We start from the raw sequence: 57,253 nt of genomic DNA on the forward strand, positions 1-57,253 counted from the left end.
TGCACCACCTGCGCCAGCAATGATGGCCTGCAAACCATTGGCTTGGGCATCCTCTGCATACTGAAACATATCGTCTGGCATGCGATGTGCTGAGAGCACTTTAGCCTCGTGAGCGATGTCAAATTGCTCAAGCATTTGAGCGGCGTGTTGCATCGTCTCCCAATCTGAATTGGAGCCCATCACTATTCCGACTATTGGCTTCTTGTTCATCTACCTCTCCAAATGCCCTAAATATTTACTCAGGACCTATTATCCCTGAGTTAAACGATTCAGGGCTTCACGGTACTTTTGGGCCGTCTTTTCAATCACATTAGCTGGTAATTGCGGCGCAGGGGCAGTCTTAGGCCACAACTTGCCGTGTACTTGGGCAGTTTCCAACCAATCACGCACAAATTGCTTGTCATAGGATGGCGGGTTTGAACCCACATGATAAGTTTCTGCTGGCCAGAAGCGTGAAGAATCTGCAGTGAGGATCTCATCCATCAAAACCAATTGACCCAAATCATCTAAACCAAACTCAAACTTAGTATCAGCAATAATAATTCCACGAGTCGCAGCATAGTCAGATGCTTCTTTATAAAGACGGATGCTGACTGCACGAATTTGATTAGCTAATTTCTCGCCAATGAGTTCAACCACTTTCTCAAATGAAATATTTTCGTCATGATTACCAACTTCTGCTTTGGCGGCAGGGGTAAAAATTGGCTCAGGTAATTTTTGGGCATTCTCTAAACCAGCAGGCAATGTGATACCACAAACCTTGCCACTTTCTTTGTAGTCCTTCCAGCCGCTTCCAGCGAGATATCCGCGCACAACTGCCTCTACTAAAATAGGCTTTAAGCGCTTAGCAACTACTGCACGACCGATTACTTGAGAAACTTCGTCGGAAGTTACCACATTTGCAGGGTCAATCCCAGTCAAATGATTTGGGATAACGGAAGCTAATTTATCAAACCAAAAATTAGCCATTTGATTAAGAACGATGCCCTTCTCTGGGATTGGTTCACCCATCACGACATCAAATGCGGATAAGCGATCAGTAGTGATCATCAGTAGCTTGTCATCGCCTAGAGCATAGACATCACGCACCTTACCTTTAGATACCAAAGGTAATGACTTAATAGAAGTGGCGTATAAAGCTGGCATCTTTAATTCACTTTACGATCTGAGTGAGTTTGCCGCTCTTATAGAGTTCAGCCATTTTTTCCAAAGGTATAGGCTTGATTTTAGATGCTTGACCAGCGCAGCCAAAAGCCTGAAAACGTGCGATACAAACTTTCTTAGCTGCTTCGCGCGCTGGTTTTAGATAATCGCGGGGATCAAATTTGCTTGGATTCTCCATGAGGTAACGGCGGATAGCACCCGTCATTGCTAAGCGGATGTCGGTATCAATATTAATCTTACGAACACCATTCTTAATACCCTCTTGAATCTCCTCAACGGGGACACCGTAGGTTTCTTTCATATCGCCACCGAACTCACGAATCTCTGCCAGTAATTCTTGCGGAACACTAGAAGAGCCATGCATTACCAAGTGCGTATTCGGAATACGCATATGAATTTCTCTAATACGATCAATCGCCAAAATATCGCCTGTAGGCTTCTTAGTAAATTTATAAGCGCCGTGGCTAGTACCAATCGCAATCGCTAAGGCATCACACTGAGTAGCCTTCACAAAGTCAGCAGCTTGTTCAACGTCTGTTAATAACTGTTCACGAGTCATCTTGCCATCGGCACCATGACCATCCTCTTTATCACCCTGCATTGTTTCCAAAGAGCCCAAAACTCCCAGCTCTGCTTCCACGGTAACTCCAATGGAATGAGAAAACTTCACCACTTCCTGAGATACGGCTAAGTTGTACTCGTAACTGGCTACCGTTTTGCCATCGGCTTCAAGCGAACCATCCATCATCACGCTAGTAAAACCACTCTTGATTGCCGCCATACAGACAGCTGGGCTTTGACCATGATCTTGATGCATGACAACTGGAATATGGGGATATGCTTCGACAGCTGCAGAGATGAGGTGACGTAAAAATGCCTCACCAGCATATTTACGTGCGCCAGCAGATGCTTGCATGATGACTGGTGAATCAGCCTCATTAGCCGCCTCCATAATTGCGGTCACTTGTTCAAGGTTATTGACATTAAACGCCGGTAAACCATAACCGTTTTCAGCAGCATGATCCAAAAGTTGCCGTAAAGATACTAAAGCCATGATTTTCTCTTAATAGATATAGGTAAATAGTTAATCAATATACAAATTACTTCACATGAACAATTTTGAGGGTATTCGTGCCACCAGGTTCGCCCATTGGCTCCCCAGAAGTCAGCACGACAGTATCGCCCTTTTTAACTGCGCCAGCCTTTTTCAAGCAGGCTTCTACTTCTTGCAAAGCAGTATCGCGGTCTTTGGTGTAATCCAAACCAATTGGCGTGACATTACGATAAGTACTTAAAGCTCTTTGGGTGGCAATCTTTGAAGTCAATGCAAAGATGGGTACATGAATATTATGACGGCTCATCCAAATTGGGGTTGAACCAGAATCCGTCAAGGCAGCAATCGCATTTGCATGCAAATGATGCGCAGTAAATAAAGCGCCCAAGGCAATTGTTTGATCAATGCGGGTAAATCGTTGATCTAAAAAGTCGGTATCCAATTTTACTGTATCTGATTTCTCAGCTTCAACACAGATCTCGGCCATCGCTTTAATAGTTTGTATTGGATATGAGCCAGCAGCAGACTCAGCGGAGAGCATCACAGCATCCGTTCCATCCAATACGGCATTGGCTACGTCACTTACTTCAGCGCGTGTGGGTACTGGAGCATTAATCATCGACTCCATCATTTGGGTTGCTGTAATCGTAAATTTATCGGCCTCACGCGCCCAAGAAATCATCCGCTTTTGTAATGCAGGCACTGCAGCGTTACCAACCTCAATAGCGAGATCGCCACGGGCAACCATAATGCCATCACTTTGCTCAATAATGCTTTTGAGTGCTTTAGGCTCAATCGCTTCTGCACGCTCGACCTTAGCAATGGTTCGCACTTTGCCAACACCATATTTAGCACTAGCAGCATCAGCTAGCTTACGTGCATATGCCATATCAGCGCCATCTTTTGGAAAGCTAATCGCCAAGAAATCAACGCCCATGGCAATTGCAGCATCTAGATCAGCAATATCTTTTTCAGTAAGCGCTGGTGCTGTCAAACCACCACCGGCACGGTTGATACCCTTGTTATTTGAGAGTGGCCCGCCTTGTTCCACGAGTGTGAAGATTTCCCCGCCCTTAACGCTCTCAACACGCAGTACAACCAAGCCATCATTTAATAAGAGGCGATCGCCAGGCTTCACATCATTTGGGAGCTCTTTGTAATCAAGCCCCACACGTCCTTGATTGCCAAGCTCACAGGCGACGTCCAGAATAAACTTCTCACCCTCTTTAAGAAGAATTTTGCTATCTGCAAATTTGCCCACACGAATCTTAGGGCCCTGCAGATCGGCCATGATGCCAACCTCTTTGCCCACTTCGGCAGAAATGCTTCTGACTAAGTCATGGCGTGCTTTGTGATCTGCCACAGTCCCGTGTGAGAAGTTCATGCGCACCACATCAACACCTGCGCGGATCATATCGCGCAATACTTCAGGCTTTTCAGATGCTGGTCCTAGAGTTGCAATAATTTTTGTTGCTCTTAACATATTTAGTCTTTCGCTCTTTCTGCAAGTACTGCAAAGGCTGGCAAAGTTTTACCTTCGAGAAATTCTAAGAAAGCGCCACCACCAGTTGAAATGTAATCCACTTGATTCTCAATACCGTACTTAGCAATCGCTGCTAAGGTATCTCCACCTCCAGCGATTGAGAATGCTGGTGAGTGTGCAATTGCTGCAGCCAGCATTTTTGTACCACCGCCAAATTGATCAATTTCGAAGACGCCTAATGGGCCATTCCAGACAATTGTGCCTGCATGCGCAAGCATTGTGGAAAGGCGCGCAGCAGTCTTAGGACCGATATCCAAAATCATGTCATCTTCGGCAACTTGATCTGCAGGTACACGATTTGCGCGGGCTAGCGGAGAGAGCTCATTTGCAACGACGACATCCTCAGGAATGGGTACATGGGCACCGCGCTTTTCCATGAGATTCATAATTTCTCTAGCTTCGTTGACCAAGTCTGGCTCGGCAAGCGATTTACCAATTGGTAAACCTTTAGCAAGCATGAAGGTATTGGCAATACCTCCACCCACAATCAATTCATCGACTTTCTCAGAGAGAGCCTTCAGAATGGTGAGCTTAGAGGACACTTTAGAGCCGGCAACGATCGCTATTAGGGGACGTCTTGGATTTGCTAATGCACGACTTAGTGCGTCTAATTCAGCTGCCATCAATGGACCAGCACAAGCAACTGGTGCAAACTTAGCAACGCCATTGGTGGTTGCTTCAGCACGATGTGCAGTACCAAATGCATCATTTACATAAACATCGCATAGAGCCGCAATTTTTTTAGCTAGCGCATCATCATTTTTTTTCTCACCCACATTTACTCGGCAGTTTTCCAAGAGCACTACTTCGCCTGGCTGTACTTGAAATCCTCCATCGACCCAATTACTAATGAGTGGTACTTTGCGATGAAGCAAAGTAGCAATCCGATCGGCGATCGGGGCTAAGCTATCTTCAGATTTAAATTGGCCTTCAATGGGTCGCCCTAAGTGAGAGGTCACCATCACTGCAGCGCCAGCGTCCAGACACATCTGCAATGCAGGCATCGAGGCCCGAATACGCGTGTCTTCAGTAATGTTGCCTGCCTCATCTTGGGGCACATTGAGGTCGGCGCGAATCAGCACCCGCTTCCCCTTTAATTGGCCCGCTTGGGCTAATTCACTTAAACGTTTAACTTGAAATAAGGCTTCCGGCATGGGATTGGGCAAATGTGGTGATTTATGAGGAATACTCCATTCTAAATCGTCTAGCCCAAATATCCCACAGGATCTCAGACACCCTGCAGTCCTGCCTGCTCTACAATAGGAGCTTGGACGCATTTTGGGTCTAGGGCCATAAACCCTCCCTCGGCGCACCGATTAACTAGACACAAAAAGGTAGAGAAAATGTCGATGTCCGACCGCGATGGCTTTATTTGGTCCGATGGGAAGCTCATTCCCTGGCGTGAGGCCAATATTCACGTTCTAACCCATAGTCTGCACTACGGTATGGGCGTATTTGAGGGCATCCGCGCCTACAAAACACCCCAAGGTACAGCCATTTTCCGCCTCCCAGAGCATGTCAAGCGCCTCTTTAATGGCACCAAGATTTTTCAAATGAACATGCCTTTCAGCCCAGAAGTGATTACCAAGGCAATTATTGATGTGGTCAACAGCAATAAGCTCGAGGCCTGCTACATCCGTCCAATCATCTTTATTGGCTCCCAGAAACTCGGCATCTCTCCCAAAGGAAATAGTATTCATACGGCGATTGCTGCCTGGGAATGGGGTGCTTATTTAGGTGAAGATGGGCTCAATAAAGGCATTCGGGTAAAGACATCTTCATTTACCCGCCACTTTGTGAATTCTTCACTCGTGCGCGCTAAGGCCTCTGGCTATTACATCAACTCTATTTTGGCCAATCAAGAAGTCACAGCCAATGGATATGACGAAGCTTTATTGCTTGATACCGAGGGTTATGTGTCCGAGGGTTCTGGCGAAAATCTTTTCATGATTCGTAATGGCATTGTGTACACCCCTGACTTAGCATCCTGCTTGGATGGTATTACGCGCGACTCTGTCATTCAGATTGCAAAAGATCTTGGATATGAAGTTCGTGAAAAACGGTTGACGCGTGATGAAGTTTATTCCGCAGATGAAGCTTTCTTTACTGGTACTGCAGCTGAAGTAACTCCGATTCGTGAGTTAGATGACCGCTCTATTGGTGATGGTAAGCGTGGTCCGATTACTGAACAAATTCAGAAGACGTATTTCGATGCGGTGTACGGCAGAAATGATCAATACAAATCTTGGCTCACCTACGTTAAGTAATCAGGAAAAAAGATGCCTCAAGCTCAAGTTGTGATGGTGGATGGAAAGGACTTGCCATTACATTGCCCCACCAATCAAACTCCAGCCTGGAATTCTCATCCGCGAGTCTTCTTGGACATCACCAAAACTGGGGAAGCGAAGTGCCCATATTGCGGCGCTGAATATAAGCTCGTTCCCGGCACCGAGCCACACGGACACTAAGCCTTATCAGCACCTCATCATGGGGTGCTGACTCGGGATACAACACATGCAAAGTATTCTGATCATTGCCCCGAATTGGATTGGGGATGCTGTAAGTACCCAGCCTCTTCTGGCTAATCTCAAGGTGCTTTATCCAAATTCTCAGATTGATGTTCTTGCTAGCAATTGGGTGGCGCCGATCTATCGTGCCTGCTCGCAAGTGCATGAAGTCATTGAGGCGAAGTTTGAGCATAAAAAACTGCAATGGAACTTACGTAAGCAAATAGCCAAAAAAATTCAGGCTAAAAACTATCAGGCCTGTTTTGTATTACCCAACAGTTTTAAATCTGCGCTGATCCCCTGGTTAGCCAATATTCCCTTTCGGATTGGCTATCGCGGCGAATTGCGTTTTGGCCTGATTAATTTAGCCCTAAACAACCCAAGCAAAGTTAATCGCCCACCGATGGTGGAGCACTATTTAGCCCTGAGCCAACTTCTCAAAGATGATGAATCTATTTCCCTTGATAAATTAGTACCCAAGTTAAATGTATCTGGCGCAGCGAAACAACAAGTAGAGCAAAAATTGCAAGGCGCTAACATCAATAGCAACTCTATTTATGCAATATGCCCTGGAGCAGAATATGGTCCATCTAAAAGATGGCCTACCGAATACTTTGCAGTGTTGGCACAGCAACTCATTAAGCAAAACTCAAATAATCAGATCATTCTTTTAGGTAGCAAAAATGATCATTCTCTTGCTCAAGAAATTACCTCCCAGGGACAGCAAGCTAGTAATGTTCATAACTGGTGTGGCAATACATCACTAGATGAAGCAATTGCCTTGATTGGCATGAGTAAAGCGGTGGTCAGCAATGATTCAGGGCTGATGCATATTGCAGCTGCGTTACAGATCCCTCAAGTTGCCATTTTTGGCTCCAGCGATCCAGCGCACACGCCGCCTTTATCAGATAGGGCTAAGATAATCTGGCTCAATATGTCTTGTAGCCCATGTCACAAAAGAGTATGCCCCCTAGGGCACTTACGCTGCCTAAAAGATATCCTGCCAGAGCAAGTATTGATTACACTCAACACATTGAAGTAATTACTGGAAAAGTAAGCGATGACTAAACTTGCAAGGCTCTTTCATAATGCCGATGAAGTCGTAGATGCTTGGCGAGAGGCGCTACGCAATCGTGATGTCAAAGGTGCTTTGGATATCTGGCTTGATGATGACTCCATCACCTGCGTCCTGCCCGAAGGGCATCGTCTTAGCGGTCATGTAGAAATTCGGAAGGGCTTGGAGAGACTTTTATCTAAGCAGCCATTATTTTTAGAGCCGATTGCTTGTATTAGCCACTCTATTCCAGGTGCTGCGATTTATGACACTACAGAAGCAGTCCACCTCAGAGCTGATCAAGTAGAGGCTGAATTTTTCCTCAATATCACATTAGTACTCTTGCAAGATAGTCAAGGTTGGCGCATTGCACACCTACATTCCAGTCGCTCGACTGAAGAAACTTTTGATGCCCCCTCTACACCACACGGCCTCCATTAAAGATCGACATGGATGAGCACGTATTAAGGTCACTCATCAAGTGGCCTAGTGTGCCTGATTGCTTTGGTTGGCTTGCTTTAGATCGTCGAGGACAATGGCGTATGCGTGATGAATTTGCGCAGCAAAATAAATTACCTGGCCAAGTCATTACTCATAGAACCTTAAATGAATTCATCTCCAGAAACTATGCATGCGATAGTCTAGGTAGATACTTTTTTCAGAATGGCCCACAGCGTGTCTTTATCACGCTCGACGCCACACCTTGGGTAGCCCGTATCACCCTAAGCGAGAGTGGCTTAGAACTGATTACTCAATGCAATAATCCGATAGAGGCTGCTCGCGCATTAAGTGATGAAAAGGGTAATATTTACATCGTTGGAAAAGTGAATCAACTAATCTACCGGCAAGAAAATAAAGATTCGTTTACTAAAGAAGATTGCCAGACAGTAGCACTTTTACATGATCATGACTTGGATCACTTCTCCCAATTGGCAAAACTGCATGAAGAAGCCTGTAGTTTTGGTGGCTCTTGGGAATGGCAAGGCAAACAATTGTCCTTAGGCCCGATCCATTCAGAAGAGTTGGCTGCTCGCTTTCAATTCATTGCAAGGCCAAGCAATTAATCGCAATCCTAACTAGGTATTTTGCCCTGCTCTTTGAGCTCATCTTGATACTGCCTTTGCATTTCTCTTAAGCGCGCGTCAATACTGGAGCCTTGATAGTAGTCAGACCCACCTGCCGAACGAGCGATCTTCAATTGCTCAATTGCTGATGGCCAAGCTCCTTCAAGAGCATATTTTTCTCCAAGAGCAAAATGACGCATTGGTACATTCTTAGCCTGATCATAGGATTTTGATAGCAAACTCCACCAGACAATTTCATTAGGCTGCAAGCGAGTACGGGCTTTAAGCCAGACAATTGCATCATTGGTACGACCGAGCACTAAATCCGCATTGATCATCGCGGCGCCCGCAGCATAAGACTGAGGGTAAGCACGCAAAGTAGCTTGTGCAATTTGTAAAGCTTCTACACCCTTGCCTTTGGCTAAGGCCAATTCAGATGCAGTAATGTCTAAAGATAAGCTTTGCCTCTGAATCGGTGAGCCTGGTGCGCTGGCAGCTTGAGCCAAATTGCGAGCTTGTTGTAAATATGCTTCTGCTTGATCTACTTTTCCTTGGCGTTGTGCAATGAGTGCTAAACCGTAAAAACCTTCCATTTGCTTACCCGCTTGAGGCTGCTTACTTAAGCTTTCAAAAGTATTTTTAAGGTCATACATACCACTCGAAGTACCAGACTGCTCCATACGCGCTCTAGCTTTAATAAAATAAAACTCTACTGCGGTGGGAACATTACGCGCAGCGACCCTCCTTGCTCTATCTTGCATGTCAGCAATACGATCAGTCGTTAAAGGATGGGTACGGACATAGGCTGGAACACCCTTATCCATCACGCCGGTAGCTCTTTGTAAGCGCTGAAAGAAGCCTGGGGCACCATTTACATCGTATCCACTGGCCTCCAAAATCTGAAAGCCAATACGGTCTGCCTCACGCTCAGCATCTCTTGAGTATGAAAGTTGATTATCGATAGCCATTGCCTGACCGCCCTGCATCAGACCAGCAGCTGCCGAAGGATTGCGAGACATAGCTAATGCACCAAGTACCATACCTGCAATGGCGATCATGTTATTAGTAGATTGCTTATCCATTTGGCGCGCAAGGTGACGTTGCAATACATGTCCTGTTTCATGACCCATGACAGATGCCACTTCTGAATCTGTTTCTGCACTTACCAGTAGGCCCGTATGAAAACCAATAAATCCGCCTGGCAAAGCAAAGGCATTAATGCTGCTGTCTTTGACTGCAAAGACTTCAAAGTTGTAGGCGCCACTACCCTGTTCATTGGCGCCACCAAGCTGCAATTGTTTAGCAGCCTGCAATAATCGGCGCTCCATAGCGTTTAGAAAATCATAGATCGGTAAATCATTTGAATAATCTGGATCGGGACGAATCTGGCGCATGATCATTTCGCCATACTTTCGCTCATCTATCCGACTCAGAGAGTCGCCCCCAGGATCACCCATATCGGGCAAAATAATATTAGGCTGGCTTTGTAAAGTATTGCGATTAGGCAGCTTGGAAGATTTAGCATCCGGAGACTGCATCGCTTTGCCGATATTTTGAATGGCTGCAGAATTACCATCTACAGAGACATCTCCGACAGGAGTAGCAGCATAAGCAGGCATAACACCTGAGCAGAACAAAGCGAGTGCCAGCTGAGCAGCTAAAAGACGCTGCCAAAACGAGGTTTTTCTAAGGAACTTTATATCCTGCATCTCTATATGGTAAAACTTATCCCATGAATAAACTAACTCATTTTGATGAAAGCGGCCAAGCCCATATGGTAAATGTGGGTGATAAAGCCTCTACCCATAGAATCGCTATTGCTACAGGCAAGATCAGCATGCTTCCCGAGACCTTCAAAATGGTTGAAGCAGGAAACCACAAAAAGGGTGATGTGCTGGGTATTGCTAGGATTGCAGGCATCCAAGCATCAAAGAAAACTGCAGATCTCATTCCCCTTTGTCATCCGCTGGCATTAACCCATGTTAGCCTCGAGTTTCAATCAAACTCAACTGACAACAGTATCACTTGCCAAGTAAAAGCGGAAACTACCGGCCCTACTGGCGTGGAAATGGAAGCCCTCACCGCAGTCCAAGTCGCCCTTCTCACAATCTACGATATGTGCAAAGCGGTAGATCGTGGCATGGTGATGGGTGATGTAAGACTACTAGAGAAGAGTGGTGGTAAGTCGGGGGAGTGGAAGGCTTAAAGAGGTGGCGCAAGCACTCAATATATATAAGACTACTTGTAACCCAAAATGTCATTATGGGTTCGTTCCTGTCCCTCACCAAACCATTTAGTACAAATTCCCGAACCGCTATAAAGTGGTTTTTTTCTAGAGTTAACTTGCATTTGATACATTGCATCGAAACAATCTCTTCGACTGAGAAATTGGAAGGACTCACTATGAGTCTGAGCTCCTTTATAGAAGTGAAAGAAGTCTAAGGTCCACGGTGAAGTAACTGTAATCTGCGTGGCCACCTTCTGATCCTCCACTTGTGGACTGCTACAGGCCACCAAAACCAGAGCCAACATTCCAAGAATGTACCTTGAATATTTCAACATATGAATAGATTAATACATACAGAATAGTCGGCCCATGTTCTGCGCCTATAGCTTCAGGTTATAAAAGGTTTCATAAATTTAACCGCCCTAAGACGGTTAAATAATAGCGATAGCTTATTACCAAATTCCTATTTACTAATTCTGCATTCCGACGGTAAGAGCTGAGGCAATAGATTTGTCTCTGTAGATCTGCAAGACCAACCACCCGCCCAAGTAGCGCCCTCTGGTTTTGAAAGGTCAATTGGTTTGGGTGCATTAGCATCTGGATCATTAGTCGGGATCAGATGTAATGTGTTCTTACCGTCTGGCGCAACACTGACTTGATAGTCGATAGCAATAGCACCTGACGGTGTTATTTCAATCAACTTCACACTGCGGGTAGGCCCAAAGGTGAACGATCCGCTTGTAGCATCATCCATTGCTACAGTGCCACGACTTGCAAATGCTTCTGTCACCGCAAGTTTTGCACTGGAAGATAAATTCATCCCCTCCACAACACGACTACGCGCAATGTAATCTTGATACTGAGGAACGGCAACTGCTACCAAAATACCAATGATGGCAACTACGACCATCACTTCAATCAAGGTAAATCCAGAATCTTGGTGAGTCTCTTGTTGTTTTGGCTCGTCGTATTTTTTACTTTGCATATCTTCTAGCTCCTGAGGTGAAATGCCTCATCATCCAGTCTATACCCCTTCTAATCAAGGAATCTGGGCGTTAAAAAAGCCGGCTTTAGAGGCCGGCTTTTCTGATTCATTTGAAATCCGGTTAATGCGCTTCTTTTCCGGCATTTCGTTTTTTTATATAGGTGCCTACCAAAATAACAATGGCAACACCAATGACCTCAAAGGCTAGTTTTGCATCGCCTAGTGCCTCTTGAATACTGTCTTTGATAGCAGGGTCATCTACTAGCATACCGCCTGCCAGTAAGCCTAACAAGCCAGCGCCCAAAGTTATAATGATTGGGAAACGATCCATTACTTTCAAAAGAAGTGCACTACCAAAAATGATTAATGGAATAGACATTCCAAGGCCAATAATCAAAAGAAGTAAACGAGTCTCTTCAGGTCCTTTTTGTGCCGCTGCAGCCACAGCAAGTACGTTATCTAAACTCATTACCAAGTCAGCAATCAAAATCGTACGAATAGCCCCCCAAATGCTGGTCTTAGCTTCCATATGTTCTTCACCGCCACTATCAGATAGCAACTGAATGCCGATATAGAGGAGTAATAAGCCGCCAACAATTTTGAGATACGGCAAAGTCAATAAAGCCACTGCAGTAATGGTTAACACTACGCGCAAAATAATTGCAGCAGCACTACCCCAGAAGATGGCCTTCTTTTGCTGAGCAGGTGGCAAGTTACGTGACGCTAATGCAATCACCACTGCGTTATCACCAGATAGCAAAATATTCGCTACGATGATTGATAGAAGTGCCGCCCAAAAGGTGGCATCTGAAAATGCTGAAAAATCCATACTGTCTCCCTACGTTTTTATGTTTTAACTACTTTTTAAACTACTAATCACTAAAGATCAGGTGCTGCTAAACAGTATTAATGTCGCAGCATCTTTTCTTGATCGCTAATTACAACATGGCCTTCAGTAATGCCGCCATTTCCGATGGATTCTTTGTTACTTTAAAGCCGCACTCTTCCATTACGGCAAGTTTGGCATCAGCAGTATCCGCTCCGCCAGAAATCAATGCACCAGCGTGGCCCATCCGTTTTCCAGGAGGCGCTGTTACACCAGCAATAAAGCCAACTACTGGCTTTTTCATATTGTCTCTGCACCAGCGAGCAGCTTCAGCCTCATCTGGACCGCCGATCTCACCAATCATGATGACGGCATCAGTTTCTGGATCTTCATTGAACATTCTCATGATGTCGATATGCTTCAAGCCATTGATTGGGTCACCACCAATACCAACAGCAGTTGATTGACCTAAACCAATTGCAGTTAATTGACCAACCGCCTCATAGGTCAAAGTACCGGAGCGGCTCACAACACCAATGCGGCCCTTCTTATGAATATGGCCAGGCATGATGCCGATCTTGATTTCATCAGGAGTAATGATTCCAGGGCAATTAGGACCAAGCAATAAAGTTTTCTTGCCGCCAGCAACTTCTTTCGCATGCATCTTATTGCGCACTTCTAGCATGTCACGCACAGGAATACCCTCAGTAATGCAAATCACGAAATCAAGATCAGCCTCAACCGCTTCCCAGATGGCAGCAGCAGCACCTGGAGGCGGAACATAAATAACTGAAGTCGTTGCACCAGTTTGCGCAGCAGCTTCTTTAACAGTCGCGTAAATTGGAATGTTAAAAATGGACTCGCCAGCCTTTTTAGGATTGACGCCAGCAACAAAGCAATTTTTGCCGTTTGCATATTCTTGACACTTCTCAGTATGGAACTGACCGGTCTTACCAGTAATACCTTGGGTAATGACTTTGGTGTTTTTATTAATCAAAATAGACATATTGAAATTCCTGGATTATTTGTTTTTGGCAACCGCAGCTACTACCTTGGTAGCAGCCTCAGCCATCGAATCGGCGCTAATGATTGGCAAACCAGAGTCCGCAAGAATCTTCCTACCTAACTCTTCGTTTGTACCCTTCATGCGCACAACCAGTGGCACTGTCAGATTTACAGCCTTACATGCCGTCACTACGCCATCAGCGATCACGTCGCAACGCATAATGCCGCCAAAGATGTTCACCAAAATTGCCTCAACACTCTTGTTCTTGAGCATGATCTTGAATGCTTCGGTTACTTTTTCTGCTGTAGCGCCACCACCAACGTCTAAGAAGTTTGCCGGCTCGCCGCCGAACAGCTTAATCGTATCCATGGTTGCCATAGCTAAACCAGCACCATTCACCAAACAACCAATATTGCCATCTAAAGAGATGTAAGCCAGGTCAAATTTAGAAGCCTCAATCTCAGCAGCATCTTCTTCATCGACATCACGATAAGCAACGATTTCTGGATGACGGAATAATGCATTCGGATCAAAGTTAAATTTTGCATCGAGCGCCTTGATCTTGCCATTCCCCTCAAGGATCAACGGGTTGATCTCCACTAATGAGGCATCTGTATCCCAATAGGTTTTATAGAGATTCTTGAATACGTCACGCGCCATCGGAATAGACGCATCAGGCACGCCGATACCTTTTGCAATGATGTCGCAATCAGCATCTGTCAAACCAATCAATGGATCAACAAATACTTTGATAATTTTTTCTGGATGAGATTCTGCAACCTCTTCAATATCCATACCACCTTCGCTTGAAGCCATGATCACATTCTTTTGTGTGCCACGATCTGTCACGATGCTGAAGTAGTACTCTTTTTTGATATCTGCGCCATCTTCGATTAAGAGGCGATTGACTTTTTGACCTTCTGGTCCTGTTTGGTGAGTCTTAAGCTGCATGCCCAAAATTTCAGAGGCGTATTTCTTCACGTCGTCCATGCTTCTTGCCAACTTCACGCCACCACCCTTACCGCGACCGCCTGCATGAATCTGCGCCTTGACAACCCATACTGGGCCACCCAATTTTTCAGCAGCCTTCATTGCCTCATCAACACTAAATGCAGGAATGCCGTTTGGAACAGGCACATTAAATTGGCGCAGAAGTTCTTTGCCTTGGTACTCGTGAATTTTCATAATTACTCCGAAACGGTATCTTTTTTAGTAAGCGACGAGGATTAGTTAAACCGATACTGCCTTGATCCCGTACTTACTCTAGAAATAGCGAAATTAGCCAAATTTGAATAAATGCGAACGGCTTGACAGACCCAATAATTTTATCATGTTGCAACGCCGCATTTGCCTATTTCGGATCCGCAACCGCCCTGCTCTAATCAGGCTTTTGCCCGCCAACCACCTTTGCCACCACTTCGGAGCTAAAACCCTTAGATGCCAAGAAGCGGTATTGCCTAGCGCGCTCCTTCTGATCCTGGGTTACGTTGTCATACTTTCGAGCCCAAAGCTCATGGGCACGCTGAAATTCAGTTTCCCGCAAGGACTGCAATAGGACGGCTGACTGGGCCGCATCAACCCCTGCCCGTTGGAGCTCATCTGCAATTTTGCGCGTCCCATAGCGCTCACTTCGTCTTCGAACCAAGGCTTCAGCAAAACGCTCGTCTGATAGCCAGCCTCTGGCCTCAAAGTCATCTAGCACTGCTGTGATTTGTGCCGTGGTCGATTCTGAAGTTTGATCAACTTGATCACCCCCCAGCTTTGCCCATCTTGCCTCTGACTCTGCCAACTTTGCCGCTAAACCTTTGCGACTATATTCTCGGAGCGATAAAAGACGCAAAGCCCGAGCTTTGAGACTCGGGCTTTGTTTGGTTCTTTCTTTGCTGCTACTAGCTAGCTCTGACATCGAACTATTCGACTTCCTCTTCTTCGCTCAGCACATCAGTTACTACAGCTGAGCCAGATTTAACACCTAACTTCGCACGAATTTTGACTTCGATGTCTTTAGCAATCTCTGGGTTCTCTTTCAGGAAATCGCGCACATTATCTTTGCCTTGACCGATGCGATCGCCGTTATAGCTATACCAAGAGCCAGACTTTTCAACGATATCGGCTTCAACACCCATATCAATGATTTCACCTTCTCTGGAAATGCCAGCGCCATACATGATGTCAAAAATAGCTTCACGGAATGGAGGAGAGACCTTGTTCTTCACAACCTTCACACGGGTTTCATTACCAACAATCTCATCCCCTTTTTTGATGCTACCAATGCGGCGAATGTCTAAACGCATAGAGGCGTAGAACTTGAGCGCATTACCGCCAGTAGTAGTTTCTGGGGAGCCAAACATCACACCGATCTTCATGCGAATTTGATTAATAAAGATCACTGTTGTGTTGGTACGCTTAATAGCGCCAGTCAACTTACGTAAAGCTTGACTCATCAAGCGAGCCTGTAAGCCCGGCAAGGAGTCGCCCATATCGCCTTCAATCTCGGCCCTTGGAACCAAAGCAGCAACTGAGTCAATCACAATTAAATCAATGGAGCCTGAACGTACTAATGCATCAGCAATTTCTAATGCTTGCTCACCAGTATCTGGCTGAGAGATCAATAGATTATTGACATCAACCCCAAGGCGCGATGCGTACTGCACATCTAATGCATGCTCTGCATCGATAAATGCACAAGTGCCACCAAGCTTTTGCATTTCTGCAATCGCATGTAAAGTTAAAGTTGTTTTACCAGATGACTCTGGCCCGTAAATCTCAATCACACGACCCCGTGCAATACCGCCAACTCCTAAAGCAATATCAAGGCCTAGTGAACCGCTAGACACCACTTGAACATCTTGACTGATTTCAGCATCGCCCAATCTCATGATCGAGCCCTTGCCAAATTGCTTCTCAATTTGTGCCAAAGCTGCTGTTAATGCTTTTTGCTTGTCTCCGCTCATTCCCTCAAATTCTGAGGAGGCTGATTTTCTTTTGTCATCTATGGCCATTTTTTGATTCCTTTTCGCTTTAATTGGGCTTTTTCCCGAAGTTTTATCTACTGTTTCACAACTTAGAAGTTACTGTATATAAAAACAGTAGTATTTGCAAGCGACTTTTTAAAGGAATTTACAGATTTTTAGCGAGGCTAGGCTTGATAGAGGTGCGAGCCCAATAGAAAAGGAGGGGCATCGCTATTGCCCAAACCACGCTAATTAGGCCTAAACCCAGGATTTGGGACCCAGAATCCCAATTTGCTGCCCCTAACCGTATTCCAGCCTCATAAGATAAGGGGCCAGAAATTGCCCCTAAAACAACCCCTAGAAAAAGCTTACCTTTTAGCCAAGATAAGGAGCTATTGAGGGTAGTGGCCACTAAAAGCCAGAGTACCCACATCCATACTGGCGATACATAAGGAGAAGGCCATGCACCTTTAAAGTCGAGAAACCCTAAGTACATCAAGAGGCTATCGGTCAGGATCCCATAAGAGAGGACTTTGAGCAGCAAGCTGAGCTCCAGCTTTGGGCTCTGGGAGCGCCAGACATGAAAGGCAACATAGGCTAGCGTACCAATCACTGGCCATAGCACCTGGTGATGCGCTGCACCCAGTACACAAGCAAACCAGCCTGCCTGGAAAAGGACAAAGTTCCAAAATTTAGCCATAAGACGATTCTAGCCAACCTAAGAAAAAGGCCACTGCCGGTGGGCAATGGCCTTGAGATTTGGTGGCGATTCAGGGATTCGAACCCCGGACCTGTGGATTATGATTCCATCGCTCTAACCAACTGAGCTAAATCGCCGAACGTGTGATTGTAGCAAATCTGCCCCATTCTGTAACGGCCTAAGCTAGAAACCGTAATATAGGGGCATGAGAAAAGAGCTCCCAAAATTCCTAATTGTGGCCATTTTGAGTGGTTTTCTGGTCTCGAGTGTATCTGCGGCGCAAATCTTCATCACCAACTACTCCTCGGAAGCAAATGCCAAGGTTTTTGTGACCAAATATCAGTCCGAGGCTAACTGCATTGTGTATGAAACCCAATACTCCAGTGATAGTGAGCCGGGAGTATGGTTCTATACCAAGTACAAAAGCAATGCGCGAGCAGCGATCTACTACACCCAATATAAATCGGATGCTGACTTGATCGTCTATTTCACAAAATACAAAAGTGATGCGCGCTGTCGCTACTAACTCAATTTTTATTCATGAGACTACTTTCAATTTCCACGGGCAAAGTTATGCCACTGTTTGGTAATCACCACCCAGACTACCAATCGGTTGCTTCGGCAATCCGTAAAAAGAGTGTTAGTAATTTAGAGGATCCCTTGCCTGTTGAGATTTATTCTCTTGGAGTCAAAGGAGATGAGCAAGCAGATCTGAGTGCGCATGGTGGAATTGAAAAAGCAATTTATGTTTATCCAGCAGAGCACTATGCTTTTTGGAACGAGTTACTCACCCGTGAAACTAAAAAATCAACAGTGCTTAAGCATGGAGCAATCGGTGAGAACTTCACTATTGAAGGCTTGCTAGAAACCGAAGTTTTTATTGGCGACAAACTTCTCATTGGCGATCTTGAATTTGTCGTTGTCAAACTGCGTGAACCCTGCTTCAAATTTAATGCCACCTTGGGCTATAAAGGTGCTGCTAAAGCCATGGTGCAGTCAGGCTTTTGTGGCTGGTATTTGCGTGTACTCAAAACTGGAAGTGTGGCCGCCGGCGTGCAGATCACCATTATTCCCGGAGCAAGAGATACTTCTATTGCCGAGCAAAATCGCAATCTAATTCAACATCGCAATCAACAAGATTTGTGGGAATAAAAAAACCCGACCATTTTGTGGTCGGGCTTCTTATTTACTGCAGACTAAAGATGCTTAGTCATTTGCGTAGATATCTACGTCTTTAGTTTCTTTAACAAACAGCACACCGATAATCAATGTCATCGTAGCGATGATGATTGGATACCAGAGACCGTAGTAAATATTACCGTTTTGCGCAACCAAGGCAAAGGCGATTGTTGGCATCAAGCCACCGAACCAACCGTTACCAATGTGATATGGCAAGGACATTGAGGTGTAACGAATACGAGTTGGGAACAACTCAACTAGCATCGCAGCGATTGGACCATAAACCATGGTTACCAAGATCACCAAAATTACCAAGATACCCAAAACTGCAGGAAGGTTAATAGCAGCAGGGTCAGCCTTGGCAGGATAACCAGCAGCATTCAATGCATCACGAATAGCTTTCTTAAACTCTGCATCTTTTGCTTTCGCATCAGCTGGTGCTAAACCTTTAGCGGTATAACCCTGAATCTCTGTGTCGCCAATCTTCACAACAGCAACTCCACCGGCTGGGCCAGCAATGGTTGTGTAGCTTGCAGAGTTAGAGGCCATCACTTGCTTAGCAATATCGCATGAGCTAGTGAACTTTGCAGTACCCGTTGGGTTGAACTGGAAAGTACATTCGTTCACATCAGCAGTAATACTGGCTGGTGCAGTTGCCATCGCTTTTTCCAATGCTGGATTAGCAAAGTGGGTTAAGCCATTAAACAAGGAAACTGGTGTGTTCGGGATGTACAAAATGATCGCTAACAGCAAACCACCCATGATGATCACTTTACGGCCAATCTTGTCTGACAGTGCGCCAAAGACGATGAAGAATGGTGTACCGATGACTAATGAAGCGGCAATCAACAAGTTTGCAGTCTTAGGATCTACTTTCAATACCTGGGTAAGGTAGAACAAAGCATAGAACTGACCTGTGTACCAAACCACCGCTTGACCAGCAACCAAACCAAACAAAGCCAAGATTACGATCTTTAAGTTTTTCCACTGACCGAATGACTCTGTCAAAGGTGCTTTGGTCAACTTGCCTTCATTCTTCATTTTTGTAAATGCTGGTGATTCAGCCATGGACAAACGAATCCAAACTGAGATGCCTAGCAAAATGATGGAAGCAATGAAAGGAACGCGCCAGCCCCAAACATCAAAGTCTGGACCAGTGATTTCACGTGTGAACAAAATCACGAGCAAGGACATGAACAAGCCAAGAGTAGCAGTTGTCTGAATCCAAGCTGTGTATGCACCACGCTTACCGTGAGGAGCATGTTCTGCAACATAAGTAGCAGCACCACCGTACTCACCGCCCAAAGCCAAACCTTGCAGCATACGTAAGGCGATCAACAATACAGGTGCAGCAACACCAATCGTTGCATAGTTAGGCAAAATACCCACAATAAATGTGGCTCCACCCATGATCACAATGGTGACCAAGAAGGTGTACTTACGACCAATCAAATCGCCTAAACGACCGAACACCAATGCGCCAAATGGACGCACAATGAAACCAGCCGCAAATGCTAACAAGGCAAAAATGAAGGCAGAGCCAGCATCTAAGCCTGAGAAAAACTGCTTGGCGATAACGGCAGCCAAAGAACCGTACAGATAAAAGTCGTACCACTCAAAAACCGTACCTAAAGAGGAAGCAAAAATAACTTTGCGCTCAGCGGCGGTCATTGGGGCTGCTTTAGTTGATGTTGACATCAGTAGCTCCTAACTATTTTTATTAAATAAAAAACAACCCGCCGATTATGCTTTGAAAAAACCCAAAGAAATCCACCACTTAGGGTAACTCCCCATCGATTTAAGTCAGGGTTTTCCCGATATATGTGGATTAGGTGCAACATCATAAAACCTTGATAAAAATAAGGTTTAGCCCAGCTTTATGGCAAGATGCACTTTCGGGGTGCATATTCGCGCATCCAGGTGCAAACCACAGAGTTAATCAAGCTGCATTTCGCTTTAATAGTTCCAGAAGTTAATAAAAAGGCAGTGTCAAAAATGCCATCCCATCAAAAAATGAACAAGGAGCAATTCAAATGAAAAGACGTGACTTTCTAGGTAAGACTGCACTTGGCGCTGCTGCTGGAGTATTGGCTGCACCGGCGATTGCCCAATCCCTGCCAGAGGTGAAGTGGCGCTGTGCCTCTAGCTTTCCAAAGAGCTTGGATACGATTTATGGTGGTGGTGAATTCATTGCTAAACGAGTGGCCGCTTTAACAGACGGCAAATTCCAGATTCGTATTTTTGGCGCGGGTGAAATTGTTCCAGCCTTCGGCACCGTTGATGCAGTTCAGCAAGGGACTGTGGAGTGCACCCATACTGCCGGCTATTACTTTGTAGGCAAAAATAAAACCTTTGCTTTTGATACAACCGTTCCATTTGGCATGAATCAGCGTCAACAAAATGCCTGGATGTATTGGGGTGGCGGCTTAAAACTTCAACGTGAGTTCTTACGTGACTACAACATTATTTCTTTCCCAGCCGGAAACACCGGAACACAGATGGGTGGATGGTTTAAAAAGCCAGTGAAAACTGTTGCAGACCTCAAGGGTCTCAAAATGCGAATCGCTGGACTTGGTGGCGAAGTGATGTCACGCCTAGGCGCTATCCCACAGCAAATCGCTGGTGGTGATATTTATCCTGCGCTTGAAAAAGGGGTGATCGATGCGGCTGAGTGGGTTGGCCCGTACGACGATGAAAAATTAGGCTTTTACAAAATTGCGCCTTACTACTACTACCCAGGATGGTGGGAGGCTTGTTCAATGTACTCCATGTACGTGAACATTAAGGAATGGGAAAAATTGCCTAAGCAATATCAAGAAGCCTTGGCTTCAGCCTGCGCAGAATGCAACATCGACATGATGGCTGAGTACGACTACAAAAACCCAATCGCTTTACAAAGCTTAATTAAGAATGGTGTCAAGCTACAGTCTTATTCCACAGACATTATGAAAGCAGCTTCTGCTGCCGCTTTTGAAATGTATGAAGAAGAGGCTGGCAAGAATCCATCGTTCAAGAAGATTTACGAGCCTTGGAAAAAATTCCGCAACGATCAAATGCTGTGGAACAAAGTCGCTGAGCAAACTCTCATGAGCTTCATGTTGACTAATCCAGTCAAATAAAACCTTATTGAGAATCTGATATGCCAAAACAATTTTTAGTTTTCGCAAGCTTTGTTGATCGTTTAAATGACCGTTTTGGTGTATTAGCGAGTTGGATGGTATTGATAGCCGTACTGGTCAGCACAGCAAATGCGCTGATTCGGTATGGCTTCAATATCAGCTCCAACGGTTGGCTTGAAGCGCAGTGGTATTTGTTCGCCGGCATGGTGATGTTTGGTGCTGCAACGACTTTCCGTCTCAATGAACACGTGCGAGTAGACGTTCTCTATGCAATGTACCCCAACAAATTTCGCCTCTGGCTGGACTTTTGGGGCGGCATTGTTTTCTTCTTACCGGTAACCATCATCATTGGTTATTACTCTTGGGAATTTTTTCTTACTTCGGTCATTCAAAATGAAACTTCAAGTAACCCAGGCGGCCTGATTCGTTGGCCAGTTCGTGGAGCAATTACTTTGGGCTTTTTCTTACTAACACTCCAAGGTATTTCTGAAATCATCAAACGCTATGCAGCCATTATTGGCATGATTCAAATCGATCCTAAGTACGAAAGACCGCTCCAATGATTAGCCATGATTTGATGGCCCCCATCATGTTTGGGGGCCTTATTATATTTTTGTTGCTTGGATATCCAGCTGCTTTTTCTCTTGGTGCTGTTGGCTTATTCTTTGCATTTATCGGCATCGAAATGGGCATGTTTCAGCCCACTTTCTTGCAAGCCCTTCCAGACCGAGTCTTTGGCATTCTCTCCAATGACTTGTTGCTCTCAATTCCTTTTTTCACCTTTATGGGTGCGATTCTGGAAAAGTGTGGATTAGCTGAAGATATGCTCGAAGGATTGGGTCAATTGTTTGGTCCAATCCGTGGTGGCCTAGCTTATGCCGTCATTATTGTTGGCGCGATTCTCGGAGCAATTACTGGAACCGTTGCTGCATCCGTAATTGCGATGGGCTTAATCTCCCTGCCGATCATGCTGCGCTATGGCTACAACCCGCGCGTTGCGACTGGTGTGATTGCCGCCTCAGGAACGATTACCCAACTCATCCCGCCGTCACTCGTATTAATTGTGTTGGCTGATCAGTTAGGTAAGTCTGTTGGTGATATGTATGCCGGTGCTATTGGGCCCTCAATCATTCAAGTAGCGCTGTTCTGTTTATTCATTTTCTTCTTATCAATTTTTAGACCGCAAGATGTACCTGCACTGCCTCCAGAGGCGCGCCCAACAATTGATTGGAAGTTATTTAAGAAAATCCTCTGGGGTATTGTTCCCTCTATCGCACTCATCTTCTTAGTACTCGGAACGATTTTGATGGGCCTAGCCACACCAACTGAAGGTGGCGCCATGGGTTCTGTAGGAGCATTAGTTCTCGCAGCAATGAACAAACGCCTACAAAAAACGCTAGTTTGGGAGGCGATGACCTCTACTATGCGCATCAATGCCATGGTGATCTTCATTCTGATTGGCTCTACTGTATTTGGCTTGACATTCCGCGGTGTAGATGGAGACCTTTGGATTGAGGAGCTCTTAACAGGTCTGCCAGGTGGTCAAGTAGGCTTCTTGATTGCGGTGAACTTATTTGTATTCTTCTTAGCCTTCTTCTTAGACTATTTTGAAATCGCGTTCATCATCATTCCATTGTTAGCTCCAGTTGCAGAAAAACTGGGGATCGATCTCATTTGGTTTGGCGTGCTTCTGGGCGCCAATATGCAAACCTCATTCATGCATCCGCCCTTTGGTTTTGCCTTGTTTTATTTGCGAGGGGTAGCGGATAAAACCGTTAAAAGCTCAGATATTTACTATGGGGCACTGCCCTGGGTTGGTCTACAACTGATTCTGGTAGCGATCATCATCTTCATCCCAGAAACAGTGACCTACTTTGTTGATAAGCCGATAGCTGCCTTTGATGCTAGCGGACCATCGGTTGATCCATTAGCTGGCGTCGAACAAAATGAGATCACAGTAGACTCTAGTGCAGATATCGAGCGGCAATTGCGCGAAAATAAATAATATAAAAATAGTGGCACAAAACAATAGAGGGGTTTTGCAATGCAGGCAAAGTGGGGTATACAAGGGATGGCGGTCGCACCGCATTCCCTTGCTTCTGAATCAGCGTTAGCAGTTCTTCGAGAGGGTGGTAATGCATTAGAGGCAATGGTTGCTGCCGCAGCCACTATTGCTGTTGTTTATCCCCACATGAATTCAATCGGTGGCGACTCTTTCTGGGTCATACATTCACCTGGTAAGGCGATGGGTGGCATTGATGCATGCGGTGCCGCTGCTGGTTTGGCTAGTAAGCAATGGTATGCAGATCATGGCATTACTAAAGCGATTCCATTTCGTGGACCCGTTGCAGCCAATACCGTTGCCGGCACAATCTCTGGCTGGGGTGCTGCACATAAGCTATCTAAAAAAGGTTTAGGCGGCAAGATTCCTTTGTCTCGTTTATTGGCAGACGCTATTCATTACGCAGAAACTGGTGTGCCAGTGACTTATAGTCAATCCAGCCTAACTGAAAAGAAGCGTGCAGAGCTGAGTGCTATTCCAGGTTTTTCTAAGACCTTCTTAGTCAATGGCAAGGCACCGGCTGTGGGTAGCATCTTCAAACAAGAACGTCTAGAGAAAACTTTGCGCCAGATTGCAAGCAAAGGTACGGATGATTTTTATCGTGGCGATCTTGCTAACCTTCTGGCAAAAGAGCTCACTGATATTGGTAGCCCATTACGTTTTAGTGATCTTGCGCGGCATCAGGCAAAACTCATTGATCCACTAGAGCTCAAGCACAGCATGGCTAAGGTCTACAACATGGTACCGCCTACTCAGGGCGTAGTGTCATTGATGATTATTGGCATCTTGGATCAATTGAACTTAAAACGCTTTAAGGTCGACAGTACTGAGTATGTCCACCACTGTGTTGAAGCAACGAAGCAGGCATTTAAGATTCGGGATCAGTTTGTTACTGACCCTGCTTACATGACAAAAAATGCACAGTCATTTTTATCGCCCGCGTTTCTGAAAAAACTGGCTAAGAATATTAATCCCAAAAAAGCCTTACCTTGGGGTCAGGGTAAAGGCCCAGCAGATACCATCTGGATGGGCGTGATTGACGGCGATGGCAACTGCGTCTCTTTCATTCAAAGTATTTATCATGAGTTTGGTGCTGGTATTGTTCTGCCGAAGTCTGGCGTGAATTGGCAGAACCGTGGCTGCAGCTTTTCTTTAGACCCTAAGACGCTAAACCATCTCGAGCCTTACCGTAAACCCTTTCACACACTCAATCCTGCCATGGCCATATTCAAGGATGGTCGCTCAATGGTGTACGGAACTATGGGTGGCGATGGCCAACCTCAAACGCAATGTGCACTTTTTACGCGCACTGCTACTTATGGACTTGATCCGCAAGATGCCATTAGTCGTCCACGTTGGTTACTGGGACGAACTTGGGGTCAAACGAGCGATAGTCTCAAACTAGAATCTCGCTTTAGTCCATGGGTTGCAAAAGAATTACATGCCATGGGTCATGAAATTGAGATGCTGGACTCTTTTGATGAGACCGTAGGTCACGCTGGTTGCATCATTCGTGATCCATCTGGCACATTACGCGGCGGCTGGGACCCACGAAGTGATGGGGCTGTTAGCGCGTTTTAAACCTATGAAACTAAAGCTTTATAGCTACTGGCGTAGCTCAGCCGCTTTCCGTGTTCGCATTGCGTTGAATCTCAAAGGCATAGACTACGAAGTCATTCCGGTTCACCTTGGCAAAAATGGTGGCGAACAACTGACTGAGTCCTATCAAAATAAAAACCCCAATCGTCTCGTGCCGCTATTAGATGATGGAAAAAATAGTATTCATCAATCGCTCGCCATTATTGAATACTTAGATGAAATTCAAGTCAAACCTGCTTTACTACCAAGCTCACCAATGGATCGTGCCTGGGTGCGATCATTGGCCATGGATGTGGCGATTGATATTCATCCTATTAGTAACTTGCGGGTACTGCGCTACTTAATAAAAGAACTTGGAGCCAGTAATGAAACTAAGGATGCTTGGTATCAACATTGGATCAAGCTAGGACTAACAAGCGTTGAAAAGCAACTCAGTACTGATCAGCGCCGCGGCCGTTTTGCCTTTGGTGATCAGCCTGGTCTGATTGATATTTGCTTGGTGCCACAACTCTTCAATGCTCTCAGTAGCAAAATGGATATGAGTCACTACCCGACTCTGATGCAAATATTGGATGAATGCATGAAACTACCTACATTTATAGATGCTTCTTGGGAAAAGCAAATTGATGCAGAGGGACCAAATCCCTTTAGTTGATTTTGGATTCCATCATTTTGACTAAGGCATAAACAGATTCGTTATAGGGTGTCGGAACACCATAGCGCTTACCCAGCTCCACAATATATCCATTTAAAAAATCCATCTCGGTCATTTTTCCTCTCGCCAAATCCTGAGCAGTTGAGGAAACCTGTGTCACCATCGTCTTTGCAATCGACTCGTTTGCAGCAAGCGCCTCTGACATACTGATCTTGACGTCTTCAAGTGCAGCGATAGCAAGAAACTCTTTGGTAGTTTCTTCAATCAGCTTCACAACCTCAGGGGACTTTACCATCTCCCCATAGGAAATCTGACCAATTCCTGAAATCGCATTAAAGGAACAGTTCACCAAAAACTTAAGCCACATATCCCTTTTAATTTGCGGCGCAATCGAGCATGGAACGCCTGCTCCTTCAAAGAGCTTACAAATTAAGGTGAGGTTTTGATCATCAGTAGGTAATGCCGTACCAAGACCTCCCACCAAAAGTTCGCCGCGACCATGATGCTTCATAGTTCTTTGACCAATCATCCCTGCAGCAACATAAACCACTGCTGCATAAACCGGATTAGCAATCACTTTGGAGGCAATATCAATATTTGCCACTCCATTTTGGAGACTTAAGATCACTGCCTTGCTTGGCAAAACAGATTTAACTTCTGCAAGCGTACGCTCTGTATCAAGCGACTTCACACCCAGTAAAACTAAATCAGCATCCTTCAGAGTAGAAAGATCAGAGTTGGCCTTAACTTTCACTGTTTCATGAAATGCCTTGCAATCCATTTCTAAGCCAAATGCATTCAAGGCCTCTACACGCTCAGGTCTTGCAATAAAAGTAACATCATAATGGCCGCGAGCTAGCATGCCACCAAAGTAGCACCCGACTGCACCCGCACCTAAGACGTATATCTTTTGATCACTCGGTGCTTTATAAATCAAGGACCAGTGTTCCGCTCTTGATATGAGAAATACAGGGAGTTAAAAACTCCTGATGCTCATCATCACTCAAAATACAATCCCCATGCTCTACATCGCCACTGATATATCTTGTCTTACAAGTGCCGCACAAGCCTGATTGGCAAGAAGTAGGTATATCAATACCTGATCTTGCCAAAGCATCGATCAGTGACTCGGCTCTGGTGACGCTTATTTTTTGGCCATTACTCTGAATCTCGATCACCAACTCTTCAGAGTCCACACTAGAAATTTTATTCACTTTTTTGTCTCACTCCACAAAAAGAATGGGCTGCAATTGCAGCCCATCTCTTCTGATCTGTCAATTAATGCTTAAATTGTGCTTTTGCAGCTTGCTCAAGCGCTTCCATCTTTTGCTTCACGAAGTCAGTGCGCTCTTTGCCTTTGTACTGCTCACTCTCAGTGAGAATCGCAATCACGCCTTTAGCCACAAAGCGTCTTTGCGCGACCTCTTCTTCAGTAGTGGCACCAATTGGCAATTCGAATACAGTACCAGAGCAATAGCTATTGGGCGCACCATTCAATTCCTTTAACCATTCAGAAAAAGATTCTGCACTTGCTGCTGGATTAGAACCACGAATGGCATCCCGCAACATCTTTCTAAATAAATAAGGGCCCGCATCAAATTTAGTTGGATTCTCTAGAGCATGAATTGCGATCGGCCTTTGACTAATAATGGCCTCGTAATCACCAGGTGCATATTGAGCCATCTTGTAATTGGAGCGCGCTCTATGATCGGTAGGAATGTCCACAATATCGTCAATGGTGTGCTTACTAAAACGCTCAGCCCTTCTTAAAGCAACCTGGCCATCCAAAAAGTCGATTGATTCATATCCGACCAGCTCTTTTTGTCCGATTCCACGGGTATCAATGCCGGGGCCCATCACACGCCAGCCAATCATCTTGCTATTGAAGTCATCGACTGGAACTGTCCAGCGAATAATATGAAAACGGCTAAATAGTTTTTTATTAGAGCCATCTTCAGAAGTGTAGGCATGCAAGCTGAGGTTTGGTAACACTTGATGTTGAACACGAATAAACAATTTATCGTTGTTGACACGACGCGCACCAGAACAAGCCAAGCCTCGCCCACCATGGATTGGCACAAACTGCATATCTGGATGCACTTCCATTGTTGGAGAACCTACCTCATCAAAGGTCGTACCTTGAAAGTGGCCACCTACTACGTTTTTGGCAGCATGTAATTCAGCTGTGTGAAAGTTATCCGCTGCATTGTCTTGAACTTGCAACCAATTGCAGTGTTGGAAATTACTATAAGGGACAAGCTCATCACCAGGTGCTACTGTGAAATCAGACTCCCACTCTGGGAATGGTGGCTCTTTATCAGGAGGGCCCATATAGGCAAATACTAAGCCGTTTCTTTCGAAAGCTTTATAGGCGCCCTGTTGAATTGAGCATGCATATTTTTTTGCTTCCGCTTCTTCACCCTTAGGAAATGGTGCATTCAAACAAGTGCCGTCTACATCAAATACCATGCCGTGATAACAACACTTAATCCCATGCTCTTGAATCTGTCCATACTCTAGTGAAGCACCGCGATGAACGCAGTGTGCATGCAATACGCCAATGCTCCCACTACCATCACGAAACGCTACCAATTCTTCACCCAAGATAGTCAAAAATTTTGGTGTGTCAGTTAATTCAATTGACATACAAACTGGATGCCAAAAACCGCGCATGTACTCGCCTGTTGGTGTGCCTGGACCAACCTCTGTGAGCTCAGGATCATGTCCTGGAACTTTATTGGTGTAGTAGCCACCATAAGGAACTAATTTCTTAGGCGTTGCAGATCCTGCCGATGCGCCGACCTTTTTCTCCGCTTGTTCCTGTTTAGTTGTCATTCATGCTGCTCCTGTTGATTAACTAGCTATATCTAAAACTATTCAATTACTCAAACATATCTGGCTGGTTTTCTTTTAGATAACCCCAGATTGGCTGGAAATGTAGCCAGCCAATATATTCGCTGCCCACGTGTTCACGACTGTAGCGTGCGGTTTCTGGCGATAACAACATAGGCTTAATACCGGTAGCTTCAACCATCATCTGCTGTTTGCAGCAACGCTCTAAAGCGATAAACCAGAACGCTGCAGCCTCAATACTGTGACGACTGACTGTTAATAAGCCATGATTGCGGTGAATAATCGCTTTCACTTTTTTCAATGAACCTGCTACGTTGTAGCCTGAATTATCCTCAACTGCTACTTGACCAGCTTGTTCTGCTAAAACCATATGGTCCTCAAAGAATGCTGCTGCATCTTGAGAGATTGGATCAAGTGGTTTACCTAGCGCTGCAAATGCTGTTCCATAGACTGTATGTGCATGACACATAGCCACAATATCAGGATGTTTTTCATGAACTGCTGCGTGCAACACGAATCCCGCACGGTTCAATGCATGCTTACCTTCCAAAATATTGCCTTCATGGTCGGCCAAGATTAAGTTAGATACTTTCACTTGATCAAAATGCACTGCCATTGGATTAGTCCAATACAAATTTGGATGCTCTGGATCACGAACGGTTAAATGTCCTGCAAATCCGTAGTCAAACTTCTCTAGAGCAAACGCTCTACATGCCGCAACCAATCGCTCCTTGAGATGCTGACGCTGCTCAGCAAAATTATTAAATTTTGGCTGGTAAGGAAAAATCTGGGATTTGTCTTCAGGTTGATAAATGGACTCTCTGTCGCCCAAGTCCAATTTACGTTCTTTCTCCATTACCGCAGCCATGTGAATTCCTTTTTTTGATGATGCAAATTTGATGTTTTGAGAAAACTCAAAAGATAACTAAGCCGTAATCATCGGCTTTCCCGAGAGTTTTGACAAACGATAAGTATTCATAGATAGATGAATATAAATCATGTATATTATATTTACATGAGAAAAATGCCAAGTTATGTTCTTTTGCGGGCTTTTGAGGCTGCTGCCCGCCTCGAAAGCTTTACCTTGGCTGCTCAAGAGCTACATCTCACACAGTCGGCCATTAGTCACCAAATTAGAGCGCTTGAAGATTATTTTGCTAAGCCGCTATTTTTGCGAAAGAACCGCAAAGTAGAGCCAACATTAGAGGGACGACGTTTATTAGACTCTCTTTCCAGGGTATTTGATGTCATTGAGGCGGCATGCAATGAAGTCACCCTTGCCCCAAGCTCACAAGTTCTTGTCCTGCACTGCTCACCCAGTTTTGCTGCAAAGTGGCTCAGCCCAAGACTTCCTGAGTTCATTAAAAATAATCCCGATATCACTATTCGCCTCACTTCTGGAGCAGAGCCAATTGATCTTTTGCGTAATCAAGAAATTGATATTGCGATCTCTTATCAATCAACTCGCGAAGGCCCTGGAATTACATCCTTATCTCTAGGTGAAGAAAAAATTGCGCCGCTTTGTTCCCCGGAATTAATTGATCCGAAAATGCCAGTAGAAGAGTTAATGAGTAACTTAACTCTCATCGAGTCATCACTAAATCACCATACATGGGAGCAGTGGTTTGAGATTAATCAACTCAAAAATCCATCAAGTCGAAAAATGTCATTTGATCGTGCAGCCCTTTCTGTATCGGCCGCCGTGGACGGCATAGGCGCTGTTCTTGAGAGCGTGCGCTTTGCTGAAAGAGAACTCTCACGAGGTGAGTTGGTTGAACTCGGTAAGGGAATCTTTTTACCCACTAATGATAGAACCCATTTTTTATCTTATCGATCGAATGCTAAAAACAGTCAAAAAATTAAGCTCTTTAGAGAATGGATATGCATTAAGGCGGGAGTCACTGCAGAGTGAAATCACCAGTGTTTTTTTTCCTTCTCAGTGGAATCTGCTTTTCTACTGTAGATGCAATGGCCAAAATTCTGGTCCAAGACACTAATCTCATCGCTGTAGTATGGTCTCGATTTTTTGGTCAACTATTACTTGCGGCTCCAATAGCTTGGTACTTCCTAGGAAAAAATTTTTGGCGCACTCAAAATTTAGGCTTGCAACTCTTTCGATCTTGCTTACTTGTTGCAACAGCAGCCTTATTTTTTGCAGGGCTCAATTGGCTTCCTCTAGCTGAAGCATCATCGATTACCTTCACTGCTCCAATTTGGGTGGCAATCCTATCAGGACCTATATTGGGTGAGCGCGTTGGACTAAAAGATTGGTTCGTTGCTGCCCTAGGATTCCTGGGCATCCTCTTCATTGCAAGACCAGGCTCGGCAATTTTTCATTTAGCGGCGCTACTACTTGTTCTCATGGCATTTCTCAACGCCATCTTTCAGCTGTGCACCAGAAAACTAGTTGAAGACTCGGAGTACACAACTTTCTTTTATAGCGGAATCGTTGGACTTGTGATCTCTACTTTATTGCTACCGATTTCGGCTCCACTTCCCTCATTACCTGCATATGAATATGTATTGTTTGGTTTGATAGGCTTATTTGGTGGATTAGCCCATCTATTAGTTGTACTAGCTTTCTACAAAATGCGGCCTTACAAGCTAACTCCTTTAGTTTTCTTGCAACTGATATGGGCCGTTGGCTATGGCTACTTGATTTTTGGTGAACTACCCGATGGCTTAAGCGTCGTTGGCATGATTTTGATTGCCTCTTCAGGGATCTGGCTGATCTGGAACCATCGCACAATATCAACCTAAGATCTAGGCAAACACTTTTTCCATTTCTCGTCGAAATTGAATCGCCTGCAAAGTAGCGTCGTAATCCACATCACTCCAACACACTGGTTTGCCAGCTGGAATATCTTTGTTGAGCACCATATTGTGCGCCAAACCAATAGGTAAGGCACCAAGCTTTAGAGAGTCAGCAGTTGTCATCAGTTTTCCGTAAACGGTAAAGCCGCCCTCTCCGTCTAATTTCTCGCCCGACTTGAGCGTGCGCTTAGCGGTAGCTACTACGTCGCCCTTCCAATCTCCAGTTGCTCCCGTAGCCTCTCCTCGTACGGCAATACTTGCCACTGAGATACCCAGCTCCACACCGATCAAATGGTAAGGCTTATACATCGCTGCATATTTACCAGTGCTATCTGTTTTTAGGCCGTATTGTGAAAAGCAATCAATCACATATTGGCTGGGTGCTTCAAACACTGCAAAAACACCCCAACGCAAATCTCTAAATACCGGACGTCCATCCCGCTCAACTGAAGACACTACTTCAACAGTTCCTTTTTGTTTCAGAATTCCACCTTCAGATACAGGACGGAAGATATGCGGCAAGTCATCCACTCCGCAAGGTGGAAACTCTAAGCCATTACTAGGGGGAATTAAGTCGCAAGCATTTGATACTGCGGCCATTTCGAGGGCTGACTTCGTTCCATCCAAAAATGAATTGAACATTTGTGCATTAAAGTCGCCACCAGCAACTTGCGATTCAGAAAAGCCATAATGGCCCCAAACTGTATCCGGAGTGGACTGGTGATAGATAGGCAAATATTTAGTGCCCTTACCAGCACACACTACTTCTAAGCCAATCGTTCTTGCCCAATCGACCAATTCAGCAATGAGAGCAGGCTGATCACCTGAGGCCATTGAATAAATCACACCAGCCTCTGCCGCCTTACGCGCAAGCAAGGGTCCAGCCAAAACATCTGCCTCGACGTTCACCATAATGATGTGCTTACGATGATCAAAACACAGTAATGCATGACGAATACCAGCTGCTGGGCTGCCTGTAGAATCGATCACGATATCGATATGCTCACTAGCAATCATTTTTTCTACATCGTCAGTCACAAAAGTGGCGCCTGACTTTGCTGCCTCTTGTAGCGAAGTAGCACTATAACGAGGCGCATCCCAACCTACACGAGCAAGGGATTCTTTGGCACGCGTGGGAGATAAATCAGCAACTGCAACTAGATGAATACCTGGAGTCCGTGGTGCTTGCGAGAGATACATAGAGCCAAATTTACCTGCGCCAATAATGCCCACACGTACGGGATTATTGTTCGCAGCACGCACTTTGAGCTTTTGAATAAGGGACATCTAAAAATCTCCAGTTAATTCGGTATTAAGTAATAGGCAATAGAGGGATGATCATAAGGCATCAAGAGAAAAGATCATTTTTTCAATGATTCTTTTGCTACCTTATAAATACTGTCTGCATTGACGCCAAAATATTCACGTAATGCTGCCCTCGTATCACTCCTGCCGAAACCATCAGTACCAAGCGTAATGTATCGTCTGCCTTCAGGAATATAGGCGCGAATACTGTCTGGTAGCGCATGTACGTAGTCTGTAGCAGCCACAATCGGGCCACGTCCCTCAGTAAGCGTTTGGCTAATAAATGCTTGTTCGGTGCCAGTCTCACCAGCAAGCCTTGCCTGCTCTTTTGCCTTGCCATCTCTAGATAATTCACTCCAACTAGTCACGCTAAAGATATCAACATTAATGCCAGTGTTAGCAAGCATGTCTGCTGCCTTCAGCACCTCAGTCATGATGGCTCCAGAACCTAGCAAAGTTACACAAGAGTTACTATCCCCAGTGCTAGCTTTTACCGTCTTTAATTTATAGCAGCCACGAATCACGCCCTCGACAGCATTCTCAGGTAAATCAGGCTGAGCATAGTTTTCATTCATGAGCGTGATGTAATAGAACAAATCTTTTTGATCAACTAACATATCGCGCATACCTTGATCCACAATCACCGCCAACTCGCCTGCAAAAGCAGGGTCGTATGCCTTGCAATTGGGGATAGTTCCAGCAACGAGCTGGCTACTACCATCTTGGTGCTGTAAACCTTCACCGCCCAATGTTGTTCTACCAGAGGTTGCTCCTAATAAAAATCCCCTAGCGCGTTGATCAGCGGCTGCCCAAATAGCATCACCAATACGCTGAAAGCCAAACATTGAATAGTAGATATAGAAAGGCAGCATTGCGATGCCGTGAACGCTATAGCTAGTTGCTGCAGCAGTCCAACTTGCAATGGCACCCGCCTCACTAATGCCCTCTTCCAGAATTTGCCCGTCTAATGCTTCGCGATAGCTCAGAACCGAACCAATATCTTCCGGTTCATAGCGCTGACCTACGCTCGAGTAAATACCAACCTGCTTAAATAAATTGGCCATCCCAAATGTCCGTGCTTCATCGGCCACGATTGGTACGACTCTAGGCCCGAGCTCTTTATCTTTCAGTAAATTTCCAAGCATGCGGACAAAAGCCATCGTCGTCGACATCTCTTTTGATTCAGCTTTGATTGCAAAAGCTGCATAAGAAGCAATATCGGGGATATTTAACTTTTCACATTCTGAATAACGCTTAGGTAGCTGACCGCCAAGCTTAGTACGTTGTTCTTTTAAATACTTTAGCTCTTCACTATTTTCATCAGGCCTAAAGAAGGTAAGGTTAGTAGCCTGCTCATCTGTTAAGGGCAAATTAAATCGATTGCGATAGGCAATCAATGCTTCGTCATCTAACTTTTTCTGACTATGGGTAGTCATTTTTCCTTGGCCAGCATTACCCATGCCATAGCCTTTTTTGGTATGCGCCAAGATCACTGTTGGCTGACCTATATGATTAGCAGCAGCTTGATAGGCTGCATGAATTTTGACTAAATCATGACCGCCTCTTTTGAGCCGATCAATTTGTTCATCCGTCATACCCTGAGCAAGCCTGGCTAATTCTTCATTTTGACCAAAGAAATTTTTACGATTAAAACTGCCATCTTTTGCAGCAAAGGTTTGCATTTGTCCATCAACAGTTTGAGCAAACGCTTTTACTAATGCTCCAGTAGTGTCTCTGGCAAAGAGCCCATCCCAATCACTTCCCCATACCAACTTAATGACATTCCAACCAGAACCTCTAAAGAGTTTTTCGAGCTCATCAATAATTCTGCCATTGCCGCGCACTGGTCCATCCAAGCGTTGCAAGTTGCAATTGACTACCCAAACCAAGTTATCCAACTTTTCTCTAGATGCCAATGTCAGGGCGCTCATACTTTCTGGCTCATCCATCTCACCATCACCAAATACACCCCAAACTTTCCTGGTGGAGCAATCTAGTAATTTGCGATCACTCAGATAACGCATAAAGCGTGCATGGTAAATGGAGCTGATTGGCCCAATTCCCATTGAGCCAGTTGGGAACTGCCAAAAATCAGGCATTAACCAAGGATGTGGATAGCTTGATAAGCCCCTCGCTCCAGATTCAGGTGCAGTAATTTCACGTCTGTAATGCAACAGGTCATTCTCTGTAAGTCTTCCCTCTAGATAAGCACGGGCGTAGACTCCAGGCGCGCTATGAGGCTGAAAGAAAACTAAGTCTCCGCGCTCTTTGGCCTCTCCACCCTGAGTTCTTGCGCGGAAAAAATGATTAAAGCCCACTTCAAATAAATCTGCCGCGCTAGCGTAACTAGCAATATGGCCGCCCAACTCCCCATAGACTTCATTTGCTTTTGCAACCATGGCGAGTGCATTCCACCTCATCAAAGATGCGAGTTTTTCTTCAATCGCTAGGTCTCCAGGAAATGGAGGCTGCTCATCCACTGGGATTGAATTGACATAAGGGGTTACTAAATCTGGCACCCAATTAATTTGATTTTTATTGGCTAGCTTTAGCAAACTATCCAAAATGAATTTAGCCCTTGCGCTATCACCTGAGGCTAGCAAGTCCATAAATGCCTCGTTCCACTCTGCAGTTTCTGCAGGATCGGTATCAACGTGCTCAAGATTTAAATATTTTTTAATGTCGGGGGCGTTCATGAAAAATTCCTCTGTGACTTTTTATCTTTTAAGTTCATAACAACACCTTACGAAAATCACCTAATAACTGAGTGAGATACCTAGTGAAATGGGTTGCTAAGGCGCCATCAATAACTCGGTGATCCGCAGTCATTGAAAGCGGGTAGATGAGGCGCGGAATAAATTGTGCGCCATCCCAAACTGGCTTCATAGCAGACTTATTGACTGCCAGAATAGCCACCTCTGGTGCATTCACAATAGGGGCAGAGTAGGTGCCGCCAATTCCACCCAATGAAGAGATCGTAAAACTCGCGCCCTGCATCTGATCCGGTTTCAGCCTTCCCTCGCGGGCCAGTATGGCTAGCGCAGCAGTTTCTGCTGCAATCTCTCGAATACCTTTCTGATCCACGTTCCGAATCACCGGAACGACTAAGCCACCCTTGGTATCTACGGCAAATCCAATATGGAAATATTTTTTCAAGATGAGATCTTCACCATCCAGCGAGGCATTAAATGTTGGGTACTTCTTGAGGGCGGCAACTGCAGCCTTAATTAAGAATGCTAATAAAGTAATCTTAATCTCGTCTTTTTTATTTTCTTGATTCAACTCAGCACGAAACTCTTCAAGCTCAGTGATATCCGCATCATCGTGATAAGTTACTGCTGGAATCATCGCCCAATTGCGCGCAAGATTAGCGGCTGAAACTTTCTGAATTCGACTACGAGCTTGACGCTCTATTTCTCCGAACTTTGTAAAGTCCACCTTAGGCCAAGGTAATAGGTCAAGGCCGCCATTGCCCTGAGGTACTTGGGGAGAACTTTCTTTTGCCAACATTGAGCGCTTTATAAATTGCCCGATATCTTCTTTGGTGATTCGGCCTCTTTGGCCACTGCCTTGAACCTGCCTAATATCAACACCAAATTCACGGGCAAATTTTCTGGTCGAGGGGCCAGCCCAACACTCAGACCCCATCATGTCTGGATCTTTTCGAACCTCTGGAAACGCAATCTCAATACTCACAACCCCTCCAAAAATTGACGGCTGTACCTAAGGCTCAATTTTGTAGGATTACAGTCAAAATAGGATGCTAATTATTGGTCATAAATGATAATTTTCAGCATAATATGCTGATATAAGTATTTTTTAAGGAATTTTATGAAGCTAGACCCCATAGATATCAGAATATTGAATGAACTGCAAAATGACAGTTCCCATAGCAATGTGGAGTTAGCTAAGCGGGTTCACTTATCACCTTCACCCTGTTTGATGCGGGTGAAGGCACTCAAAGATAAGGGCGTTATCCGCAACTATGTGGCACTAGCTGACCCGAAGATTTTGGGGCTTGGCTTAAATGTTTTCATCTCGATTAGCCTTAAAGAGCAATCTAAAGAGGCCTTAGCGCAATTTGAACAGCGCATCTCTGAACACGATGAAGTAATGGAGTGCTATCTCATGACTGGTGATAGCGACTACCTGATTCGGGTGGCAGTAGCCGATATGGGTGCACTGGAAAAATTTATCCTAGAGCAACTCACGCCAATACCTGGAATTGAAAAAATTCGGTCTAGCTTTGCTTTAAAGCAAGTGCGCTATAAAACTGCTTTACCATTACCTAAGTAAATATTGGGCAATATAGAAGTTATCTGAGACATTTATTAGAAAGAAAGCAATGCCACAAACAAATAATAAGGTAGCGCTCGTCACTGGAGCTGGAGTAGGTATTGGAAGAGCAGCGGCTAAGGCGCTTCTCAAAGGCGGCTATCAAGTTGTCCTCACTGGACGCAATCTAGAGAAACTAGAAAAAGCAATTATCGATATCGGCGGAAATAATGAGAACTGCCTAGCAGTTACCTGTGACGTTGGTAAACCAGAGCAAGTAAAGAAATTGTTTGCCGCCCTAAAGGAACGCTTTGGACGTATTGACGTCTTGTTTAACAATGCAGGTATTGGTGCGCCCGCGATTCCAATGGAAGACTTGACATATGAGCAGTGGATGAATGTTGTGAATTCAAATCTCTGTGGTGCCTTCTTATGCTCGCAAGAAGCTATTCGGATGATGAAAGCACAATCTCCACAAGGCGGCAGAATTATCAATAACGGCTCAATCTCTGCGCATGCCCCAAGACCCATGTCAGCCCCCTACTCTGCTACTAAACATGGGATTAGCGGTTTAACAAAAACGATTGCGCTAGATGGTCGTCCATTTAACATTGCCTGCGGACAAATTGATATTGGTAATGCGGCAACAGAAATGACAGAGCGCATGGCTGCTGGAATCATGCAGGCTGATCAATCCATTAAGGTTGAACCACGCATGGATGTAGAGCACGTTGGAGAGGCAGTTCTGCATATGGCGCAGCTACCGCTAGAAAGTAATATTTTATCGATGACGATCATGGCCACCAAAATGCCTTTTGTTGGCAGAGGCTAGTTTTAATTGATTCGGAGATAGATGCTCACTCTAAACCCGTGAGCATCCAATCAATTATTCAGAAATCTTTTTAAGCGTCTTGGTATAACGCTGCGCATTCTTAATATAGCGTCCAGCAATATCATCAATACCAGCAATTTGCTCTGGGCTTAGTGTTTTGACTGCCTTAGCGGGCGAGCCAATAATCATTGAGCCCTCTGGAAACTCTTTACCCTCAGTTACTAGAGCTCCCGCACCAACCAAACAGTTTTTGCCAATCTTGGCGCCATTTAAGATCACTGCACCAATACCAATCAGACTTCCGTCACCGATACAGCAACCATGAAGCATGACTTGATGCCCCACTGTAACGTTTTTACCAATCATGAGCGGGAAGCCAGGATCAGTATGCAGAACTGATGCATCCTGTACGTTGCTACCTTCACCAATTTGAATAAGATCGTTATCGGCGCGGATAACGACTTTGGGCCAGATGCTCACATTTTTATGGAGCTCTACTTTGCCGATCACCTCAGCGCTCTGGGCAACCCAAGCTCCCTCAGATAACTGAGGAGCATTTCCGTCTAGTTCAAATATAGCCATGACTCATTATAGGTATGAAACAGGCTATATAGAAAGACTGAAAACTACCAGTTAGGCTCACGATCTGGAGTAGAAGAAATACGGTGCACACTTAAGTCGGCGCCCTCATACTCCTCCTCTTGAGACATCCGAATACCGAGTACTGCCTTCAGTGTTCCGTAGACTATAAATCCACCAATTAAGGCGATGCCCACGCCAAGCGCACTACCAATCAACTGGCCCGTAAAGGTGACGCCACCAATCCCGCCGAGCGCTTTCGTTCCAAAAATACCGGCAGCCAATCCACCCCAGAGTCCACACAGGCCATGCAGCGGCCAAACGCCCAGAACATCATCGATTTTCCAGCGGTTTTGGACCAAGGTAAACATATAAACAAACAATGCACCCGCCACTACGCCAACAAATAATGCGCCGATCGGATGCATCAAATCAGATCCTGCACAAACAGCAACTAAACCTGCAAGAGGGCCGTTATATACAAAACCCGGATCGTTGCGACCAACCACCCAGGCTGCGAGCGTGCCGCCGACCATCGCCATCAATGAATTCATTGCGACTAAGCCGCTGATCTTATCAATCGTCTGTGCACTCATCACATTAAAACCAAACCAACCTACCGCAAGAATCCATGCACCTAAAGCAAGAAACGGAATGCTTGAAGGTGGATGCGCAGAAATCTGACCCTCTTTGGTATAGCGCCCACGACGAGCCCCCAAAAGAATCACTGCTGGCAAAGCAATCCAACCGCCTACTGCATGAACTACTACTGAGCCAGCAAAATCATGAAATTCTTCGCCAGTCAAACCTTTGATCCACGCCTGAATACCATAGTGCTGATTCCATGCGATACCTTCAAAGAAAGGATAAATAAAACCCACCAACACAAATGTTGCAATGAGTTGTGGATTGAATTTAGCGCGCTCCGCAATGCCACCAGAAACAATTGCAGGAATAGCGGCGGCAAAAGTAAGTAAGAAGAAAAACTTCACTAACTCATAGCCATTTTTCTCAGCCAGCAATTCTGCGCCGGAGAAAAAGCTCACGCCATAAGCAATGCTATATCCAATGAAAAAATAGGCAATGGTTGAAACTGCAAAGTCCACCAAGATTTTGACCAAGGCATTGACTTGGTTCTTTTTACGAACAGTGCCTAGTTCAAGGAAAGCAAAACCAGCATGCATGGCCAGAACCATGACTGCACCGAGCAAAATGAATAAAGCATCACTACCTGTTTTTAAAATTTCCACGAAATTTCTCCTTTGATTTTTTGCATCATTATGGGGAAAAGATAATTCCAAATCAGTGCAGAATGCACCTCTTTAGTGCGCTAATAGGTCAAATATATGGTTTATGATGGAATTTCATATACCTTAGGGGAAGCCCATGAAGAAATTCCTTATTATTTCGGCAGCTTTTGCAGCATTCTCTGCCCCAGCTCAGGCTCAAGAAACCATCAAAGTACTGAGCACCCAAGAATTAGTCAATGTTTGCAAACTCCCCGCAAGTCCAGAATCTCGCAGTTTTTGTATTGGATTTACGACTGCCGTATATGAAACCTATTTAGCAACACGACACCCACAACGTGCCAAACCCTTTATTTGCGTTAAGCAACCTGCTCCTGCGCGCGATGAAGTGATCGGTGATTTTGTAAAGTTTGCACAATCGAATCAACAAGCAGCTGACAAACCAGCTTCAGGTGTGTTTTTAGGCTTTATGGCCACACGCTTTCCTTGCGCCAGTAAATAATTCACACAACTTAGCAAACTCAAAATCTATTTAAAGGATCAGTTGATATGAAAAAAATTATCGCGATTTCGGTAGCAACGCTTGTGATTGTTGGCTGCTCAAATATGAGCAATACAGAGCAACGCACACTTTCAGGCGCAAGCATCGGCGCAGCTGCTGGTGCAGTCGGTACTGCTATTTTCCACGGCAATCCTATTTGGGGTGCAGTTGGCGGCGCAGCTGTTGGCGCAGCCTCTGGTTATGTATACGATGCTTATAAGAAAGAGCAAGCATCAGAATATAACTCCGGCTACAAGGCAGGAAAAAATAATCAGCCGGCAAAAGCACCAAACTAATTCTAGTCTTAGTGCAGCAAACAACCCAGCTTATATTAATTTACTAGCTGGGTTTTTATTTGGATCTGTCCCGCTAAAGCTTTATGTATAGGGCACTTATTGGCAATCTCTATCAAGCGATCTTTTTCTTCTGCGCTTAAATTACCAATCAACTGAATATCGCGTGTAAATTTTTCGACATCATCTACCCGCTCAATATCGACAATCACGATAGCATTCTCTAGACTCATTGCTTTACGACTGGCATACATCTTTAAGGTCATACTTGTACAAGCCGCTAAAGCAGCGCCTAGATATTCATGTGGACTAGGCCCAGTTCCACCACCACCCTTACTAACTTCTGCATCAGATAAAAAATGTAAATCGCCCGTACTTAACTTTTGCTGGAGTGGACCTTCGCCAAACTGTGACTCTACTTTTCTCATCATGACCTCAATTAAAATAAATAATGCTACTTAGGGCTTACTTGCTTTATCGACTGTGGGTAGCTGAGCTTTTTTCCAGGCACTAAACCCACCCTCTAGATGAGATACATTGGGCACCCCCATTCTTTGCAGTGTCTCAGTCGCCAAGGCAGAACGCCAAGCAGAAGCACAATAAAGAACTAAACGCTTACCTTCGCCAAAAATCGGCTTGTAATAAGGACTCTCAGGGTCAACCCAAAATTCCAACATCCCTCTGGGAGCATGCATTGCATTTGGAATCATACCTTCGCGCTCTAATTCTCGAACATCACGAATATCAACAAAAACAGTATTAGAGTCGCCCAGCAAGTCTTGCGCCTTTGCTAGCGGAACAGTTTCAATTTGGGTCATTGCGCTGGCAATGAGCTCTTTATAGCCAATCTTTAATTTCACCAAAACCCCCTAAAGTGACAATGTCTTAGAGTATTCAATCACCTGCTACCATCCTGCTATGAACTTTACCCCTACAGAACTTGGCGCCAGTATTATTTTTGCCATTGCAGTTTTACATACTTTTTGCACTGCCTACTTTGAGACTCTAGCCAAAAACTCAAGGAGCCATTCTGGCCTTTGGCACCTCCTGGGCGAAGTTGAAATTGTTTTTGGCTTTTGGGCAGCTATCCTAATCATCTTCATTTGTTTTATTGATGATTTAGATACTGCCAGAGCTTTTTTAGCAAAGCGTAACTTTACAGAGCCTTTATTCGTATTTGCCATCATGATTGTGGCGGGCAGCAAGCCAATTCTATTTATCTCTACTGAAGTTTTGTATCTGCTGGCGAAAGGGCTCCAGCTCATTTTGCGCATTAGAAGTGCGCCTTCTTTATATTTCTTGACACTATCAATCACGCCATTGTTAGGATCTCTTATTACAGAGCCTGCAGCCATGACATTGGCTGCATTTTTACTGCGTGATTCAGTCTATCGACACCAGTGCTCAAAAGCATTGCTATTTGGAACGCTGGGCGTACTCTTTGTCAACGTCTCCATTGGCGGTACCTTAACCAACTTCGCTGCACCTCCAGTTCTCATGGTTGCTTCAACCTGGGGTTGGAGCTCAGCGTTCATGTTTACCAATTTCGGCATTGAATCCTGCATTGCCATTTTTATTAATGCACTTGGAGTAACACTGCTATTTCATCGTCAGCTGATTGAGCCAAACAGCAGTACCAAGCAAGTCAAAATACCACTTGCAGTGATCTTGATGCATTTACTATTCTTGCTTGGCGTTGTGGTGTTTGCTCATGACCCTGTGATCTTTATGTGGATACTACTGTTCTTTATTGGCTACACCACTGCATATCCTAAACATCAAAATCCGCTGATTCTGAAAGAGGCATTATTGGTTGGCTTCTTCTTGGCCGGTTTAGTGGTTTTAGGAGCATTGCAAGGATGGTGGCTGCAACCGATTCTTGAAAAGATGAGTCCCACTGCAGTCTTTTATGGCAGTCTTGCACTAACAGCGATCACAGATAATGCAGCGCTGACTTATTTGGGATCCTTGGTCACAGATACTTCCTTAGAGTTCAAGCTGGCTTTAGTGGGCGGAGCGGTTGCTGGCGGTGGATTGACTGTCATCGCTAATGCACCCAACCCAGCAGGAATTGCCATCTTGCGGCAACACTTTCCAAATGGGGCTGTGTCAGCCCTCTATCTCCTAATAGCAGCACTTCCACCCACAGTAGTAGCAATTTTGGCTTATCGACTCATATAGACGGTAAAATCTGAGCTTCGCCCCCAGTTATAAACCTGAGAACGGCATATGAAAAAGCTCTATATCAAAACTTTTGGCTGTCAAATGAACGAGTATGACTCGGGTAAGATGGCCGACCTGCTACATGCCGAAGAAGGCATGGTCATGACCAATACCCCAGAAGATGCAGATGTCGTTCTTCTCAATACTTGCTCCATTCGAGAAAAAGCCGAAGATAAAGTCTTCTCCGACCTAGGACGTTTGCGTGAGCTTAAGAAAACTAAACCTCATTTATTAATTGGTGTTGGTGGTTGTGTAGCAAGCCAAGAGGGTCAGCAAATTGTCAGTCGTGCGCCCTATGTTGACGTAGTCTTTGGGCCGCAAACATTACATCGCTTACCTGACCTGCTTGCGCAACGTCGCAATACTGGCATCTCACAAGTAGACATTTCTTTTCCTGAAATTGAAAAGTTTGATCATCTTCCTGCATCGCGCCAAACTCGAGGATCTGCCTATGTCTCTATTATGGAAGGATGCTCCAAGTACTGTAGCTACTGCGTAGTTCCTTATACACGCGGGGAAGAAGTATCAAGACCATTTGATGATGTTCTTACCGAGGTTGCAGGACTTGCCAGCAAAGGTGTTAAAGAAATTGTTTTACTTGGTCAAAACGTTAATGCCTATCTTGGCAAAATGGGTGGCACAGATGAGATCGCCGACTTTGCTTTACTGATTGAATACATTGCTGATATTCCTGGGGTTGAGCGTATTCGCTTTACCACTAGCCACCCTAAAGAATTCACGCAACGCCTGATCGATGTGTATGCCAAAGTTCCTAAGCTGGTGAGTCACTTGCATCTACCAGTTCAACATGGGGCTGACTCAATGCTATCGGCCATGAAACGGGGCTATACCGCATTGGAATATAAAAGCATCATTCGCAAAATGCGAGCCGTACGACCTGATTTGACCTTATCAAGCGATTTTATTGTAGGTTTTCCTGGTGAGACTGAGGCAGACTTTGAAAAGCTCTTGAAGATGGTTCGCGAGCTTGAGTTCGACAATAGTTTTTGCTTTATCTTTAGTCCGCGTCCAGGAACACCAGCCGCCAATCTCACTGATGAAACTCCATACGAAACAAAACTAAAGCGCTTACAAACGCTGTTAGCACTTGTTGAGGGACAAGCAAATCAAATCAGTCAAAAAATGCTGGGCAATACCGAGAGGGTGTTGATTGAAGGTCTAGCAAAGGATGGTATCAACTTACAAGGTCGCGCCGAGAATAATCGCGTTGTGCATTTCATAACACCCGACCAAGCAATTGAATCGCTGATCGGACAGATGGTTGATATTCGCATTACTGAAGTACTAAATTACACCTTAAGAGGCGAATTAGTCAAAGCCCATGCTCACTAAACTCACCATTGATCTTCAGTATGCAAGCCCAGCTATTGAGGCTGCTATATCTAAGGCTGCCTCTGCTACTTTAATCAAAAAGTGGGTGAAGGCCACAACAGACCATGGCGGCTTATTAACATTGCGTTTTGTGAATGCTGCCGAAGGAAAAAAAATGAATCTCGCATTTCGCAAAAAAGATTACGCAAGCAATGTCCTCACTTTCCCGTATGAGCTTTCTAAAAATAGTTTGTCTGCAGACATTATTTTTTGCCTACCCATTATTCAAAAAGAAGCGAAAGAACAGAATAAGTCTCTGAAAGCTCATTTGGCTCACTTGATCGTTCACGGCTGCCTCCATGCTCAAGCATATGACCATGAGATTAAAAAGGCAGCCGAAAAGATGGAGGCTCTTGAAGTCAAAATATTGCATCAACTAGGCTTTACCAACCCCTATCTAGACCAATAATTCATGATCTGATACAGATTCATTGATTTAACCTATTTCTACGCTATTCTTGCTACATGCCCGACCCCAATAAATCCCTCTTAGATCGCTTAGCTGCTTTTTTATCACCATTGCCAACCAAGCCTAGTGAGCGACGCCAAGAGTTAATCGCTACACTACGTGAAGCACAAACTGAAGGTCTCATTGATGCTGATGCACTCTCGATGATTGAGGGTGTGTTTCAGGTTGGTCAACTCTGTGCCCGCGATATCTTAGTGCCTCGCGCTCAAATTGATTGGATCGATATCAACTTACCTCTTGGTGATTTGATTAAAACTGTTATTGAAGCAGCGCACTCCCGCTTTCCAGTATTTGAGGGCAGTCGTGATAACGTGATTGGCATTCTGTTAGCTAAAGATTTACTAAGGCACGCAACAGAAAAAGATTTTCAAGTACGTGACTGGCTTCGTCCAGCGGTCTTTATTCCTGAATCAAAGCGCTTGAGCGTTCTTTTGCGTGACTTCAAAGATAACCGCAATCATTTAGCGGTTGTAGTCGATGAATATAGTGGTATAGCCGGCATTATCACTATCGAGGATGTGCTTGAACAAATCGTTGGTGATATTGAGGATGAGCACGATATCGATGAAGAGGCTGACAATATTATCTATTTAGATAACGGTGATATTCGAGTAAAAGGCATTACCGAACTCGAGCAGTTGAATGAAGCACTCGGCACTGAATTTGCAGTGGAAGATATTGAAACTGTAGCGGGTCTTGTGGTTCAGCATCTGGGCCGCGTTCCAAAAATTGGTGAGCTGATTGCAATGGATGGTGTTGAGTTTGAAGTACTACGTGCCGACCCAAGACAAGTTCATATCTTGCTGGCACGTCAAATACCAAAAACCGTAGACTGAGAATCACCTTGCTTGATCTGCATTCTGGCAAGGCCCATCGAAGTGTGAACGCATTAGTGCTCATCACGTTATCGGTTTTAGGTGCTCTAATTGCCTTAGCGGCCGAACTGCCATATGGCGGCTGGATACAGATCCCCTTACTCAGCATCCTTTGGTGGCGACTTAGCCTACTAAAAGATTGCTCACTAAAACAGTACTTTTTCTCTAGTCTCTCATTTGGTATTGGCTACTTTGTTGCAGGGCTTTGGTGGCTTTATATCAGCTTGCATGATGTTGGCGGCATGAATTTTTTACTTTCCTGCATGGCGGTTTTTTTACTCTCGACATATGTTGCTTTCTATTTCTCAATCGCATGCATATCAATCAGACTCTTTAAATCCTCTTATGTATTAGGTCTGTTGCTAGCCTCAAGTTGGGTGCTTGGTGAATACCTACGCGAAGAAATATTTACCGGCTTTCCTTGGATGGGTTTTGCAGAGACGCAAGTCAATGGACCCTTTGCATCCATAGCCCCATTTTTTGGTGGGTTGGCCTGTACTTTTTTAGTGATCTGGACTTCTTGGGAGATTTTTCATCTCAAGCAGCGTTTCAAAATTAGTGTCATTAGCATTGCTGCCGTCCTTACGATTTCACAGCTGGCAGGATTCATTTCTTTTACTAAACCCTTTGGCGAGCCTATTAGCATTCGTCTGATACAAGGGAATTTTGAGCAAAGTCTGAAATTCAATCCACTAGAAATCAATCAACAAATTGATTTCTACGCCAGTGAAATTAAGAGGCAGAAGGCTGATCTTGTGATCATTCCTGAAACTGCATTTCCATGGCCTCAAAATAATCTTCCAGTTGGCTTGATGAATTATTTGCAAAACTTCTCAAATAGCAGCTCAAGCAATCTTCTCCTTGGTCTGATTGGTGAAGTGAGAACTGCTAAGGGTATGCAGTACACGAACCGAGCAACTGGCTTATCCCCAAATACTGCTCCATACCATTACGATAAATCTCACTTAGTACCATTTGGTGAATTTATTCCGCTAGGCTTCCGGTGGTTTGTCCAAGCCTTTAACGTACCGATGAGTGACTTCGCTAGAGGAAGTCTTAAGCAAGAGCCCTTTGAGATTGCACGCAAAAATCAATCTGCGATTCATGCTGCCATAACGATTTGTTATGAGGATGTATTTGGTGGCGAGCTAGCTTCTCGCATTCAGAATAGTCAAGCGCCCGTTAACTTGCTGATTAATATGACCAACCTTGCCTGGTTTGGGCAATCACAAGCCCCCACACAACAATTGCGCCTATCCCAAATGCGCTCGCTTGAAACAGGTCTGCCAGCCTTACGCGCTACGAATACTGGTATTACCGCAGTCTTGGGTGCCGATGGCAAGATACTGGACGCCCTCCCCGAATTTACTCAAGCAAGTTTAAGCGCCCAGCTCCAGCCATATGCAGGTAAAACGCCGTACGTCATTTGGGGTAATTTGCCAATTTTGAGCATTTCCTGCCTCCTGCTGATCTGGGGCCTGATTCGTCATCGACGTTTTTAGTCATTTTTGACTCCAGACCCTGCTAGCCATGTAAAATCAACGGCTTAGCCAGGTTAATCATGCTTACTTTTCAGCAAATCATTCTCAAACTTCAAGATTATTGGGACCAACAAGGTTGTGCCCTATTGCAGCCCATCGACCTTGAGGTTGGCGCAGGCACATCGCATACCGCGACCTTTCTTCGCGCTATCGGTCCAGAGCCTTGGAAAGCAGCTTATGTACAACCATCCCGCCGACCCAAAGATGGTCGCTATGGCGAGAATCCAAACCGCCTACAACATTACTACCAATATCAAGTTGTTCTAAAGCCGGCCCCTGAAAATATTCTTGAGCTATACCTTGGATCACTAGCTGCATTAGGCCTTAATCTCAAAGAAAATGATGTGCGTTTTGTAGAAGACGATTGGGAGAACCCCACTCTAGGAGCTTGGGGCTTAGGTTGGGAGGTTTGGTTAAATGGCATGGAAGTGACTCAGTTCACTTATTTCCAACAAGTGGGTGGCTTAGATTGCAAGCCCGTGCTTGGCGAAATTACTTACGGTATCGAACGCTTAGCGATGTATATCCAAAATTGCTCAAATGTTTATGACCTCGTTTGGACGGACGGCATTTCTTATGGTGATGTGTATCACCAAAATGAAGTAGAGCAATCTTGCTATAACTTTGAACACTCAAATACTGAATTTTTATTTTCAAACTTTGCAAATTATGAGAGCGAAGCAAAACGCTTGATGGAAGTACCACTTGCCCTACCAGCCTATGAGATGGTTCTGAAGGCGGCACATACCTTCAATCTCCTTGATGCTCGTGGTGCTATTTCAGTTACTGAACGTGCTGCTTATATTGGCCGTATTCGCAACCTTTCTCGCTCAGTAGCTCAAGCTTATTTTGAGTCACGTGAAAAGCTAGGCTTCCCAATGTGTCAACGCCAAGCTAAGGCTTAGGTATCCAGATCTCAGTAATCTATCTATGAGCACAACCAATTTACCTTCTCAGTCTGCTACTTTATTAATTGAAGTGTTCACCGAAGAATTGCCTCCTAAGTCACTACGTCGCTTAGGTGATGCTTTTAGCGAGGGAATCTTTGCTGCCTTAAAGGCTGCTGGCTTAGCAAATGAATTATCACAGGCAACTAGCTTTGCTACACCACGTCGACTGGCAGTTCAAATCAGTAATGTTCTTGATCAAGCGCCCGACTATCCAGTACGCGAAAAACTACTTCCGACTAGCATTGCTTTTGATGCTCAAGGAAAAGCAACTCCGCCTTTACTAAAAAAATTAGGCGCACTTGGTTATGGTGAGATTGATATCGCCACCCTTGAGAAATCTGGTGAAGGTAAAAATGAAGCGCTCTACCTTAATGTGATTGCCAAGGGTGCGGCACTAGAACACACCGCACGAACAGCGCTTGAGCAAACGCTCAGTAAATTACCAATTGCCAAAATGATGCACTATCAAGTGCTACAGAAAGATGGTCAATTAGCTGATGTTCAATTTGCACGGCCAGCCCACCGTATTATTGCTTTGCACGGCAGTAAAACTCTGCACATTAGCGCCTTAGGTATTCATGCGGGCAACCAAACAGAGGGGCATCGCTTCCTAGCGCCTGGCAATATCACTATAGTTACTGCAGATAATTATGAAAATGAGCTGCAAACCAAGGCCAAGGTAGTTCCTAGCTTTAATCAGCGTAGAGCGCAAATTGAAGTGGCGCTCCTAAAGGCAGCTGGCAGTGATCTTGTATTGATGCCTGATAGCTTATTAGATGAAGTGACTGCCCTGGTTGAATGGCCTGTCATTTATGAATGTCACTTTGATCAAGAATTCTTGGAAGTGCCGCAAGAATGCTTAATTCTCACTATGCAAACTAATCAAAAATACTTTGCATTGACTGATCAGCAAGGAAAATTACGTAATCGTTTCTTAATTGTTTCTAATATTGAAACTGCTAAGCCAGATGCCATTATCTCTGGTAATGAACGGGTTGTACGTCCACGTCTTGCAGATGCTCGTTTCTTTTTCCAACAAGATCAAAAACGTTCTTTGGCTTCCCGCGTTACCGATCTTGGCAAGGTGGTCTATCACAATCAACTAGGCAGTCAGCTTGAACGCGCTAAGCGTGTTCAAGGTCTTGCTGTAGGTATTGCAAAAAAACTTCATGCTGACGAAAAGCTAGCAAGTCGTGCTGCAGAGGTTGCCAAAACTGACCTACTAACCGATATGGTTGGGGAGTTCCCCGAACTACAAGGCATCATGGGTAGCTACTATGCGACACATGATGGTGAAGATTCTGAGGTAGCTGCCGCATGTAGCGAACACTATATGCCACGCTTTGCGGGTGATGCCCTACCGCAGACTGCAACTGGAACAATCTTAGCTATTGCCGATAAGCTTGAAACTCTTGTTGGCATTTGGGGTGTTGGACTAGCCCCCACTGGCGATAAAGACCCCTATGCGCTGCGTCGTCATGCCTTAGGTATTTGTCGTCTACTCTTGGAAAAGAACCTCTCTTTAGGTTTACCTGAGTTAATTGAGTTGGCTCGTGTGCAGTTTCCGCAAAAAGACGTCCAAGCAAAAGCAAACTCTACTGATATTTATGAATTCATCATCGATCGCTTACGTGCTTATCTCCGAGATCAGTCCATTACTGGAAAATCATTCACCAGCGCTGAAATTGATGCTGTTCTTAGCCAAGAACCCGTGCATATTAATTACTTGATTCAACGTTTAACTGCTTTGCGAGAATTTAATGCTTTGCCTGAAGCGGGCCAACTTGCTGCCGCAAATAAACGGATTAGTAATATTCTGAAGAAAACAACCACCCCAATTCCGGCAAGCTGCTCTAGCAAGTTATTGCAAATTCCTGCGGAAGCTAGTCTGCACAAAGCTTTAGAAAGCATTACCCCCGCACTCACTGCCGCCTATGAAAAGCGTCAATTTGTTGAACTCTTAAAAACTCTAGTTGCCTTGAGCGCACCGATTGACCAGTTCTTTGCTGACATCATGGTGATGGATCCTGATCCAGAGTTACGCGATAACCGCCTAGCTCTTCTGCAACAACTTCACCAGAAAATGAATCTCGTTGCCGATCTCGGCAAATTAGCATGAGCCTGAGCTCCTCCAAACTCATTATTCTCGATCGCGACGGCGTGATCAATGAAGATCGTGACGATTATGTGAAATCTGTTGATGAATGGGTTCCACTGCCAGGCAGCTTAGAAGCAATAGCACTACTAAATCAAGCAGGCTATCAAATAGCGATTGCCACCAACCAATCTGGTTTATCTAGAGGTTATTTTGCGATTAATGATTTACATGCAATGCACAGCAAAATGGATAAACTCCTACAGCCATTAGGTGGTCACATTGATAGTATCTTTTTTTGCCCGCATGTAGATTCTCATGGCTGTGATTGTCGTAAGCCTGCACCTGGCCTGATTAAAGAGATTGCCTTACGTTATAAGAAGTTGGACAGCACCCAACCCCTCTTGGGAGTACCCATTGTTGGTGATTCTTTGCGCGATCTACAGGCTGGTATTGCCTTAGGCGCCTCACCTCACTTAGTTCTCACTGGCAAAGGTCAAAAGACCATCGATCAAGGCAACCTACCCGAAGGTACACAGATTCATGCCGATCTGATGGCATTTGCAAACGCACTCCTAGAAGGTAAGGCTTAGAGACAGAATGATCTACTTACGCTCTACTCTCTTTGCTTTATTTCTACTCATCTTTACCCCGATTTGGTCTGTGTTATGCATGCTGGCATTTCCTTTTTTGACCCCAGAAAACCGCTATAGCTTTATCGGACTTTGGAACAAAGTAGTCATTTGGCTTTTGTGGCATCTATGCGGTATCCATTATGAAATTCGAGGGATGGAGCATATGCGTGCAGTACTAGATCAACCGGTCGTCATCCTTAGCAAACACCAATCTGCTTACGAAACGATTGCCTATATTGCCCTTCTTCCTAAACAGCTTTGCTTCGTTTTTAAACGCGAGCTGCTTTGGATTCCATTTTTTGGCTGGGCCTTAGCTTTGCTCAAGATGATTCACATTAATCGCGCAAATAAACAAACAGCAGCGCTATCAGTTGCTAGCCAGGGTCGTAAACGCCTAAGCGAAGGTAAGTGGATCATGCTTTTCCCAGAGGGCACCAGAACACCTAGAGGCTCAACTAAACCTTATCGTAAAGGTGGCGCGCGTCTTGCAAGCGCCACAGGTGCGCTAGTCATACCCATTGCACACAATGCTGGTAATTTCTGGCCGAAGAATAGCTTTTTAAAGCGTCCTGGCACAGTGATCTTTTCGATTGGCCCAGCGATTATTTCTGAAGGTAAATCAGGCGAAGAATTACAACAAGAAGTTGAGGGCTGGATCGAATCTGAAATGCGAGTAATTGATCCAAGCGCCTATAAATAAGATTGTTTAAGAGGCTAAAACTTTAGCCCACTCAATATATCGCTCGACTCGAATATCCTGCGCCCTAGCCTTTAACTCAAGCTCGGTCAAACTCAATCTCTCTGCAAACGCTTGTAAATTAGTGCGCAGCATCTTTCTTCTTTGAGAAAAGGCTGCAGCAACTACCTGCTCTAAGGCGCTCCACTGAGTATTGCTTAAATTAAAGTCTTTGCGTGGAATCATGCGAACCACCGCAGAGTTCACTTTTGGCTTTGGTTCAAAGGCCTCAGGCGGGACCTCCAGGACAAGCTCCATATCGTAGCGAGCTTGAAGCATCACAGACAATCTACTGAAATCAGAGCCTCCTGCCTTTGCCACCATCCGCTCTACAACTTCGGCTTGCAACATAAATATTTGTTCATCAATGCATGAGGCAGCTGAAACAAGGTGGAACAATAATGGCGAAGAAATGTTGTAAGGTAAATTACCCACTACCTTACAGAACCCTTTTTTATTAGAGCGATTCTTAGCCCACTCCAGGAAATTAAACTGTAAGGCATCGCCTTCGATGACGGTTAAGTCATCGAGGTTTTGCTGCTTCCAATAGGCTACTAAGTCACGGTCAATTTCTAGAAGATCGAGTTGATCGAGATTTCTGAGTAAAGGTATGGTTAAAGCACCAAGACCGGGGCCAATCTCAATCACATGCATATCTGGGCCAGGATTGATTAAAGCTACGATCGAATAAATAATCCCATCATTCTGCAAAAAATTCTGCCCAAAACGTTTGCGCGCACGATGCATTACTTAGCTGATATTTCTTTTATTAAGGGCAAGTGTATAAGCCAAACGAAGAGCTTCAAGCATGCTGCCAGAATCAGCAATGTCTTTCCCAGCAATATCCAATGCAGTTCCATGGTCTACTGAGGTGCGAATGATTGGCAAACCTAAAGTGACGTTCACGCCACCGCCAAATGTGACAAATTTAAACGGAGCCAATCCCTGGTCGTGATACATCGCTATAAATGCATCAACATGCTCTAGTGCAGCGGCATCAAACATGGTATCCCCAGGATACGGCCCAGAAACCCTGATACCTTGCTGTTTAGCGGCCTCAATTGCAGGCGCAATCATCTCAATTTCTTCGCGCCCCAAATAACCCGATTCTCCAGCATGCGGATTCAAGCCAGCAACCCGAATCGCTGGTCTGGCGATACCAAATTTTTCATGCAACTCTTGGTTTACTATTTGAATCGTTTCAAGCAAAAGCTCGTAACTTAGGGATGCAGAAACTTCCTTCAAAGGAAGGTGGGTGCTTACCAATGCAATCCTTAGGTCGATTTGAGACTTAATTCCCAAAAAGCCAGCAGGTAATGGAGCACATAACATCATGACTACGTGCTTTGTATTGCAGCGCTGCGCTAAATACTCAGTATGTCCAGTAAAAGGAATGCCAGCATTATTAATTAGGCTCTTTTGAACTGGGGCTGTAACCATCGCATCGAAATCTCCATTTAGACAAGCTTCGCTAGCTTGATCTAGAAGATTGAGAACATATTGAGCATTGGCAGGATTTAAAACTCCTGGGACCATAGGTGAACCAAGTGAAATTGATTCAATCATTAAACGCTCAGTAGTGCTCAGGTTTTTACCTGAAGAATCTTTAAATAAGCTTGCATCGCCTAATAAAGTTATCTGTACATGAGGCTGCTCACTCAAAAAATTCTTTGCTGCAGCCAAAGAAACTTCTGGCCCGATACCAGCAGGATCACCAGTAGTGATTACTAATTTAACGAAGCGCGGCGTCGGCTGCATCGTCTGTATTCAAGATTTTTACAGTTGCTGTATCGCGCAATTCACGCACCCAGTCCTGATAAGCTTGTTCGAATTTTCTTTCACGGATAGCCGCGCGCGCAAAATCTCGCTGTTTTTCTACCGTTAACTGTGCTTGACGACGCTCTAACACCTGAATAAGGTGCCAACCAAATTCAGACCTGACCGGATTACTCACTTCACCTATTTGAAGTCGATTCATCGCCTGCTCAAATTCAGGCACCAAATCTCCAGGACCCATCCAACCCAAATCACCGCCGTTTGGAGCCGAGCCATCCTCAGAATATTTTTTAGCGAGCTCACCAAAATCAGCAGTCTTAGCGCGCACTTGATCGCGATAACCTTGCAAGCGCCTCTCAGCATCTTGATCGGTTAGCCCTGGTCTATTTTTTAACAAAATATGACGCGACATCGTTTGGGTGATTGGAATATTTTGGGGTGTTGTAGACACGGGCTCTTGCGTTGAGGCTTGCTGAGCAGGGGCTACAGCAATAGCGCGACGGTCTAAAACCTTGAGTACGTGATATCCGGCTGGACTCTTAACAACGCTAGCTGCAACTTGCCCGCCGCCAGTATTTCGGATGGCTTCATAGAATAATTGTGGCAAACGATCAGGGCTACGGTAACCTAAATCTTGAAATTTAATTTTAGGATTTTCTTTTGCGGCAGCAGCGCCGAGTTGCAAAAAGTCTACATCGCCTTTTGCATCACGCAACAAGGCCTCAGCCTGCTTCTTTGCTTCTGCTTGAGCGCTTGCGCCGGCACCCGCATCGACAGGAATAAAAATCTGAGCAACATCAATTTCTTCTGGACCCCCTTTAACTGGTGGCGCAGAAAGTTGGTCGCCGCCGCCAGCCATGGCACGCATGCGATCAGCAATGAAATTATCTATCTCCGCATCTGAAATCTTGATCTTAGTATCTACTGAGCGCTCTCGATACCGGCTAACAATAATATCTTCACGTAAATTCTCTTTATAGCGCTCAAATGATAGTCCTGTAGAAATGACTTTGGACCTAAATTCGGCATAACTCACTTTATTTTTAGAGGCAATATCTCCAATAATTTGATCTAGCTCTTTATTGGTGACTATGATGCCTTCTTGCTCAGCATTTTGTAATTGAATTTTTTCAATAATGAGGCGGTCTAAAATTAGTGTTCTTAAATTCGTAAGGTCAGGTAACTTCGAACCCTGCTTCTGAAGCATTGCGATTCGATCATCGATTTCCTTGCGGGTGACATAACCTGTATTTACTACTGCAGCAACGCCATCGATATTGCGAATCTTTTTCTCTGTTGTATTGCTAGTCTTAGCAGAATCTTGAGAGTGGGCAATACCCGAAAACAAAACGACACCTAGCAGTAGGACAGTAGTCAGGTGCTGTTTCAGGTGATTCCTACAAAGCATCATTGATAGTTCTCATATATTGAAGGAGGTATAGGCTTTGAAGTGGGCATATATCCAGGTACATTTAGCTTCATGATATCAACTGGATTGCTACCGGCACTAGCAAAGCCCCTAAATTCTATTTGGAAGAGCACTTGAGTAGTTGTTAAGACTGATGAATTCAGCATCTGGGAATATGCGCCGCGGAATGTCCAGCAATCTTTGGTCCATTCGAAGCCAATTAAAGTATTTAAGGTTTTAGTTGTCAATGCATCATAACCCCACCGCCCTAATGCAGATAATTCCCGTGTAATAGGCCATTGACCAGAAATATTGTACTGATCGGTTGTAGTCGCCGCAGGGGTAAAAGTCTGATTATTTTGAATCGATGACTCAACAGGCGGTGACCACACATTGCGATAGCCAAAGTTCAAACTTCTTCCAGGGGTAGGTCGCCAACTACCGCCCACGGTAGTTTGCACAAAACGATTGAGTTGGGTGTTGTACTGACCAAATATATCGGCACTTAAGTTTCCGAGCAATCGAATTGAGCCGGAGCCTAGGGTATCTGAATAGGTTGATGGATTAGCGATATTGCCGTTTAAACCAACCTTTTGCGCTGAGAACTGTTGTTGTTGCGCTAGGGTTACATTCGCACGCTCAGCTCCAGTACCTGCCTCAAGCATCCTACTGGTCATACCCAGTGTTGCAGCATTTTTATCTGCAATACGATCATTACCAATAAAAGTGTTTTCAGCAAAAATCTGTGAGACACCAAAACCTGCATCTGCAGTATCAAAAATTGGAGTTTGTGCCTGATTTTGGTATGGGGTATAGACATACATTGCTCTTGGCTCCATCGTCAGCAACATATCGCGCCCAAAGAATCCTTTTAGCTCTGCGGCATCCCTTTCGAAGGCCATACCAGAATCTAGGCTAAGTGTTGGAATAGTGAAGCCCTGAGCTGGCGCTGCTCCAACATTATTAAAAGGCGCAGCGTTATAGGTGTTTGCTTGAAAACTGACCTTGGGCGTAACGTAATAACCTGGTGTCACTTGTGGCAATGCCATTGCACCCTTCACTACCGTTCTGTCAGCTTGGCTATATACACCGGGGGCAGTGGCGGGTAAGTGCCCTTGAATGTTGTATGCAAAACGCGTGAAATCTGTAGAAAATGTGGTTGCCGGTCCACTCGGTAAGGTTATGTACTTACCATTTGAACTTACAACAGCCGGAGTTAAACGATTGTTATAGGCAGCAGTAACATTGGGCAATACGTTATATGGCGATTGCACCGTAACGCTTGGATCAGGTTGTAGTGTTTGGAAAGTCATGGCCCTCGCTGAAACATTCCAATTACTTAAACTACCTGTAAGCCCCTTGGTTGTTCCAACCTCCTGACGGAATTGATTAGTTACCGCCCCTGCAATACTTTGAGAAAACTGGGTTGGGTACAAATTGTCTGAAACTCTGGCCATGTTTGCATAACCTGTCCATGAGCCTGGCAAAGGAACTCCGCCCGGTCCAATGCCCCCACTAAATGCCTGTCGTTGCTGCCAATCGTATTTCCATCGGTCAGTGCCTGTTTGCTTGTCATATGGCAAAATCTCGCCCGCGAGAGTGCCAGAATATTTACTATCTAAGAACCGGTACTGTGCACCTAACATCACGCCACGTTGAGCCATATAACGAGGTAATAAAAGTAAATCGCGATTGGGTGCAATATTGACGTAGTAAGGTTGGGTAATATCAAAGCCATTGTTCGAGTTATAGCCGGCAACGGGAGCCAAAATACCGGAACGACGCTGCCCACCGGTTGGAGCACTGAAATAAGGGGTGTAGGCAATTGGTACATCAAAGAATCGCATCACTCCGTGTGTGCCAACCATTTCTTTTTGCTCGTTATCGATTTCTAGATTGCTGACCGTGAAATACCAGTCCATATTTTCTGGAGTACAGGTTGTATAAGTTGCTTTATCAAAAACAAAAACATCAGGACTATCAATCGTTAATTTTTTTGCTTTGCCACTTCCGCGACTATCACGCAGTTCGTAAGTAGGCATCTCCATGAAACCTTCACGTGCATCGACTTTAAATTGTCCGCTAGGCCCCTTAAAGACAACGTTCCCTTTAGAAAGCTCTGCGTTACCAGTTAAATTAGCAATATCGGTATCAGGGTCATAGGTAATTTCATCTGCCTTAAGAACTGCGCCATTACGACGAATCTGCGCACGACCTTTCAAATGCATATCACGATCCACTACACCATCAATTACATCGCTAGAGGTAAAGGTCAACGATTTACCATCTTCAATTGGCTGACCAACGCGCAATTGATCATCCAACTTCAATATGGTCACATTGCCACGGTCAGGTAATAAAACAGTATTGGGATTCGACTGCGAAACTGGGGGTAATGGAGTAGGCGCCTGCGCCCGAATCGGGAGTGCGAGTTGCAGCAATATCACCCCCATGATGATGCGCAGGGTTATAGCCAAAAAAAGAGGGGCGCAAAGGCCGGCGCGACGGCGATAATGACTCATGGATCCAGACCAGCCTTATTATACGAATCGACCATGACTGACTCTCGCCTAAATACCCTCCGCGACTGGCTAAAAGCCCTAGACCCTAGCTGGCAATTAGATCTTGACACTTTGGCTCCAGCCTCAGCAGATGCCAGCTTTAGACGGTATTTCCGAATTCAGTCCCAAAAGCACAATTACGGGACTTTAATCGT

At 44.9% G+C, this 57,253-nt stretch carries 57 protein-coding genes, 1 tRNA gene and 1 pseudogene (1 of these 59 only partly in view); 29 read left to right on the forward strand and 30 right to left on the reverse strand.

Annotated elements, in window-relative coordinates:
* From ICN31_RS10630 to ICN31_RS07610, 5 genes are all read right to left on the reverse strand, one after another.
* The coding region (locus ICN31_RS10630) for an AIR carboxylase family protein (RefSeq protein ID WP_255530935.1) at positions 1-210 on the reverse strand (210 nt) is incomplete at its 3' end.
* A 39-nt stretch (positions 211-249) separates the two neighbouring features.
* Positions 250-1,146: a phosphoribosylaminoimidazolesuccinocarboxamide synthase gene (locus tag ICN31_RS07595; RefSeq protein ID WP_216260169.1), complete on the reverse strand. Its 897-nt coding sequence runs from the start codon at positions 1,144-1,146 to the stop codon at positions 250-252.
* A gap of 7 nt (positions 1,147-1,153) precedes the next feature.
* Positions 1,154-2,218 (reverse strand): class II fructose-bisphosphate aldolase, encoded by a 1,065-nt coding sequence (gene fba / locus ICN31_RS07600; protein ID WP_216260177.1) that lies wholly within the window; start codon positions 2,216-2,218, stop codon positions 1,154-1,156.
* A 46-nt stretch (positions 2,219-2,264) separates the two neighbouring features.
* Entirely contained in the window at positions 2,265-3,701 is a 1,437-nt protein-coding gene (gene pyk / locus ICN31_RS07605) for a pyruvate kinase (RefSeq protein ID WP_216260178.1), read from the reverse strand.
* A gap of 2 nt (positions 3,702-3,703) precedes the next feature.
* Positions 3,704-4,915, reverse strand: a complete 1,212-nt coding sequence (locus tag ICN31_RS07610) for a phosphoglycerate kinase (protein ID WP_216260179.1) — start codon at positions 4,913-4,915, stop codon at positions 3,704-3,706.
* Positions 4,916-5,104: 189 nt separating this feature from the next.
* Between ICN31_RS07610 and ICN31_RS07615 the strand changes: the two genes are divergently transcribed.
* From ICN31_RS07615 to ICN31_RS07635, 5 genes are read left to right on the forward strand one after another with little or no spacing between them, the layout of a single operon-like run.
* The gene (locus ICN31_RS07615) at positions 5,105-6,028 is read left to right on the forward strand and encodes a branched-chain amino acid transaminase (RefSeq protein WP_216260180.1); all 924 of its coding nucleotides are present in this window, start codon (positions 5,105-5,107) and stop codon (positions 6,026-6,028) included.
* 12 nt (positions 6,029-6,040) lie between these two features.
* Entirely contained in the window at positions 6,041-6,229 is a 189-nt protein-coding gene (locus ICN31_RS07620; protein WP_216260181.1) for a zinc-finger domain-containing protein, read from the forward strand.
* Positions 6,230-6,275: 46 nt separating this feature from the next.
* On the forward strand, positions 6,276-7,310 hold the full coding sequence (gene waaF, locus ICN31_RS07625) for a lipopolysaccharide heptosyltransferase II (RefSeq protein ID WP_216260182.1): 1,035 nt from the start codon (positions 6,276-6,278) through the stop codon (positions 7,308-7,310).
* 18 nt (positions 7,311-7,328) lie between these two features.
* Positions 7,329-7,763, forward strand: coding sequence for a nuclear transport factor 2 family protein (locus ICN31_RS07630; protein ID WP_216260183.1), 435 nt, complete (start codon positions 7,329-7,331; stop codon positions 7,761-7,763).
* Positions 7,764-7,771: 8 nt separating this feature from the next.
* On the forward strand, positions 7,772-8,386 hold the full coding sequence (locus ICN31_RS07635; RefSeq protein ID WP_216260184.1) for a DUF2946 family protein: 615 nt from the start codon (positions 7,772-7,774) through the stop codon (positions 8,384-8,386).
* Positions 8,387-8,394: 8 nt separating this feature from the next.
* On the opposite strand, the gene ICN31_RS07640 is transcribed toward ICN31_RS07635, so the two are convergent.
* Entirely contained in the window at positions 8,395-10,095 is a 1,701-nt protein-coding gene (locus ICN31_RS07640; RefSeq protein ID WP_216260186.1) for a M48 family metalloprotease, read from the reverse strand.
* Between the two features lie 23 nt (positions 10,096-10,118).
* Here ICN31_RS07640 and moaC point away from each other — a divergent pair, with 23 nt between their 5' ends.
* Positions 10,119-10,592, forward strand: a complete 474-nt coding sequence (gene moaC / locus ICN31_RS07645; protein ID WP_216260189.1) for a cyclic pyranopterin monophosphate synthase MoaC — start codon at positions 10,119-10,121, stop codon at positions 10,590-10,592.
* 484 nt (positions 10,593-11,076) lie between these two features.
* On the opposite strand, the gene ICN31_RS07650 is transcribed toward moaC, so the two are convergent.
* From ICN31_RS07650 to ICN31_RS07685, 8 genes are all read right to left on the reverse strand, one after another.
* Positions 11,077-11,598, reverse strand: coding sequence for a pilin (locus ICN31_RS07650; RefSeq protein ID WP_216260191.1), 522 nt, complete (start codon positions 11,596-11,598; stop codon positions 11,077-11,079).
* Between the two features lie 121 nt (positions 11,599-11,719).
* On the reverse strand, positions 11,720-12,427 hold the full coding sequence (locus tag ICN31_RS07655; RefSeq protein WP_216260192.1) for a TerC family protein: 708 nt from the start codon (positions 12,425-12,427) through the stop codon (positions 11,720-11,722).
* A 109-nt stretch (positions 12,428-12,536) separates the two neighbouring features.
* Complete coding sequence (gene sucD, locus ICN31_RS07660) at positions 12,537-13,430, reverse strand: succinate--CoA ligase subunit alpha (RefSeq protein ID WP_216260194.1); 894 nt, start codon at positions 13,428-13,430, stop codon at positions 12,537-12,539.
* A gap of 15 nt (positions 13,431-13,445) precedes the next feature.
* The gene (gene sucC, locus ICN31_RS07665; RefSeq protein ID WP_216260195.1) at positions 13,446-14,615 is read right to left on the reverse strand and encodes an ADP-forming succinate--CoA ligase subunit beta; all 1,170 of its coding nucleotides are present in this window, start codon (positions 14,613-14,615) and stop codon (positions 13,446-13,448) included.
* A 193-nt stretch (positions 14,616-14,808) separates the two neighbouring features.
* A complete protein-coding gene (gene recX / locus ICN31_RS07670) occupies positions 14,809-15,336 on the reverse strand; it encodes a recombination regulator RecX (RefSeq protein ID WP_216260196.1) in 528 nt (175 codons plus the stop codon).
* Positions 15,337-15,340: 4 nt separating this feature from the next.
* The gene (gene recA / locus ICN31_RS07675) at positions 15,341-16,432 is read right to left on the reverse strand and encodes a recombinase RecA (protein WP_216260197.1); all 1,092 of its coding nucleotides are present in this window, start codon (positions 16,430-16,432) and stop codon (positions 15,341-15,343) included.
* 118 nt (positions 16,433-16,550) lie between these two features.
* Complete coding sequence (locus tag ICN31_RS07680) at positions 16,551-17,084, reverse strand: DUF2878 domain-containing protein (protein WP_216260198.1); 534 nt, start codon at positions 17,082-17,084, stop codon at positions 16,551-16,553.
* Between the two features lie 60 nt (positions 17,085-17,144).
* A tRNA-Met gene (locus tag ICN31_RS07685) sits at positions 17,145-17,221 on the reverse strand.
* A gap of 68 nt (positions 17,222-17,289) precedes the next feature.
* Here ICN31_RS07685 and ICN31_RS07690 point away from each other — a divergent pair.
* Positions 17,290-17,610 carry a DUF6150 family protein gene (locus ICN31_RS07690; RefSeq protein ID WP_216260199.1) on the forward strand — a complete coding sequence of 107 codons (321 nt, stop codon included), beginning with the start codon at positions 17,290-17,292 and terminating at the stop codon, positions 17,608-17,610.
* Positions 17,611-17,624: 14 nt separating this feature from the next.
* Entirely contained in the window at positions 17,625-18,236 is a 612-nt protein-coding gene (locus tag ICN31_RS07695) for an MOSC domain-containing protein (protein WP_216260200.1), read from the forward strand.
* Between the two features lie 54 nt (positions 18,237-18,290).
* Here the strand turns inward: ICN31_RS07695 and ICN31_RS07700 are convergent, their stop codons facing one another.
* Positions 18,291-19,961 carry an MFS transporter gene (locus tag ICN31_RS07700; RefSeq protein WP_216260202.1) on the reverse strand — a complete coding sequence of 557 codons (1,671 nt, stop codon included), beginning with the start codon at positions 19,959-19,961 and terminating at the stop codon, positions 18,291-18,293.
* Between the two features lie 335 nt (positions 19,962-20,296).
* On the opposite strand from ICN31_RS07700, the gene ICN31_RS07705 reads away from it, so the two are divergent.
* The 5 genes from ICN31_RS07705 to maiA are packed head-to-tail and all read left to right on the forward strand — an operon-like array spanning position 20,297 to position 25,698.
* Complete coding sequence (locus tag ICN31_RS07705) at positions 20,297-21,382, forward strand: TRAP transporter substrate-binding protein (protein WP_216260204.1); 1,086 nt, start codon at positions 20,297-20,299, stop codon at positions 21,380-21,382.
* A gap of 20 nt (positions 21,383-21,402) precedes the next feature.
* Entirely contained in the window at positions 21,403-21,945 is a 543-nt protein-coding gene (locus ICN31_RS07710; protein ID WP_216260206.1) for a TRAP transporter small permease subunit, read from the forward strand.
* Entirely contained in the window at positions 21,942-23,387 is a 1,446-nt protein-coding gene (locus tag ICN31_RS07715; protein ID WP_216260208.1) for a TRAP transporter large permease subunit, read from the forward strand. Before ICN31_RS07710 ends, ICN31_RS07715 begins: the two co-directional genes overlap by 4 nt.
* Before the next feature lie 39 nt (positions 23,388-23,426).
* Positions 23,427-25,025 carry a gamma-glutamyltransferase gene (gene ggt, locus ICN31_RS07720; RefSeq protein WP_216260210.1) on the forward strand — a complete coding sequence of 533 codons (1,599 nt, stop codon included), beginning with the start codon at positions 23,427-23,429 and terminating at the stop codon, positions 25,023-25,025.
* Positions 25,026-25,029: 4 nt separating this feature from the next.
* Positions 25,030-25,698, forward strand: a complete 669-nt coding sequence (gene maiA / locus ICN31_RS07725) for a maleylacetoacetate isomerase (protein WP_216260213.1) — start codon at positions 25,030-25,032, stop codon at positions 25,696-25,698.
* Here maiA and ICN31_RS07730 read toward each other — a convergent pair.
* The 4 genes from ICN31_RS07730 to ICN31_RS07745 form a co-directional block, all read right to left on the reverse strand.
* Positions 25,691-26,635: a ketopantoate reductase family protein gene (locus ICN31_RS07730; protein WP_216260215.1), complete on the reverse strand. Its 945-nt coding sequence runs from the start codon at positions 26,633-26,635 to the stop codon at positions 25,691-25,693. The two genes, maiA and ICN31_RS07730, sit on opposite strands and share 8 nt — an antisense overlap.
* The gene (locus ICN31_RS07735) at positions 26,625-26,912 is read right to left on the reverse strand and encodes a 2Fe-2S iron-sulfur cluster-binding protein (protein ID WP_370624296.1); all 288 of its coding nucleotides are present in this window, start codon (positions 26,910-26,912) and stop codon (positions 26,625-26,627) included. Before ICN31_RS07735 ends, ICN31_RS07730 begins: the two co-directional genes overlap by 11 nt.
* A gap of 64 nt (positions 26,913-26,976) precedes the next feature.
* Complete coding sequence (locus ICN31_RS07740) at positions 26,977-28,533, reverse strand: Rieske 2Fe-2S domain-containing protein (RefSeq protein ID WP_216260217.1); 1,557 nt, start codon at positions 28,531-28,533, stop codon at positions 26,977-26,979.
* Positions 28,534-28,579: 46 nt separating this feature from the next.
* Positions 28,580-29,419: a class II aldolase/adducin family protein gene (locus ICN31_RS07745; RefSeq protein ID WP_216260220.1), complete on the reverse strand. Its 840-nt coding sequence runs from the start codon at positions 29,417-29,419 to the stop codon at positions 28,580-28,582.
* A gap of 147 nt (positions 29,420-29,566) precedes the next feature.
* On the opposite strand from ICN31_RS07745, the gene ICN31_RS07750 reads away from it, so the two are divergent.
* Together ICN31_RS07750 and ICN31_RS10710 are read left to right on the forward strand one after the other, a co-directional pair.
* The gene (locus ICN31_RS07750; protein ID WP_255530936.1) at positions 29,567-30,463 is read left to right on the forward strand and encodes a LysR substrate-binding domain-containing protein; all 897 of its coding nucleotides are present in this window, start codon (positions 29,567-29,569) and stop codon (positions 30,461-30,463) included.
* 8 nt (positions 30,464-30,471) lie between these two features.
* Entirely contained in the window at positions 30,472-31,311 is an 840-nt protein-coding gene (locus ICN31_RS10710; RefSeq protein WP_370624330.1) for a DMT family transporter, read from the forward strand.
* 3 nt (positions 31,312-31,314) lie between these two features.
* Here the strand turns inward: ICN31_RS10710 and ICN31_RS07760 are convergent, their stop codons facing one another.
* The 3 genes and pseudogenes from ICN31_RS07760 to ICN31_RS07770 form a co-directional block, all read right to left on the reverse strand.
* The gene (locus ICN31_RS07760) at positions 31,315-32,652 is read right to left on the reverse strand and encodes an NAD(P)H-dependent oxidoreductase (RefSeq protein ID WP_216260226.1); all 1,338 of its coding nucleotides are present in this window, start codon (positions 32,650-32,652) and stop codon (positions 31,315-31,317) included.
* A 74-nt stretch (positions 32,653-32,726) separates the two neighbouring features.
* Positions 32,727-35,366 (reverse strand): alpha-ketoglutarate dehydrogenase, encoded by a 2,640-nt coding sequence (gene mdeB / locus ICN31_RS07765; RefSeq protein ID WP_216260227.1) that lies wholly within the window; start codon positions 35,364-35,366, stop codon positions 32,727-32,729.
* A gap of 34 nt (positions 35,367-35,400) precedes the next feature.
* Positions 35,401-36,300, reverse strand: a pseudogene (locus ICN31_RS07770) (2-oxo acid dehydrogenase subunit E2); the annotation flags it as partial.
* A 201-nt stretch (positions 36,301-36,501) separates the two neighbouring features.
* On the opposite strand from ICN31_RS07770, the gene ICN31_RS07775 reads away from it, so the two are divergent.
* The gene (locus tag ICN31_RS07775) at positions 36,502-36,966 is read left to right on the forward strand and encodes an Lrp/AsnC family transcriptional regulator (RefSeq protein WP_088525350.1); all 465 of its coding nucleotides are present in this window, start codon (positions 36,502-36,504) and stop codon (positions 36,964-36,966) included.
* 49 nt (positions 36,967-37,015) lie between these two features.
* Positions 37,016-37,777: an SDR family oxidoreductase gene (locus tag ICN31_RS07780; RefSeq protein WP_216260229.1), complete on the forward strand. Its 762-nt coding sequence runs from the start codon at positions 37,016-37,018 to the stop codon at positions 37,775-37,777.
* A gap of 54 nt (positions 37,778-37,831) precedes the next feature.
* Here ICN31_RS07780 and ICN31_RS07785 read toward each other — a convergent pair whose 3' ends face one another.
* Both ICN31_RS07785 and ICN31_RS07790 read right to left on the reverse strand, forming a co-directional pair.
* Positions 37,832-38,359, reverse strand: coding sequence for a gamma carbonic anhydrase family protein (locus tag ICN31_RS07785; RefSeq protein WP_216260231.1), 528 nt, complete (start codon positions 38,357-38,359; stop codon positions 37,832-37,834).
* Positions 38,360-38,403: 44 nt separating this feature from the next.
* Positions 38,404-39,606 (reverse strand): ammonium transporter, encoded by a 1,203-nt coding sequence (locus ICN31_RS07790; RefSeq protein ID WP_216260233.1) that lies wholly within the window; start codon positions 39,604-39,606, stop codon positions 38,404-38,406.
* 136 nt (positions 39,607-39,742) lie between these two features.
* Here ICN31_RS07790 and ICN31_RS07795 point away from each other — a divergent pair, with 136 nt between their 5' ends.
* The gene (locus ICN31_RS07795; RefSeq protein WP_216260235.1) at positions 39,743-40,105 is read left to right on the forward strand and encodes a Rap1a/Tai family immunity protein; all 363 of its coding nucleotides are present in this window, start codon (positions 39,743-39,745) and stop codon (positions 40,103-40,105) included.
* A gap of 47 nt (positions 40,106-40,152) precedes the next feature.
* Entirely contained in the window at positions 40,153-40,440 is a 288-nt protein-coding gene (locus tag ICN31_RS07800; protein WP_216260237.1) for a glycine zipper domain-containing protein, read from the forward strand.
* 35 nt (positions 40,441-40,475) lie between these two features.
* Here ICN31_RS07800 and ICN31_RS07805 read toward each other — a convergent pair whose 3' ends face one another.
* Complete coding sequence (locus ICN31_RS07805; protein WP_255530937.1) at positions 40,476-40,868, reverse strand: OsmC family protein; 393 nt, start codon at positions 40,866-40,868, stop codon at positions 40,476-40,478.
* 27 nt (positions 40,869-40,895) lie between these two features.
* Positions 40,896-41,297 carry a rhodanese-like domain-containing protein gene (locus ICN31_RS07810; RefSeq protein ID WP_216260240.1) on the reverse strand — a complete coding sequence of 134 codons (402 nt, stop codon included), beginning with the start codon at positions 41,295-41,297 and terminating at the stop codon, positions 40,896-40,898.
* Between the two features lie 58 nt (positions 41,298-41,355).
* On the opposite strand from ICN31_RS07810, the gene ICN31_RS07815 reads away from it, so the two are divergent.
* Genes ICN31_RS07815 through ICN31_RS07855 form a run of 9 tightly spaced genes read left to right on the forward strand, consistent with a single transcriptional unit; the run spans position 41,356 to position 51,317 of the window.
* The gene (locus ICN31_RS07815) at positions 41,356-42,618 is read left to right on the forward strand and encodes a putative Na+/H+ antiporter (protein WP_216260242.1); all 1,263 of its coding nucleotides are present in this window, start codon (positions 41,356-41,358) and stop codon (positions 42,616-42,618) included.
* Between the two features lie 48 nt (positions 42,619-42,666).
* Positions 42,667-44,013 (forward strand): tRNA (N6-isopentenyl adenosine(37)-C2)-methylthiotransferase MiaB, encoded by a 1,347-nt coding sequence (gene miaB / locus ICN31_RS07820; RefSeq protein WP_216260245.1) that lies wholly within the window; start codon positions 42,667-42,669, stop codon positions 44,011-44,013.
* Entirely contained in the window at positions 44,003-44,461 is a 459-nt protein-coding gene (gene ybeY / locus ICN31_RS07825; protein WP_216260247.1) for an rRNA maturation RNase YbeY, read from the forward strand. Before miaB ends, ybeY begins: the two co-directional genes overlap by 11 nt.
* 56 nt (positions 44,462-44,517) lie before the next feature.
* Positions 44,518-45,357 carry an HlyC/CorC family transporter gene (locus ICN31_RS07830; RefSeq protein WP_216260249.1) on the forward strand — a complete coding sequence of 280 codons (840 nt, stop codon included), beginning with the start codon at positions 44,518-44,520 and terminating at the stop codon, positions 45,355-45,357.
* A gap of 44 nt (positions 45,358-45,401) precedes the next feature.
* On the forward strand, positions 45,402-46,898 hold the full coding sequence (lnt, locus tag ICN31_RS07835) for an apolipoprotein N-acyltransferase (protein ID WP_370624299.1): 1,497 nt from the start codon (positions 45,402-45,404) through the stop codon (positions 46,896-46,898).
* Positions 46,899-46,957: 59 nt separating this feature from the next.
* On the forward strand, positions 46,958-47,842 hold the full coding sequence (glyQ, locus tag ICN31_RS07840; RefSeq protein WP_216260250.1) for a glycine--tRNA ligase subunit alpha: 885 nt from the start codon (positions 46,958-46,960) through the stop codon (positions 47,840-47,842).
* 25 nt (positions 47,843-47,867) lie between these two features.
* Positions 47,868-50,006, forward strand: coding sequence for a glycine--tRNA ligase subunit beta (glyS, locus tag ICN31_RS07845; protein ID WP_216260252.1), 2,139 nt, complete (start codon positions 47,868-47,870; stop codon positions 50,004-50,006).
* Complete coding sequence (gmhB, locus tag ICN31_RS07850; RefSeq protein WP_088525366.1) at positions 50,003-50,575, forward strand: D-glycero-beta-D-manno-heptose 1,7-bisphosphate 7-phosphatase; 573 nt, start codon at positions 50,003-50,005, stop codon at positions 50,573-50,575. The genes glyS and gmhB overlap by 4 nt, the downstream gene beginning before the upstream one ends.
* A gap of 7 nt (positions 50,576-50,582) precedes the next feature.
* On the forward strand, positions 50,583-51,317 hold the full coding sequence (locus tag ICN31_RS07855; RefSeq protein WP_216260253.1) for a 1-acyl-sn-glycerol-3-phosphate acyltransferase: 735 nt from the start codon (positions 50,583-50,585) through the stop codon (positions 51,315-51,317).
* A gap of 6 nt (positions 51,318-51,323) precedes the next feature.
* On the opposite strand, the gene rsmA is transcribed toward ICN31_RS07855, so the two are convergent.
* From rsmA to ICN31_RS07875, 4 genes are read right to left on the reverse strand one after another with little or no spacing between them, the layout of a single operon-like run.
* Positions 51,324-52,100 carry a 16S rRNA (adenine(1518)-N(6)/adenine(1519)-N(6))-dimethyltransferase RsmA gene (rsmA, locus tag ICN31_RS07860; protein WP_216260255.1) on the reverse strand — a complete coding sequence of 259 codons (777 nt, stop codon included), beginning with the start codon at positions 52,098-52,100 and terminating at the stop codon, positions 51,324-51,326.
* A 3-nt stretch (positions 52,101-52,103) separates the two neighbouring features.
* A complete protein-coding gene (pdxA, locus tag ICN31_RS07865; RefSeq protein ID WP_216260257.1) occupies positions 52,104-53,111 on the reverse strand; it encodes a 4-hydroxythreonine-4-phosphate dehydrogenase PdxA in 1,008 nt (335 codons plus the stop codon).
* Positions 53,086-54,540: a peptidylprolyl isomerase gene (locus ICN31_RS07870; RefSeq protein ID WP_255530939.1), complete on the reverse strand. Its 1,455-nt coding sequence runs from the start codon at positions 54,538-54,540 to the stop codon at positions 53,086-53,088. Before ICN31_RS07870 ends, pdxA begins: the two co-directional genes overlap by 26 nt.
* Positions 54,537-57,059, reverse strand: coding sequence for an LPS-assembly protein LptD (locus ICN31_RS07875; protein ID WP_216260259.1), 2,523 nt, complete (start codon positions 57,057-57,059; stop codon positions 54,537-54,539). The genes ICN31_RS07870 and ICN31_RS07875 overlap by 4 nt, the downstream gene beginning before the upstream one ends.
* Positions 57,060-57,092: 33 nt before the next feature.
* Between ICN31_RS07875 and ICN31_RS07880 the strand changes: the two genes are divergently transcribed.
* Positions 57,093-57,253, forward strand: the 5' portion of a protein-coding gene (locus ICN31_RS07880) for an aminoglycoside phosphotransferase family protein (protein ID WP_216260262.1). The gene runs 844 nt beyond the window's last position; the window shows 161 of its 1,005 coding nt (coding positions 1-161); it begins with the start codon at positions 57,093-57,095; the stop codon falls past the right edge of the window.

Origin of the sequence: Polynucleobacter sp. UB-Piko-W3 (genome assembly GCF_018881635.1) — a bacterium.
GTDB lineage: Bacteria > Pseudomonadota > Gammaproteobacteria > Burkholderiales > Burkholderiaceae > Polynucleobacter.

What these genes read in the sequence shown, in the direction of transcription:
- ICN31_RS07595 (WP_216260169.1), bottom strand. Translation starts at nt 1,146, where the DNA reads ATGCCAGCTTTATACGCCACTTCTATTAAGTCATTACCTTTGGTATCT.
- fba (WP_216260177.1), bottom strand. Translation starts at nt 2,218, where the DNA reads ATGGCTTTAGTATCTTTACGGCAACTTTTGGATCATGCTGCTGAAAAC.
- pyk (WP_216260178.1), bottom strand. Translation starts at nt 3,701, where the DNA reads ATGTTAAGAGCAACAAAAATTATTGCAACTCTAGGACCAGCATCTGAA.
- ICN31_RS07610 (WP_216260179.1), bottom strand. Translation starts at nt 4,915, where the DNA reads ATGCCGGAAGCCTTATTTCAAGTTAAACGTTTAAGTGAATTAGCCCAA.
- ICN31_RS07615 (WP_216260180.1), top strand. Translation starts at nt 5,105, where the DNA reads ATGTCGATGTCCGACCGCGATGGCTTTATTTGGTCCGATGGGAAGCTC.
- ICN31_RS07620 (WP_216260181.1), top strand. Translation starts at nt 6,041, where the DNA reads ATGCCTCAAGCTCAAGTTGTGATGGTGGATGGAAAGGACTTGCCATTA.
- waaF (WP_216260182.1), top strand. Translation starts at nt 6,276, where the DNA reads ATGCAAAGTATTCTGATCATTGCCCCGAATTGGATTGGGGATGCTGTA.
- ICN31_RS07630 (WP_216260183.1), top strand. Translation starts at nt 7,329, where the DNA reads ATGACTAAACTTGCAAGGCTCTTTCATAATGCCGATGAAGTCGTAGAT.
- ICN31_RS07635 (WP_216260184.1), top strand. Translation starts at nt 7,772, where the DNA reads ATGGATGAGCACGTATTAAGGTCACTCATCAAGTGGCCTAGTGTGCCT.
- ICN31_RS07640 (WP_216260186.1), bottom strand. Translation starts at nt 10,095, where the DNA reads ATGCAGGATATAAAGTTCCTTAGAAAAACCTCGTTTTGGCAGCGTCTT.
- moaC (WP_216260189.1), top strand. Translation starts at nt 10,119, where the DNA reads ATGAATAAACTAACTCATTTTGATGAAAGCGGCCAAGCCCATATGGTA.
- ICN31_RS07650 (WP_216260191.1), bottom strand. Translation starts at nt 11,598, where the DNA reads ATGCAAAGTAAAAAATACGACGAGCCAAAACAACAAGAGACTCACCAA.
- ICN31_RS07655 (WP_216260192.1), bottom strand. Translation starts at nt 12,427, where the DNA reads ATGGATTTTTCAGCATTTTCAGATGCCACCTTTTGGGCGGCACTTCTA.
- sucD (WP_216260194.1), bottom strand. Translation starts at nt 13,430, where the DNA reads ATGTCTATTTTGATTAATAAAAACACCAAAGTCATTACCCAAGGTATT.
- sucC (WP_216260195.1), bottom strand. Translation starts at nt 14,615, where the DNA reads ATGAAAATTCACGAGTACCAAGGCAAAGAACTTCTGCGCCAATTTAAT.
- recX (WP_216260196.1), bottom strand. Translation starts at nt 15,336, where the DNA reads ATGTCAGAGCTAGCTAGTAGCAGCAAAGAAAGAACCAAACAAAGCCCG.
- recA (WP_216260197.1), bottom strand. Translation starts at nt 16,432, where the DNA reads ATGGCCATAGATGACAAAAGAAAATCAGCCTCCTCAGAATTTGAGGGA.
- ICN31_RS07680 (WP_216260198.1), bottom strand. Translation starts at nt 17,084, where the DNA reads ATGGCTAAATTTTGGAACTTTGTCCTTTTCCAGGCAGGCTGGTTTGCT.
- ICN31_RS07690 (WP_216260199.1), top strand. Translation starts at nt 17,290, where the DNA reads ATGAGAAAAGAGCTCCCAAAATTCCTAATTGTGGCCATTTTGAGTGGT.
- ICN31_RS07695 (WP_216260200.1), top strand. Translation starts at nt 17,625, where the DNA reads ATGAGACTACTTTCAATTTCCACGGGCAAAGTTATGCCACTGTTTGGT.
- ICN31_RS07700 (WP_216260202.1), bottom strand. Translation starts at nt 19,961, where the DNA reads ATGTCAACATCAACTAAAGCAGCCCCAATGACCGCCGCTGAGCGCAAA.
- ICN31_RS07705 (WP_216260204.1), top strand. Translation starts at nt 20,297, where the DNA reads ATGAAAAGACGTGACTTTCTAGGTAAGACTGCACTTGGCGCTGCTGCT.
- ICN31_RS07710 (WP_216260206.1), top strand. Translation starts at nt 21,403, where the DNA reads ATGCCAAAACAATTTTTAGTTTTCGCAAGCTTTGTTGATCGTTTAAAT.
- ICN31_RS07715 (WP_216260208.1), top strand. Translation starts at nt 21,942, where the DNA reads ATGATTAGCCATGATTTGATGGCCCCCATCATGTTTGGGGGCCTTATT.
- ggt (WP_216260210.1), top strand. Translation starts at nt 23,427, where the DNA reads ATGCAGGCAAAGTGGGGTATACAAGGGATGGCGGTCGCACCGCATTCC.
- maiA (WP_216260213.1), top strand. Translation starts at nt 25,030, where the DNA reads ATGAAACTAAAGCTTTATAGCTACTGGCGTAGCTCAGCCGCTTTCCGT.
- ICN31_RS07740 (WP_216260217.1), bottom strand. Translation starts at nt 28,533, where the DNA reads ATGACAACTAAACAGGAACAAGCGGAGAAAAAGGTCGGCGCATCGGCA.
- ICN31_RS07745 (WP_216260220.1), bottom strand. Translation starts at nt 29,419, where the DNA reads ATGGCTGCGGTAATGGAGAAAGAACGTAAATTGGACTTGGGCGACAGA.
- ICN31_RS07750 (WP_255530936.1), top strand. Translation starts at nt 29,567, where the DNA reads ATGAGAAAAATGCCAAGTTATGTTCTTTTGCGGGCTTTTGAGGCTGCT.
- ICN31_RS07760 (WP_216260226.1), bottom strand. Translation starts at nt 32,652, where the DNA reads ATGTCCCTTATTCAAAAGCTCAAAGTGCGTGCTGCGAACAATAATCCC.
- mdeB (WP_216260227.1), bottom strand. Translation starts at nt 35,366, where the DNA reads ATGAACGCCCCCGACATTAAAAAATATTTAAATCTTGAGCACGTTGAT.
- ICN31_RS07775 (WP_088525350.1), top strand. Translation starts at nt 36,502, where the DNA reads ATGAAGCTAGACCCCATAGATATCAGAATATTGAATGAACTGCAAAAT.
- ICN31_RS07780 (WP_216260229.1), top strand. Translation starts at nt 37,016, where the DNA reads ATGCCACAAACAAATAATAAGGTAGCGCTCGTCACTGGAGCTGGAGTA.
- ICN31_RS07785 (WP_216260231.1), bottom strand. Translation starts at nt 38,359, where the DNA reads ATGGCTATATTTGAACTAGACGGAAATGCTCCTCAGTTATCTGAGGGA.
- ICN31_RS07795 (WP_216260235.1), top strand. Translation starts at nt 39,743, where the DNA reads ATGAAGAAATTCCTTATTATTTCGGCAGCTTTTGCAGCATTCTCTGCC.
- ICN31_RS07800 (WP_216260237.1), top strand. Translation starts at nt 40,153, where the DNA reads ATGAAAAAAATTATCGCGATTTCGGTAGCAACGCTTGTGATTGTTGGC.
- ICN31_RS07805 (WP_255530937.1), bottom strand. Translation starts at nt 40,868, where the DNA reads ATGATGAGAAAAGTAGAGTCACAGTTTGGCGAAGGTCCACTCCAGCAA.
- ICN31_RS07815 (WP_216260242.1), top strand. Translation starts at nt 41,356, where the DNA reads ATGAACTTTACCCCTACAGAACTTGGCGCCAGTATTATTTTTGCCATT.
- miaB (WP_216260245.1), top strand. Translation starts at nt 42,667, where the DNA reads ATGAAAAAGCTCTATATCAAAACTTTTGGCTGTCAAATGAACGAGTAT.
- ybeY (WP_216260247.1), top strand. Translation starts at nt 44,003, where the DNA reads ATGCTCACTAAACTCACCATTGATCTTCAGTATGCAAGCCCAGCTATT.
- ICN31_RS07830 (WP_216260249.1), top strand. Translation starts at nt 44,518, where the DNA reads ATGCCCGACCCCAATAAATCCCTCTTAGATCGCTTAGCTGCTTTTTTA.
- glyQ (WP_216260250.1), top strand. Translation starts at nt 46,958, where the DNA reads ATGCTTACTTTTCAGCAAATCATTCTCAAACTTCAAGATTATTGGGAC.
- glyS (WP_216260252.1), top strand. Translation starts at nt 47,868, where the DNA reads ATGAGCACAACCAATTTACCTTCTCAGTCTGCTACTTTATTAATTGAA.
- gmhB (WP_088525366.1), top strand. Translation starts at nt 50,003, where the DNA reads ATGAGCCTGAGCTCCTCCAAACTCATTATTCTCGATCGCGACGGCGTG.
- ICN31_RS07855 (WP_216260253.1), top strand. Translation starts at nt 50,583, where the DNA reads ATGATCTACTTACGCTCTACTCTCTTTGCTTTATTTCTACTCATCTTT.
- rsmA (WP_216260255.1), bottom strand. Translation starts at nt 52,100, where the DNA reads ATGCATCGTGCGCGCAAACGTTTTGGGCAGAATTTTTTGCAGAATGAT.
- pdxA (WP_216260257.1), bottom strand. Translation starts at nt 53,111, where the DNA reads ATGCAGCCGACGCCGCGCTTCGTTAAATTAGTAATCACTACTGGTGAT.
- ICN31_RS07870 (WP_255530939.1), bottom strand. Translation starts at nt 54,540, where the DNA reads ATGATGCTTTGTAGGAATCACCTGAAACAGCACCTGACTACTGTCCTA.
- ICN31_RS07875 (WP_216260259.1), bottom strand. Translation starts at nt 57,059, where the DNA reads ATGAGTCATTATCGCCGTCGCGCCGGCCTTTGCGCCCCTCTTTTTTTG.